We start from the raw sequence: 55,127 nt of genomic DNA, 5'->3' as shown, positions 1-55,127 counted from the left end.
TGTTCTGCAGGTTTGGATCGCTGGAGGACAAGCGACCGGTCGACGCTACAGCCTGATGATACGAGGTGTGAATACGCCCGGTGCGCGGGTTGATCTGCTCCGGCAGGCGATCGGTGTAGGTGCTTTTCAGCTTGCTCATCGAACGGTGCTCCATCAGCACCTTCGGCAAGCGGTGATCGTCTTCAGCAAGTTTCGCCAGCACTTCTTCAGCAGTGGACGGCTGACCTTTGGCGGTCTTCTTCAGCACTGGCAGGCCGAGTTTCTCGTAGAGAATCACGCCCAGTTGCTTCGGCGAGCCGAGATTGAATTCTTCCCCGGCGATCTCGAACGCTTCGCGCTCCAGCGCGACCATTTTGTTGCCCAACTCGATGCTCTGGATGCCGAGCAGCTCAGCGTCGACAAACGCGCCTTGGCGTTCGATACGCGCCAGCACCGGCACCAGCGGGATTTCGATGTCAGTCAGCACGCTGGCCAGGCTCGGAATGGCGCTGAGTTTTTCGAACAAGGTCTGGTGCAGACGCAGGGTGATGTCGGCGTCTTCGGCGGCGTACGGGCCGGCTTGTTCCAAAGCGATCTGGTCGAAGGTCAGCTGCTTGGCGCCTTTGCCGGCGATGTCCTGGAAGCTCACGGTGGTGTGATCCAGGTACTTCTGCGCGAGGCTGTCCATGTCGTGACGGGTGGCGGTGGAGTTGAGCACGTAGGACTCAAGCATCGTGTCGAAGGCGATGCCGCGCACGGTGATGCCGTTGTTCTGGTCGCCACCGATGGCGCAGTTGGCCAGAATATTCATGTCGAACTTGGCGTGCTGGCCGACCTTGAGTTTGCTCGGGTCTTCGAGAATCGGCTTGAGTGCGCGCAGCACGGTGTCGCGATCCAGCTGTTCCGGCACGCCGATGTAGGAGTGGGTCAGCGGGATGTACGCGGCTTCGTTGGCCTGCACGGCGAACGATAGACCGACCAGTTGCGCCTGCTGTGCGTCGATGCCGGTGGTTTCAGTATCGAAGGCGAACAGTTTGGCGTTCTTCAGTTTTTCCAGCCAGACGTCGAAACGCGCCTGATCGAGGATGGTTTCGTACGCGGCTTCAGCAGGCGCGGCGGGCGCTTCCTCTGCTGGCGCGCTGAACAGATCGCCAGCCGGCGCAGGCTCGCTGGCTGCGCTCAGTTCCAGACGTTTGGCGTCGCGATCCAGATCGTTGATCCAGCTTTTGAATTCCAGCAGCGAGTACAGCTCGTAGAGCTTGGCCGGGTCTTCCGCGCCCATTTGCAGGTCGTCGAGTTCGACGTCCAGCGGCACGTCGACTTTGATGGTCGCCAGTTGATAGGAGAGGAACGCCATCTCCTTGTGCTCTTCGAGCTTGGCCGGCAGGGTTTTCGCGCCGCGAATCGGCAGGGTCGGGACGATGTCGAGATTGGCGTACAGCTCGGTGAGGCCGCCATTGACCCCGACCAACAGGCCGGAGGCAGTTTTCGGGCCGATGCCCGGAACGCCCGGAATGTTGTCGGACGAATCGCCCATCAGCGCCAGATAATCGATGATCTGCTCCGGTGCGACGCCAAATTTCTCCTTAACGCCCTCCACGTCCATCGAGCTACCGGACATGGTGTTGACCAAGGTAATGTGGCCGTCGACCAGTTGCGCCATGTCCTTGTCGCCGGTGGAGATAACCACCGGGCGATCCGCCGCCGCGCTGCTGCGGGCGAGGGTGCCGATGACGTCGTCGGCCTCGACGCCTTCCACGCACAGCAGCGGGAAACCGAGGGCGATCACGCTCTGGTGCAGCGGCTCGATCTGCACGCGCATGTCGTCGGGCATGCTTGGGCGATTGGCTTTGTATTCGGCGTACATCTCATCGCGAAATGTCCCACCCTTGGCGTCGAACACCACGGCGAACGGGCTGTCCGGGTACTGCTTGCGCAGACTCTTGAGCATGTTCAGCACGCCTTTGACCGCACCGGTCGGCAGGCCTTTGGAAGTGGTCAGTGGTGGCAGCGCGTGAAACGCGCGGTACAGGTAAGACGAACCGTCCACCAGGACGAGGGGGGCTTGGCTCATGAGCAGGATCAACCTTTTCGGCGGGTCCGGCGCTAGAATAGCGGGACCGTTGACGACAAAGGGACAAGGTTATCATGCGTACGTTAAATCGCTTGCTGCTGGTCGGTCTGATTGCTGTCTCACCTATGGCCGCGATGGCGGCGGATGATGCGCCTGCCTCGGAGCCGGAAGTTACGATCAACACGCACACGGAAGGCGACAAGGTCATCCAGGAATACAGTCGCAGTGGCTTCGTCTATGCGATCAAGGTCACGCCAAAGGGTGGCAAACCGTATTTCCTGGTGCGCGCCGATGGCACGGACGCGAACTACATTCGCTCCGACCAGCCGGATATGCTGATTCCGTCGTGGGAAATCTTTACCTGGAAGTAAGTTTCCCGACTTTTAATCGGCGTCGCCTGACCGCGACGCCTGAACTGAGCAGTTTTTAACCATGTCTGTGTTCACTCCCCTGGCTCGGCCCGAGCTGGAAACCTTTCTCGCCCCTTACGGGCTTGGCCGTCTGCTTGATTTCCAGGGGATCGCCGCCGGCAGCGAAAACACCAATTTCTTTATAAGCCTGGAGCAGGGCGAATTCGTCCTGACCCTGGTCGAGCGCGGCCCGGTGCAGGAGATGCCGTTCTTCATCGACCTGCTCGACGTGTTGCATGAAGCCGACTTGCCGGTGCCTTACGCACTGCGCACCACCGACGGCGTGGCGTTGCGTGAGCTGAAAGGCAAGCCGGCACTGTTGCAACCGCGCCTGTCCGGCAAGCACATCAAGGTCGCCAATGCCCAGCATTGCGCGCAGGTCGGCGAGTTGCAGGCGCATCTGCACCTGGCGACCCAGGGCGAGCGCATGATCAAGCGCAAGACCGATCGTGGCCTCGACTGGATGCTGGAGGAGGGCACGGAGTTTCTTTCGCACCTGAGCGATGAACCGCGTGCCTTGCTGCAAAAGGCGCTGGATGAAATCACCGAGCGCAAAGACAAGATTCTTGCGCTGCCTCGGGCGAACATTCATGCGGATCTGTTTCGCGACAACGCGATGTTCGAAGGCACGCACCTGACCGGGCTGATCGACTTCTACAACGCCTGCTCAGGGCCGATGCTGTACGACGTGGCGATTGCCTTGAACGACTGGTGTTCGGACGAGGAAGGTTTGATCGATGGCCCACGTGCCCGCGCGTTTCTCGGCGCCTATGCGGCGTTGCGACCGTTTACGGCGGCGGAGGCTGAGTTGTGGCCGACCATGCTGCGCGTGGCGTGTGTGCGGTTCTGGCTGTCGCGGTTGATCGCGGCGGAGCAGTTCGCCGGGCAGGACGTGTTGATTCACGATCCGCAGGAGTTTGAGCAGCGCTTGGCGCAGCGGCAGCAGGTCAGTACACCGTTGCCTTTCGCCCTTTAAAAGCTTCGTCGGAACGCCGCCCGGAGCAGGCTCGCTCCCACATTGGTTCTGGGCCGGGCACAAATCTAATGTGGGAGCGAGCCTGCTCGCGAAGACGTCGGTACATTCAGTCTCTATATTGACTGACACACCGCTTTCGCGAGCAGGCCGCTCTCACATTTATTGAGTTGTTACAACGATTCCAGGCATCCCGCCAAATCGTTACCCAACTTCTCCAGCACCTGCTCATAGCCCTGAGCCGTCGCCGGGGTGTACCCGCCCAACGCATCCAGCTCAGCCAGTTTCACCGGCAAACCCGCCACCAGCGTCTCCGCCAGACGCGGCCGCAATGGCGGCTCACTGAACACACAAGTCTTGCCCACTTCCTGCAAGCGCTTGCGCATCGCCGCAACATGCTGCGCACCGGGCTGCACTTCGGCGGCCACGCTGAACACACCGGCATGCTTCAGGCCATAAGCTTCTTCAAAGTAATCAAACGCCTCGTGGAAGACGAAGTACGGCTTGCCTTCAACACTGGCCAGACGCTTCTTCAAACGCTGATCCAGCGCGTCCAGACGCTCGTCGAATGTTTTGGCATTGCTCTGATAACGCTCGGCGTTAGCCGGGTCGGCGGCGCTGAGGTCTGCGGCCATTTTGTCGGCAATCACCCGCGCGTTGACCGGCGATAGCCACAAATGTGCATCCAGTGTGCCCGGACGATGATCGTGATCATGCTCGTCGGCGTCTTCGGCGTGGGAGTGGCTGTCCTCAGCAAAACGCCGCAGCTTCATCCCCGGCAAATCCTGCACCGCGACGCTCGGCAGCGTACGACTGCTCAGTACGCGTGGCAGGAAACCTTCCATGTCCGGGCCGATCCAGTAGAGCAGATCCACCGATTGCACCTTCCGTACGTCGGATGGGCGCAGGGCGTAATTGTGTGGCGAAGCACCCGGCGGCAGCAGCACTTCGGGAATCGCCACGCCGTCCTGCACGGCCGCTGCAATCAGCTGCAACGGTTTGATGCTGGTGAGGACTTTGACCTCGGCCTGAGCCGAACCGATCAGCAGGAAACTGGCGACAAAAGCCACAAAAACAGAAAAAAGTCGGGACACGATGACCACTCAAGGAGGCGAGAACGGGTAACATAATAACGTCTCTATCAAAACTCGTCGCCGCCCATGCCTATTACACCGATTGCCAGCCGTCCCCACGACCACTCTCATTGCGTGCACAGCGCTTTGTCCGAGGCCGATACCTTGTGCGCCCAGAAAGGCTTGCGCCTGACCGCGTTGCGCCGCCGGGTGCTGGAATTGGTGTGGCAGAGCCACAAACCGCTGGGCGCCTACGACATTCTTGCCGTGTTGAGCGAGCAGGACGGCCGCCGCGCCGCGCCGCCGACCGTGTACCGTGCGCTGGATTTCCTTCTGGAAAACGGCCTGGTGCACCGCATCTCCTCGCTCAACGCCTTTGTCGGCTGCGTGCATCCGGAACACGCGCATCAGGGCCAATTCCTGATCTGCCGCGATTGCCACGCCGCCATCGAGCTTGAACAAAAAGTGATCAGCGACGCGATCATCAACAGCGCCAAAGACGTTGGTTTCATTGTCGAAGCGCAGACCGTCGAAGTCGTCGGCCTGTGCTCCGGTTGCCAGGGGGCTTGATGAGCAATGCGCTGATCCGTCTGGAGCAGGTCGCCGTCACATTTGCCGGGCAGACCGTGCTGGACAACATCGAGCTGAGTGTCGAGCCGGGGCAGATCGTCACCCTGATCGGTCCCAACGGCGCCGGCAAGACCACGCTGGTGCGCGCCGTGCTGGGCCTGTTGAAACCGGACAGCGGCAGCGTCTGGCGCAAGCCGAAACTGCGCGTTGGCTACATGCCGCAAAAACTCCACGTCGATCCGACCCTGCCGCTTTCGGTGCTGCGCTTTCTGCGGCTGGTGCCGGGCGTTGATCGTCCGCGTGCGCTGGGCGCATTGAAAGAAGTTGGCGCCGAACACGTTATCGACAGCCCGGTGCAAAGCGTTTCCGGCGGTGAAATGCAGCGTGTGCTGCTCGCTCGGGCGCTGCTGCGTGAACCGGAACTGCTGGTGCTCGATGAGCCGGTACAAGGCGTCGACGTTGCCGGCCAGGCCGAGCTGTACAGCCTGATCACTCGTCTGCGCGATCGCCATGGTTGCGGCGTGTTGATGGTGTCCCACGATTTGCATCTGGTGATGAGCACCACCGATCAGGTGGTCTGCCTCAACCGTCACGTCTGCTGCTCCGGGCATCCCGAGCAGGTCAGCGGCGATCCGGCGTTTGTCGAACTGTTCGGCAAGAACGCGCAGAGCCTAGCGGTCTATCACCACCATCACGACCACGCTCACGACCTGCACGGCTCCGTCGTCAAAGGGCCGGTAACGGGTCAACCCCACGTTCACGGAGACAACTGCAAGCATGGCTGATTTTCTGTTGTATGCCCTGCTTGCAGGTCTGGCGTTGGCGATCGTTGCAGGTCCGCTGGGTTCGTTCGTGGTCTGGCGGCGCATGGCCTATTTCGGCGATACCCTGTCCCACGCCGCGCTGCTCGGCGTGGCGCTGGGCTTTTTGCTGGATGTCAGCCCGACCGTCGCGGTCACCGTAGGCTGTCTGTTGCTGGCGGTGCTGCTGGTCACGCTGCAACAGCGCCAACCGCTGGCGTCCGACACGCTGTTGGGAATTCTCGCACCGAGCACGCTCTCTCTCGGCCTGGTGGTACTAAGCTTCATGCATGAAGTGCGGATCGACCTGATGGCCTATCTGTTCGGCGACCTGCTGGCGATCAGCCCGACCGATCTGGCGTGGATCCTCGGCGGCAGTGCGGCGGTGCTGGTGTTGCTGGTGACGCTGTGGCGGCCGTTGCTGGCGATTACCGTGCACGAAGAATTGGCCAAGGTCGAAGGCCTGCCGGTCGCGGGCCTGCGCATGGCGCTGATGCTGTTGATTGCGGTGGTGATCGCTGTGGCGATGAAAATCGTCGGTGTGTTGCTGATTACGTCGCTGTTGATCATTCCGGCGGCTGCGGCACAGCGTCACGCCCGCTCGCCGGAGCAGATGGCACTGGGCGCGAGCCTGCTGGGCATGCTCGCGGTGTGTGGCGGGCTGGCGTTGTCGTGGTTCAAGGACACCCCGGCGGGGCCGTCAATCGTTGTGACGGCGGCCGCACTGTTTCTGCTGAGTTTTGTTCTGCCCCGCCGCGGGGTGTAGACTTGGCCGCTTTTTGCGCAAATAGAGAGTCGCAGGAATGAAGCCGTTCGCCTCCCGTTATCTGCTCCTTGTCGCATTTTCAGTGCTGCTGGGCGCCTGCCAAAGTACGCCGCCGGTGGCTGAAGTCCCCGATGCGCGGGCTACGGCCATCGCACAGCTGGAGCAAAGCCTGGCCAGCAGCGAACTGGCCACTGCCGAAGACCAGTTGGCCGCTTTGCAGAAAGAAACCCCCAACGATCAATCCCTTGAGCAATACCAGCGGCAGCTTGCCGAAGCGTATCTGCGCCGCAGCCAGATCGTGCTGCAGAAAGGTGATGTTAATGCCGCCGCCACCGCGTTGAGCCGTGCCCGCGCATTGATGCCGAAAGCCCCGGCGCTGACCGGTGGTGTGAATGGCGCCATCACTGAAGCGCGCAAGGCTGAGCTGGAAAAGGCTGAAGCGGCGCTGTTGGCAGCCGAAGCGAAGCCGAAAGCCAAGGTGATCGATCCGACTGCCGAGAGCACCACAGTCGCGCTGAATATCACTGATAGCCGCAAACTTCGCCGACAACTGGATGCGATCGCCGCTGATGTGGTGAATTATGAGTGTGGGGTGACCATTCAGGCGCCACGCACGAATGACTATCCGTGGTTGGCGACGTTGCTGACCAAGCGGGTCAAGAAATTGAATCCGGATTTTGATCTGAAGATTGTGAAGCAGACCGTGCGCACCGTGCCTGCGCAGATGGTTCTGAGCCCGCGTAAACCTTAAAAAGCATCGCGAGCAGGCTCACTCCTACATTTGATCTCGGTGTGACACCCATTCTGTGTTCACCGAAGATCTCCTGTAGGAGTGAGCCTGCTCGCGATAGCGTCCTGCCAGTCAGCAAAATCCTTAAGCCGGAATGGCCTTCGCCTTAGGCTCCCGATCCCAAACCCGATGCTGCCCGATCGCCGCGAAGAATGGTTTGGTCAGCGCCGGTACATCCTTGCCTTGCAACAACCCGGCATCCGCTTCCAGTTTCAGCAGATCCTGCAATTGCTTGGCATCGCCGTGCAACGCAATCGCCTTCAAGTGCTTGTACGCCTCCAGCAGGTAATGCAACGCCACGCCGTCGCCGCTCAGCGCCTTCACCGACGCCGCGCCACCCGGCACAAACACCGCGTCAAAAATCACCGACGGCATGCCTTCCATCGAAGCATCCACTGGCAACATTTTGCCGTCTGCGGTCTTCACCGGCGCCGAAGTCGGGCCGAGCAATTTCGCATGCGCACCCTCAGCGGCCAATGCCTTCTTCATTGCATCAATCGCCGCACCATCGACGCCGTTGGCCGCAAGAATCGCTACTTTTCGAGTTTTTATGTTTTCTGGCAGCAAATTAGCCTGACTCAATGACGGCGAGTGATCGAAAGACACCTTGCGCGCATCCACCGTGCCTTTGGTAGGTGCAGGCAGACCTAGATTAGCCGCCACGCGCTTGGCCAGTTCCAGATCGATGTTGGCGAGAATCTCGTTCACCTCCCGCGCACGGATGAACTCGCGCTCAACCTTGCCCAGCTCGAAGCTGTAAGCGGCAATGATGTGCTCCTTCTCGTGATCGCTCATGCTGTTGAAAAACAACGTCGCCTGGGAGAAGTGATCGCTGAACGACTCGCTGCGCTGGCGGATCTTGTTCGCATCGATGCGCTCTGGATAACTTTCGAAACCACCGTCCTGCGCGGCTGGCGGCGTTTCTTTCGGCCAGCCGCCATCAATCGAGTTTGGCTCATAGGAGGCGCGGCCCTTGTCGATCACCGTGCGGTGCTGCGCATCGCGCTGACCGTTGTGGAACGGCGCCACCGGGCGGTTGATCGGCAACTCATGAAAGTTCGGCCCACCGAGTCGGCTGATCTGCGTGTCGGTGTAGGAAAACAACCGACCTTGCAGCAACGGATCGTTGGAGAAATCGATGCCCGGCACGATGTGGCCAGGGCAGAACGCGACCTGCTCGGTCTCGGCAAAGAAGTTGTCCGGGTTACGGTTCAGCGTCATCTTGCCGAGCGGTGTGATCGGCACGATTTCTTCGGGGATCAGCTTGGTCGGGTCGAGGATGTCGAAATCGAAGTCGTGCTCGTTTTCCTCCTCGATGATCTGCACGCCGAGTTCCCATTCCGGGTAGTCGCCCATTTCGATCGCTTCCCAGAGGTCGCGACGGTGGTAGTCGGTGTCTTTACCGGCGAGTTTTTGCGCCTCGTCCCACACCAGTGAGCAAGTGCCGGCAGTAGGGCGCCAATGGAATTTGACGAAGCGCGATTTACCCTCGGCGTTGATCAGGCGGAAGGTGTGGACGCCAAAGCCCTGCATACTGCGCAGGCTTTTCGGGATCGCCCGGTCGGACATCGCCCAGATGACCATGTGCGCCGACTCCGGCACCAAGGACACGAAGTCCCAGAACGTATCGTGCGCCGAGCCGCCAGTCGGGATTTCATTGTGCGGTTCGGGTTTCACCGCGTGAACGAAGTCGGGAAACTTGATCGCGTCCTGAATGAAAAACACCGGCATGTTGTTGCCGACCAGGTCGAAGTTGCCTTCATCAGTGAAGAACTTCACCGCGAAACCGCGCACGTCACGCACGGTGTCGCCGGAGCCACGCGGGCCCTGCACGGTGGAAAAGCGCACGAACACCGGCGTCTTTTTGCCCGGATCCTGTAGGAAACCCGCCTTGGTCAGCGTCGAATGGTTCTCGTAGGCCTGAAAGAAGCCATGCGCCCCGGTGCCGCGTGCGTGGACGATACGTTCCGGGATCCGCTCATGGTCAAAATGCGTGATCTTTTCGCGCATGATGAAGTCTTCCAGCAGCGACGGCCCACGCGGGCCGGCCTTGAGGGTGTTCTGGTTGTCGGCGATCTTCACGCCCTGGTTGGTGCGCAGCGCCTGGCCGGTGGCGTCGGAGCGAAACTTTTCCAGGCTGTCGAGTTTGGCGTTGGTGTTGGCGCGATCCGGGGTATCGGTACCGGCCATCTGGCTTTTATCGGTCGTAGGCTTCTTGCTCATCAGTCGTAAACTCCTCGGTTGACCCCGTGGTTTGCCGGGGACTCTTGAGTGGTTCCCGGGCACGGCACCCAGGGTTTTCAAGTCGCTTACTTAGTGACTGATGAGGCACTTGGGGCGTTCCTTTTTTATGACCTTTGATCTTGTTATTGCCAAATCGAAGGTTAATTGCGAAATAAATGCTAAGAACCTCTATACGGACAGGCTAAAATGCGCGCCCGGCTAACCGCTGATCCTTTTCTAACGCGCCCCACAAGGTTCGCTACGTGATCGAGTTTCAAAACGTCCACAAGACTTACCGCGTCGCCGGTAAGGACATTCCCGCGCTGCACCCGACCAGTCTCACTATCGAGAACGGGCAGGTGTTCGGCCTCATCGGCCATTCCGGCGCGGGCAAAAGTACCCTGCTGCGTCTGATCAATCGCCTGGAGAACTCCAGTGGCGGCAAGATCATCGTCGACGGCGAAGAAGTCACCGCGCTGGACGCCAACGGCCTGCGCCGTTTCCGCCAGCAAGTCGGGATGATCTTCCAGCACTTCAACCTGCTCGCCTCTAAGACTGTGGCCGACAACGTTGCGTTGCCGCTGACCCTGGCCGGCGAACTGTCGGGCAGCGAGATCGACAAGCGTGTGGCCGAGTTGCTGGCGCGGGTCGGTCTGTCCGACCACGCCAAGAAGTATCCGGCGCAATTGTCCGGCGGTCAGAAACAGCGCGTCGGCATCGCCCGCGCCCTGGCGACCAAGCCAAAAATTCTGCTGTGCGACGAGGCCACCAGTGCCCTCGACCCGCAGACCACCGCGTCGGTCCTGCAACTGCTGGCCGAGATCAACCGCGAACTGAAACTGACCATCGTCCTGATCACCCACGAGATGGATGTCATCCGTCGCGTCTGCGATCAGGTGGCGGTGATGGATGCCGGCGTGATCGTCGAGCAAGGTTCCGTGGCCGATGTGTTCCTGCATCCCAAGCACCCGACCACCAAGCGTTTCGTCCAGGAAAGCGAGCAGATCGACGAAAGCGAGCAGCGTGATGACTTCGCTCACGTGCCGGGCCGTATCGTGCGTCTGACCTTCCAGGGCGAAGCGACCTACGCGCCGCTGCTCGGTACCGTCGCCCGGGAAACCGGCGTCGACTACAGCATCCTCGCCGGTCGTATCGACCGCATCAAAGACATTCCGTACGGGCAATTGACCCTCGCCGTCACCGGTGGCGACATGGAAGCGGCCTTCGCCCGCTTCACCGCCGCTGACGTTCACATGGAGGTATTGCGCTAATGGAAGACCTGATCAGTTTCTTCACCAATATCGACTGGTACGAAATCTGGCTGGCCACCGGCGACACCATGCTGATGCTTGGCGGTTCGCTGCTGTTCACCGTGCTGCTCGGCCTGCCGCTGGGCGTGTTGTTGTTCCTCTGCAGCCCGCGTCAGTTGCTGGAAAACCGTGGCCTCTACGCATTCATGTCGCTGGCGGTGAACATCCTGCGTTCGCTGCCGTTCATTATTCTGTTGATCGTGATGATCCCGTTCACCGTGCTGATCACCGGCACGTCGCTGGGCGTGGCCGGTGCGATTCCGCCGTTGGTCGTTGGTGCCACACCGTTCTTCGCGCGTCTGGTGGAAACCGCGCTGCGTGAAGTCGATCGCGGCATCATCGAAGCGACCCAGTCGATGGGCGCGACCACGCGGCAGATCATCATGAACGCCTTGCTGCCGGAAGCCCGCCCGGGCATCTTCGCGGCGATTACGGTGACGGCGATTACACTGGTGTCCTACACGGCGATGGCCGGTGTAGTCGGTGCCGGTGGTCTGGGTGACCTGGCCATCCGTTTCGGTTACCAGCGTTTCCAGACTGACGTGATGATCGTCACCGTGGTGTTGCTGTTGATTCTGGTGCAAGTGCTGCAGATGGTCGGTGATCGACTGGTCGTGCATTTCTCGCGCAAATAAGCAGTTTTGTATTGAACAGATGAGCCGGCCATTCGCTGGCAGGCGCCAGACGGGCGCCTCATAAGGAGTTAGCTGAATGAAAAAACTGATCGCTGCTTTTGCTGCCGTTGCAGCATTCTCGGCCCACGCCGAAACCTTGACCGTTGCCGCCACTCCGGTGCCGCACGCAGAAATCCTCGAGTTCGTGAAGCCGGCGCTGGCCAAAGAAGGTGTGGATCTGAAGGTCAAGGTCTTCACCGACTACATTCAGCCGAACGTACAGGTCGCGGAAAAACGTCTGGACGCCAACTTCTTCCAGCATCAGCCTTACCTCAATGAGTTCAACAAGGCCAAGGGTACTAATCTGGTCGCCGTGACCGGCGTGCACCTGGAGCCACTGGGCGCCTACTCGAGCAAGCTCAAGGATCTGAAGGACCTGCCAAGCGGCGCCAACGTGGTCATCCCGAACGACGCCACCAACGGCGGCCGTGCGCTGTTGCTGCTGGCCAAGGCTGGCGTGATCACGCTGAAGGATCCGACCAACATCCTGTCGACCGTCAAAGACATCGCGACCAACCCGAAAGACCTGAAAATCCGTGAACTGGAAGCCGCGACCATCCCGCGCGTGCTGACCCAGGTCGATCTGGCGCTGATCAACACCAACTACGCGCTGGAAGCCAAGCTTGATCCGTCCAAGGATGCGCTGGTGATTGAAGGTAATGATTCGCCGTACGTGAACATCCTCGTGTCCCGCGCGGACAACAAGGACAGCGACGCGATGAAGAAACTCGCTGCTGCGCTGCACAGCCCGGAAGTGAAGCAATTCATTACCGAGAAGTACAAAGGCGCAGTATTGCCGGCGTTCTGATTTAGATTGCTGCAACGAAAAGGGGACGCCATGTGCGTCCCCTTTTTTGTGTCTGGTGTTTGGCTTTGGATCTGCTGTGAAGCTGCCCCTCACCCCAGCCCTCTCCCGAGGGAGAGGGGCCGACCGAGTTGTCTTGCGTCATGCATCGACCTGAAAGATCTTGGCGATTATGGATTCGGCACAGCACATCGACCTGTACGATCTTGACGATTATGGATTCAGCACAGCGCTTACAGGTCGGCGTATTTCTACAGCATTCCCCATTCAGTCCCCTCTCCCTCCGGGAGAGGGCTAGGGTGAGGGGCTTTTCGCTCTTCAGTTTTTATTTGCGGTTAAGCATCACCGGCAGCTGCGCCACCAGTTTGGCGTTGTTCAGCGGCGCTCGAATAAACCCACGCTGAGTGCCATCCGGCCCGATCACCGCTAGGTTTCCGCTGTGATCGACCGTGTAATTCGGCTTACTGGTATCCGCCGGAATAAACGGAATACTCACCGCGTTCGCGACCTTCTGCAGCTCTTCAATCGAGGTCGGCGTCAGGCCAACAAACTGCGGATCGAAGTAACCCAAGTACTGCTTCAACTGCTTGGGGTTATCGCGGTTCGGGTCAACGCTGACCAGCACGATCTGCAATTTATCCACAGCGTCCTTGGGCAATTCACTCTTGATCTGCCGTAGCTGCGCCAATGTGGTCGGGCAGATGTCCGGGCAGAAGGTGTAGCCGAAGAACAGCAGACTCCACTTACCTTTGAGCTCATTGATCGCCACCGGTTTGCCGTCCTGATCGGTCATCGTCACGTCCGGCAGATTACGGCTTTGCGGCAGCAGAATGATGCCAGCGTCGATCAGCGCAGTCGGGTCGCCCTGGCCCTTGCCGCTCAGCACTTTGTTGACGGTCAGGCCGAGGATCAGCGCGATCACGGCGACGAGGATGAAGACGGTTTTCTGGGTTCGAGTCATAGGTTCAACAGTAAGTAGTGGTCTACGAGCAGGGCGATGAACAGCAGAAACAAGTACCAAATAGAGTACTTGAAGGTGTTGATCGCCGCGTGCGGCCGAGTGCCACGGTACAGCACCACGGCCCATTGCAGAAACCTTGCACCGAGGGCGAGTGCGCAAATCAGGTAGAGCATGCCGCTCATGTGAATCACGTACGGCAGCAGACTCACCGCCAGCAGCGCAAACGTGTACAGCAGAATATGGACCTTGGTGTAGTGCTCGCCGTGGGTGACCGGCAGCATCGGGATGTCGGCCTTGGCGTATTCCTCCTTGCGATGAATCGCCAGCGCCCAGAAGTGCGGCGGCGTCCAGGCGAAGATGATCAGCACCAGCAACAACGGTTCGGCGCTGACGTGGCCGGTGGCGGCGGTCCAGCCCAACAGCGGCGGTGCGGCGCCGGCGAGGCCACCGATGACGATGTTCTGCGGCGTCGCGCGTTTGAGGAAACCGGTGTAGATCACCGCATAACCGAGCAGTGAGGCCAAGGTCAGCCAAGCGGTCAGCGGATTGGTGAAGGTCAGCAACAGGGCCTGGCCGAGCAGCGCCAGAACCAACGCAAAGGTCAGCGCCGCCGCCGGCGAAACCCGGCCCTCGGCCAGTGGCCGTTTATGCGTGCGCGCCATCACCGCATCAATGCGCCGATCCACCACATGATTGACCGCCGCCGCACCGCCGGCACACAACGCAATCCCCAGATTGCCGAACACCAGCACCGTCCACGGCACCCCGGCACGGGTCGCGAGGAACATGCCGACCAGCGAGGTGATCAGCATCAGCACCACGACTTTCGGTTTGGTCAGTTCCAGATAATCACGCCAGATCGCCTGATGCGGGCGCTCGCCAATCAGAATCGCCACGGCGTTTCTCCTTTGATAGTGATGGGCGCGGCGGAGTGTTTGCGCGGGCTCAGGCGCCAGCGCGCGAGCACCGGTTGTTTGACCCGAACCAGACTGGTGCGCGCGTGGTAATTGACCAGCACCATCGTCAGCAACAGCGCCGCACCGCCAGCGTTATGCGCGACCGCCACCGGCAGCGGCAGATGGAACAGCACGTTGCTGATGCCGAGGCTGATCTGCGCCGCGAGGGCAATCAGCACCAGACCGGCCAAGCGAGTCATGCCGACCACTTTCAATTGCCAGGCCAGACCGAGCAAAACCAATGTCACCAGCAGCGCACCAATGCGATGAGTCAGGTGAATCGCCGTGCGCGCATCACTGTCGAGTTGCCCGCCGAGATAGTTCGGGCCGATGTGTTGAGTCAGATGAAAGCCATTGGCGAAATCCGCCGGCGGCAGCCATTGCCCGTGGCAGGTCGGGAAGTCGATGCAGGCCACCGCCGCGTAGTTGGAACTGACCCAGCCACCCAGCGCGATCTGGCCAATCACCAGCAACAATCCCGCCGTCGCCCAATACTGCAGACGCTTGGGCACGGTCAGCGCCGGCAACACTCCGGACAATCGCAACGTCAGCAAAAACAGCAGACTCAGCGTCGCAAAGCCGCCGAGCAAATGCCCGGTGACCACCTGCGGCCAAAGCTTGAGCGTCACCGTCCACATGCCGAACGCCGCTTGCGCAAACACCACCGCCAGCAGAAACAGCGGTAGCTTCAACGGCTGTCCCGGATGACGACGGTTGACCCACGCGCGCCCGGCCAGAATCGAAATCAGCAGGCCGAGGGTGCCGGCGAAGTAGCGGTGGATCATCTCGTTCCAGCCCTTGTGCGCCTCCACCGGCGAGTCGGGGTAATGCAGTTCGGCATGGGCCAGTTGCGCTTCGCTTTTCGGCACGCTGATAAACCCGTAGCAGCCCGGCCAGTCCGGACAGCCGAGGCCGGCGTGGGTCAGGCGCGTATAGGCGCCGAGCAGCACCACAATCAGTGCCAGCAGGGTGGCAAACAACGCGAGGCGAAATCCAGGTTTGGCCATGACGATGCCCTTATCCGATGTTCGACAGTTTCAGCAGGTGACGCAGGTCGTTGAGCAGATCCTTGCCTTTCACATTCGGCTCGTAGCGCAGCACGAGGTTGCCGTGAGGGTCGATGATCCACAGTTGCGGCGTGGCCTTGTCGCCCGTGGTTTTGCTGAACGTCGTAGCGTCCAGCGGATAACGTTGCAGCTGTGGATATTCGCGGGTCAGCTTGGCCTCGTAATCGGCGCTCACCGGTTGCGCAGCAGCAAGGGCGTGGCTTGCGCGGCCGGCATCGCGGCCGAGGCCGATCTGGATCTGCCGCGCCAGGTAAACCAGTTGCTGGCAATCCACCGCGCAATCCTTCGGCGCGGTGACCAGGATCTGCCAGCGCTCCTCGTCGGCCTGCACGCCGAGGTCGGCGCGGGTCTGGCCGTTGCCGATCAGTTCGCCGTGATAGCTGCGACCCTCCGGTACCCAGAACTGCAATTTGTACATGCCGGTGGCGAGCACCATCGGGCCGATCACGCCGAGCACAATCAGCAGCAATTGAATGCGCCCGCGACGGCGGGTGGCGGCAGGTTTCGCCTCAGACATGCTGGGTGGATTCATGGCCGTTCCCATGGTGTTTCTCCTTTGCGTTGTGCAAGCCCAAATAGACGTAGAGGCCGAGCAGGGCGGTGGCCATGGCGAACCACTGCACGGCGTAACCGAGGTGTTTTTCCGGGCCCATGGCAACCACCGGCCAATCGGCCTCGTAGCTGGCCGGGCCGGGTTCGGCGCGTAATTCGTAGGCGAAACCGTCGCGGTCGAGGGTTTTCCACAGCTTGGCCGGCTCGACGGCGGTGATGGTTTGCGGCCAGGTGCTGCTGGCAGGGTCGGCGTGCAACTGGAAGGTCGCGCCGGGGGCGACGTAGACCCAGGCATCGACATTCAACGCCTCAGTGGGCGTAGTGAATTGTGGCGGCACGCGGCGATCCGGCCACGGCAACCAGCCGCGATTGACCAGCAGCCATTGGCCGGTGCGTTGATCCTGAAACGGTTGCAGCAGTTCGACGCCGACCTTGCCGTTACGCTGACGGTTATCCAGCAACAGACTGTGCGCCGCATCGAACTGGCCGTGCAGGTGCACGCGGCGATACGCCAGGTCGGCGCTGCTCAGCAACTCGCTGCTGGCCATTGGTTCGGCGGCGCGGCGTTCGGCGTAACTGGCGAGCAGGGCAGTTTTTTCGGCGCCCCGGCTCAGTTGCCAGAAGCCCAGCGACACCAGCAGCGGCAGCAACAACGCCACCACCACGGTCGGAATCACGCCCGGACGAAAGTGCTTCATGGCTGCGCCACAAAGTCAGTCGTCGCGATCGCTATACTCAACTGCATCGCCTGTCCCCCGGAGTTCTTCCCATGCTCAAAACAGCCATCGTCCTGATGCTGACTGCCACGGTGATCAGCCTGTTCAGCGGCCTGTTTTTCCTGGTCAAGGACGACAGCAGTTCCAATCGCCTGGTCATCGCCTTGAGTGTTCGGGTGGCATTGGCCGCTGCCACCGTCGGCTTGATCGCCTGGGGCTTTTACAGCGGCCAATTGGTGTCGCATGCGCCTTGGTAGCGTTGAAGCTCAGAGTACGTAAACGAAGATAAACAGGCCGATCCACACCACGTCGACGAAGTGCCAATACCAGCTCGCCGCTTCGAAACCGAACTGATGTTCGTTGTCGAAATGGCCCTTCATGATGCGCATCAGCATCACAAACAGAATGATCGTGCCGATGGTCACGTGGGCGCCGTGGAAACCGGTGAGCATGAAGAACGTCGCGCCATAAATACCGGAACCGAGGGTCAGGCCCAGTTCGTGGTAGGCGTGCATGTATTCCTCAGCCTGGAAACCGAGAAACGCGCAGCCCAGCAGCACGGTGATCGCCAGCCAGATTTTCAGCGCGCCGCGATGGCCCCTCTTCAAGGCATGGTGGGCGATGGTGATGGTCACGCTGGAGCTGACCAGCAGAATTGTGTTGATCAGCGGCAGGCCCCACGGGCTGATGACTTCTTTCGGCGGCGGGAACAGTTTCGGATCCGGCGTGTGCAGCAGCGGCCAGGTGAACTGGAAGTTCGGCCAGAGCATGTGCGCGATGCCTTTGGTGCCCTCACCGCCGAGCGCTGGTCCGGAGACGTGCCGCACGTAAAACAGCGCACCGAAGAAGGCGACGAAGAACATCACCTCGGAGAAGATGAACCAACTCATGCCCCAGCGAAACGAGCGATCCAGCTGTGCGCTGTAAAGGCCCGCGCGGCTTTCCTTGATCACCGTACCGAACCAGCCGAACAGCATGTACGCCAGCAACAGGCCACCGACGAAAAAGATGTACGGGCCGTGGGATTCCGGGCGCGCCGCCTTCAGATCGTTGAACCAGGTGGCGAGGCCGTACACGGTAATGGCCATGCCGAAGGTCGCGATGATCGGCCATTTGCTCTGGGCCGGAACGTAATAGTGCTCATGAGTTGCCATTTATTGTTCTCCTTATCGGGCACGCTCAACCGCCAGTGTTTACAGCCACCGGCGGATGTCGGGCGGTGATATCGAACAGCGTGTAGGACAGCGTCAGGTGCTTCACATCCTTGGGCATGTCGCGGTCAACAATGAAGCGCACCGGCATCTCGATCTGCTGACCGGGCTGCAGCACCTGCTGGGTAAAGCAAAAGCATTCGGTCTTGTGGAAATACGCCGCCGCATTGCTCGGCGCGATGCTCGGCACGGCTTGCGCACTCATCGGTTTGTCGGTGGGGTTGCGCGCGATGAAGATCATCTCGTTGACCGCGCCGGGGTTGGCGGTGAGTTCGTCATGCTTGGGGTAGAAATCCCACGGCATGTCGGCGGTGTTGGTCGACAGAAACTGCACACGGATCTGGCGAGAAGTGTCGACCACTTGCTCACCCTCGTACTGCCCGGCGGTCTTGCCATTGATGCCGAAGGCTTTGCACATCACGTCGTAGATCGGCACCAGGGCAAAACCGAAAACAAACATCGCCACCACCACGCCGAGCAGGCGGGTGACCAGTTTTTTCAGCGAGATCGAGTCAGCCATGGTTCATGCCTCCCCACCAAACCCTGTAGGAGTGAGCCTGCTCGCGATGGGTCCACCGCGGTGTGCCTGACACACCGCCATCGCGAGCAGGCTCACTCCTACAAAAGTCAGGCGTTTCATTTCACTTCCGGCGGCGTGGTGAAGGTGTGATACGGCGCCGGTGACGGCACGCTCCACTCCAGACCTTCCGCACCATCCCACGGTTTGGCCGGTGCTGGCGGGCCGCCGCGAATGGTCTTGATCACGATGAACAAGAAGAAAATCTGCGTCGCGCCAAACATGAACGCACCAATCGAGGAGACCATGTTGAAGTCGGCGAACTGCAGGTTGTAGTCCGGAATCCGTCGCGGCATCCCCGCCAGTCCCACAAAGTGCATCGGGAAAAAGGTCAGGTTCATGCCGACGAACGACAGCCAGAAATGCAGCTTGCCGAGGGTTTCGTCGTACATGTGCCCGGTCCATTTCGGCAGCCAGTAGTAGGTCGAGGCGAAGATCCCGAAGATCGCCCCCGGCACCAGCACGTAGTGGAAGTGCGCGACCACAAAGTAGGTGTCCTGGTACTGGAAGTCCGCCGGGGCGATGGCCAGCATCAGTCCGGAGAAACCACCGATGGAGAACAGGATCACGAACGCCACGGCAAACAGCATCGGCGTTTCGAAGGTCAGCGAGCCTTGCCACATGGTGCTGGCCCAGTTGAACACCTTCACCCCGGTCGGCACCGCGATCAGCAGCGTGGCGTACATGAAGAACAACTCGCCCACTAGCGGAATGCCGACCACGAACATGTGGTGCGCCCAGACGATGAACGACAGGAAGGCGATGCTCGCCGTCGCATAAACCATCGAGGTGTAGCCAAACAGCGGTTTGCGCGAAAAGGTCGGGATGATCGAGCTGACGGCGCCGAAGGCCGGCAGGATCATGATGTACACCTCGGGATGCCCGAAGAACCAGAACACATGCTGGAACAACACCGGGTCACCGCCACCGGCAGCACTGAAGAAACTGGTGCCGAAGTGGATGTCCATCAACATCATCGTCACGCACCCGGCCAGCACCGGCATCACCGCGATCAGCAGGAACGCGGTGATCAGCCAGGTCCAGACGAACAGCGGCATTTTCATCAGGGTCATGCCGGGAGCACGCAGGTTGAGAATGGTCGCGATCACGTTGATCGCACCCAAGATCGAACTGATGCCCATCAAGTGGATGGCGAAGATAAAGAAGGTCACGCTTTCCGGCGCATACGTCGTCGACAGCGGCGCATAGAACGTCCAGCCAAAGTTCGGCCCGCCACCGGGGGTGAACAGGGTCGACACGAGGATCAGGAACGCCGCCGGCAACAGCCAGAAACTGAAGTTGTTCATCCGGGGCAAGGCCATGTCCGGCGCGCCGATCATCAACGGGATCATCCAGTTGGCGAGGCCGACGAACGCTGGCATCACCGCACCGAAGACCATCACCAGACCGTGCATGGTGGTCATCTGGTTGAAGAACGCCGGCTCGACGATCTGCAATCCGGGCTGGAACAGTTCGGCGCGAATCACCATCGCGAACGTACCGCCGAGCAGGAACATGCAGAACGCAAACCACAGGTACAGGGTGCCGATGTCCTTGTGGTTGGTGGTCAGCACCCAGCGCATCAGGCCTTTGGCGGGGCCGTGGGCGTGGTCGGCATGACCATGGTCATCAATGACAGCGCTCATGGCCGGTCTCCTTTACGTGAGTGGGTGGGGCAGGCCGGGGCGCGCTGCCCCGGCCGGTTCACGAGGTACGCGATAGACCGGCTCATTTGCTTTCCGCCTGTTTCAGCTCCAGCACTTCTTTTGGCGTGACCATGTCGCCCTTGTTGTTGCCCCAGGCGTTACGTTCGTAGGTCACGACCGCTGCGATATCGACTTCCGACAGCTGTTTGCCGAACGCCGCCATGGCAGTGCCGGGCTTGCCGTGGAAGACAATGCTCAGGTGGCCTTCTTTCGGTCCAGTGGCGATTTTCGAACCCTTGAGCGCCGGGAACATCGGCGGCAGGCCCTGACCTTCGGCCTGGTGACAGGCAACGCAGGTGGTGTGATAGATCTTGTCGCCACGTTCCTTGAGTTCGTCGAGGGTCCATTCCTTGCTGGTCAGCTCTTTCAGTTGCGCGGCCTCGGCTTTACGCTCGGCGAGCCACTTGTCGTAGTCGGCCTTGTCCTTGACCTCGACCACGATCGGCATGAAGCCGTGATCCTTGCCGCACAGTTCGGCGCACTGGCCACGGTAGATTCCGGGCTTGTCGATGCGCGTCCAGGCTTCGTTGACGAACCCCGGAATCGCATCGCGTTTCACCGCGAAGGCCGGCACCCACCAGGAGTGGATAACGTCGGCCGAGGTCACGAGGAAGCGCACCTTGGCGCCGGTCGGCAGCACGAGCGGCTTATCGACCTCGAGCAAATAGTGCTCGCCCTTGGTTTCCTTGTTGTGGATCTGTTCGGCGGGGGTGGCCAGGTTGCTGAAGAACTCGACGTCCTGGCCCAGGTATTTGTAGTGCCACTTCCACTGATAACCGGTGATCTGGATATCGATATCCGGCTCACTGGTGTCGTACATCTTGATCAGGGTGGCGGTCGCCGGCACGGCCATCGCTACCAGAATCAGGAACGGTACGACGGTCCAGAGAATCTCGACGGTGGTGCTTTCGTGGAATTTTGCGGCGACCTGCCCGGTAGAACGGCGGTGCACCATCATCGACCAGAACATGGCGCCGAAGACGATGATCCCGATCACCACACAGATCCAGAAAATGGTCATGTGCAGGTCGAATACTGCGTGACTGATTTCAGTCGCTCCAGGCGCCATATTCACAGTCCAGGCGGCGTGCGCAGGACTGAAAATCGACCACAACAGGAGGCCCATCCAGACGTGTGGATGTCGCATCATTGCGGGTTCCCCTTATCGTTCTTGTTATCCCGCCGGCTTTCGCCTGCGGCAAGGGAGCGGCTGCATCAGACTACGAACTTGAATCGCCGGGCCTTGCTGCGGGTGCAGTCGGGCGTCATCAGCTAACTCCATTCACTGGCGAGTATAGACAGCGACGGGAAATTGCAATGTGCGCACGTAAATCAACTGAAACAGCTGGCACTTGCGTTCAAGGGCACGAATGGAGAAGGATGCAGACGAGTGGTGGCAAACCGATATAACGCAGGTGCATCAAGGATGAAATAATTATGACAAATGCGTCTTAGCATTTTTCGTAAGCCAGCTAAGTTATGTCTTCCCTATTTCATTGCCTTGTTTCCTGGAGTTTTCATGAACACCGCCGCATTGCGCGAGCAGATCCAAAAAGCCCAACAACACGAAAAAGAAACCGGCCTGCTGACCCGTCAGCTGGAAAGCAAGCTGCCTCATTTACACCCGGCGATCCAATTGCCGGAAGCCGACGCCAATGGTGTGCTGACGCGTTTTGTCGCCGCCTATATCGATGAAGTGCCAGACCTGCTGGATGCAGCCAATGAAGTTGCCAGGGAAGCGGGAATCGAATCGCAGATCAAACCGGTGCTGAAAATCGCCGAGCAGTATTTCCTCCAGCCGCCAGCCATCATGGCCGGGCACGTTGGCCTGGACAGCCTGCTCGACGAAGCCTATCTGGCGCACCGTTTTGTCGAAGAGGTCAACGACCTGTACATCAAGCATTTCGGCCAGCCACTGATCCCCTTGGACATGACGGTCGCCAACTTGATTGCTCACCAATTGATCGGTGAGGAATTTGCCAACCAACTGGACGAAGCGGTGCATCACGCCATTGACGAGATGCTCAACGACGAAAGTTTTGCCCTGGAATCGGTAGAGGTCTACCGCGAAAAACTCAGCAGCCCGGACACCGGCGCCGCGTGGAAACGCTGGCCGTGCATGGGCCGCCGACTGGGTGTGGGTCTGGAACTGGACCAGCCTGCTGCCTGAGTTCACACGATCCAATGTAGGAGTGAGCCTGCTCGCGATGGCGATAGATCATTCAACATCTCTGTTGACTGACCCACCGCCATCGCGAGCAGGCTCACTCCTACAGGGGTTGAGTTCAACCAGCAAATTTAGCCGGCCGCGCCGATCCCGGTAGTGGTTCGAATCCGTCCCTCAAGCCTGCGCTTCAACCCCCGCGACTCAATCAACAGCTTCGAGCCCTTCGCCGCATTCGCCCGGCCCCACTCCTCCAGCAACTCCAGACACGAATGGTCGATGTAACTCAGATTATTGAGCGGCACATGCACCGTGGTGCCCTGCGGAATACTGCCCAGCACTTGCGTCAGCGCCGGCACCTTGAGGAATGTCGCTGCGCCGACCAGACGCAACTCCATCTCACCGTCCTGCGGCAGATCGATCAGGCTGATCTTCAAACGCGACGCCTTGAACGCCAGCTTCAACATCGTCAGACCGAAACCGATCAACACGCCCGTCAGCAGGTCAGTGAAGATGATTGCCAGCGCTGTCGCCGCGTAGGTGAACATCGGCATGCGCCCATAACGACCCAGACCTCGAAACGCTTTGAGATCGACCAGTTTGAACCCGGTGTAAACCAGCACACCGGCCAGACTCGCCACCGGAATGCTTTGCAGCACACTCGACAGCAACAGCACGAATGCCAGCAGCCACAGGCCATGGAAGATCGTCGAGTAACGCGTGGTCGCACCGGCCTGGACGTTGGCCGAACTGCGCACGATCACCCCGGTCATCGGCAGCGCCCCGAGCAGACCGCAGAGCATGTTGCCGACCCCTTGCGCCGACAGTTCACGGTCGAAGTCCGAACGTACGCCGCTGTGCATGCGATCCACCGCTGCGGCGGACAGCAAGGTTTCCGCGCTGGCAATAAACGCTACCGCGAAGGCGGCGATCAACAGCGTCGGATCGGCCAGACTGAGCAGGTCCGCCGGTTTCAGCCAATCGATGGCTTCGGCCAGATTCGCCGGCACTTCAACACGTTTCACCTGCAACGCCAGCAGCAGACTCGCGCCTGTCGCCAGCCCGACACCGAGCAATGCCCCGGGCACGAAGCGCAGCGAATGCGGGCGAAACTTCTCCCACAACCACATCACTGCAATCGTCGACAGCCCGAGCAACCCGGCCTGCCAGCCGAACGACGGCAAGGCCTGCGCCACAGCAGCCGGGAACGCCGTGAGGTTATCCAGCCCTGAAGGCTTGGGTGACGCATCAAGCATCACATGCACCTGTGACAGCACGATCAACACGCCAATCCCCGCCAGCATCCCGTACACCACCGCTGGCGCCGTGACCCGAAACCAGCAACCCAGTTTCAAGCGGCCGGCGACCAGTTGCAGAAAACCGGCAAGCAACAGAATCGGCCCGAGCATTTCGATTCCGTGCTGGCGCACCAGTTCGAACACCAACACCGCCAGACCTGCCGCCGGCCCGCTGACCTGCAACGGCGAACCCGCCAGCCAACCGACCACCAGACCACCGATGATCCCGGTGATCAGCCCTTTGGCCGGTGGCAACCCTGAGGCGATCGCAATACCCATGCACAGCGGCAGGGCGACCAGAAACACAACCACTGAAGCGAGCAGCTCCCGTGGCAACACCGCTTTCAATTGAGCCGCACGCATGGCGATTCTCCCGAAGTTTTCTTCAGGCATGGCGAGGCCGGGTCGCTGAATCAGCGACCGGCGTCAAACCACACAGATGTTTAGGAGGATTTAGAAGCGCGCTTTGGGCGTCGCCACCGGAATTGGATGGCTGCCGTCGAGCGGCAGGAAACGGCCCTGATCCGCATCGTAAGCTTTGATTTCGCTGGTTTCGATGTCGTAAACCCAGCCATGGATGAACAAATGACCGTTCGCCATGCGCGAGGCTACCGAAGGATGGGTACGCAAGTGCTGCAATTGGGCGATGACGTTTTCCTCGGTGAGGATCGGCATGCTTTCTTTTTCGTCGGCGCAGTTACAGTTTTCATGCACCATGGTTTTCGCGACTTCAGCGTGGCGCAGCCAGGCTTTGACCGTGGGCATTTTTTCCAGGCTGTCCGGATTGAGCACCGCACGCATGGCGCCGCAATCGGAGTGGCCGCAGATGATGATGTGCTGCACGCCGAGCGCCAGTACCGCGTATTCGATTGCGGTGGAAACGCCGCCGTTCATCTGCCCGTAAGGCGGCACGACGTTGCCGACGTTACGGGTCACGAACAGATCGCCGGGCGAGCTGTGAGTAATCAGCTCGGGGACGATGCGCGAGTCGGCGCAGGTGATGAACATCGCCTTGGGCGCCTGGGCCGTGGCAAGTTTCTTGAAGAGCTCTTCCTGCTGTGGGAAGACCTCATGATGAAAATGCAAAAAGCCGTCTACGATCTGTCGCAGCGCTGCATCGGCGGATTCCGCTTCAGGGGTTTGCGCCGACGCAGCCAACGGCTGTTTATCCTTGTCACTCATGATTCATCCTCTTTGGCGGATTAGGGGAGTCATTCCCATGTATTCCGGTATGAAGCCAGTGGCTGTTTAAACATCCGGGTCATCCCGACCCGTCAGTCACTCGATGAACAAGGTAGCCGCCGAAACTTAACTCAAACTGAATCAAACGCTCTAGAACGTGTGTTCCAGGTCACAAAAAACGTGACTGAGTGAGTTCGGCGGAAGGATTCCAACCCCTCAACCATAGGCCAATTGTCGCTAAATCAAAGACATCTGGCGACCCGGCGGACAGAAGGCCGTGCAATCGAGGTTATAGCCCTCGCGATGATTCAAGCCAAGACGCTTGATCGCTTTGGCAAACCGCTGCGCGAGCAGATCGGCGAACACCCCTTCGCCGCGCATGCGTGCACCAAAACGGCTGTCGTAGAGTTCGCCGCCACGGCTCTGGCGGATCAGGCTCAGCACATGCGCAGCCCGCTGTGGATAGTGCGCGGCGAGCCACTCCTCGAACAGCGGCGCCACTTCCAGCGGCAGACGCAACATCATGTACGCAGCACTTTGCGCACCGGCGGCGTGGGCTTCGTTGAGCAGATTTTCGATTTCACTGTCATTGATCATTGGAATCATCGGTGAACACAGCACACCAACGGGAATGCCTGCTTCGCGCATCACCCGGATCGCGCGCAATCGTGCCTTGGGTGCAGCGGCGCGCGGTTCGAGGATGCGTTTGAGTTCGTCATCGAGCGTGGTCAGACTGATCATCACGGCTACTAACCGTTGCTGCGCCAGTTCGGTGAGCAGATCGAGGTCGCGCAGGATCAGCGAACCTTTGGTGACGATGGTCACCGGGTGCTTATAGCGCAGCAGCACTTCGAGGATCTGGCGGGTGATTTTGTGTTCACGCTCGATCGGCTGATACGGGTCGGTGTTGGAACCCAGGTTGATCGGCGCACATTGATAACCTTTTTTCCCGAGCTGTTCTTCCAGCACTTGGGCGGCGTTGGTCTTGGCGATCAGCCTGGTTTCGAAATCCAGCCCGGGCGACATGTCCCAATAGGCATGGCTGGGCCGCGCGTAACAATAGATGCAGCCATGTTCGCAGCCGCGATAAGGATTGATCGAGCGGTCGAAAGGCAGATCCGGTGAAGTGTTGCGAGTGATGATGGTTTTTGCGGTTTCGATCATCACCTCGGTGCCCTGAGTCTCAGGCACTTCCTGATACCAGCCGTCATCCTCGGCCACAGAACGGTTCGGCGCGAAGCGGTTGTGCGGGTTGGTCGCGGTGCCGCGACCGCGGGGCGGGAGAGGATTGATCATTGGGCGGGCTCCTGATCTGTATATGCATACAGTACCCGAGCGTGCCCGGTGTGATCCAGTACCGTTCAGCGATGGGATCTTTTTGAATTCAAAAGTTTATATAGAGGTGCGAAGGATAAATACAACCCGAGATACATATGTTCCATTGTCGCGACAAGTTATCGAATATAGTCTTGGCCACTTCCATCGGTACTTGTCCGATAACTAGATTAAAAGGATTTAATTCATGTCTTATCTCAATCAGCGTGGCGTCTTTATGCAACTGATGTTGCCCAATGCATCGGAGCCCAATACTGTTGTTTCGATGCAACTTGCGCGTAAGGAGCTGGGCTGGAACGCCGAGCAGGAGCTGCCCACCGAGACGCTGGTCGACTCGATCTACGTGGTGGCGGTGTCCAGCGACCGTGGCAAGACATTCACTGTTCGCACCAACAAGAACGATGTAGACGGTGATGGCGATATTGATAACGATGACAAGGCGAAGTTGATTGCCCTGGCCAAAGCCTATGTAAGTATCGTTAATCCGTAAGATTGAAGTTTGTTGCGATATCTGTAATTAAAAAACCCTGCATGAATGGTTCATGCAGGGTTTCAGTTTTTAATGATGATCTGTTATTTGGCCAAGATCATCAGTGGACGTTGTTTTCATATCGTCGCTGCGTAACTCCGCAACTTCTTTGGCACTGACCGGCGCACCTTTGTTGCCCCAACTGCCACGGATGAAACTCACCACATCCGCCACTTCCTGATCCGACAGGCGCCAGGCGAAACCGGGCATGGTGAAGGTCGACGGTGCCGTGTGTGTCGCCGGCAACGTGCCGCCCTTGAGCACGATGTGGATCAACGAAGTCGGGTCTTCCGATTGCAGCACCGGATTACCTGCCAGCGCGGGGAATACCCGGGTGTAACCGTGGCCATCGGTGCGGTGGCACGCTGCGCAGTTGTCGATGTACACCGCAGCGCCACGTTCACTGTCATCGCCGTTCCACAGCGCTTTGGCGGCTTTTTCATCGTACTGATGCGGTTGATCGTTCGGATCACTGGCCGGCAACGACTTGAGGTAGCGGGCAATCGCTGTCAGGTCGGCATCGGTCATGTATTGCATGCTGTGGGTGACCACATCGCTCATGCCGCCGAACACGGCGCTGCGATCGCTGCGACCGGTCTTGAGGAACTGCACCAGTTGCTCTTCGCTCCAGCTACCGAGGCCATCCTTGTGATCACCGCGCAGACTTTTGGCGATCCAGCCTTCCAGCGGCGCACTGCCGGCGAGGAAGTTTTTGCCATCGGCCGCGCTCAGGGATTTTTCCTGCATGGTCAAGGCGCGCGGCGTATGGCAGGCACCGCAATGGCCGAGGCCTTCGACCAGATACGCGCCACGGTTGATGACCGCGTCGTCACCGGTTGCTTTGTAGTCCTCGACCTTTGGCGCAAACATCCAGCGCCAGCCCATCAGCGGCCAGCGCATGCTGAGTGGCCACGGAATATCGCTGGCCTTGTTCTCTTGCGCCACCGGTTCGACGCCGTGCATGAAGTACGCGTACAGCGCTTGCATGTCGGTTTCGCTGACGCGGGCGTAGGACGGATACGGCATCGCCGGGTACAACGTACTACCGTTTTTGGCGACGCCATGGCGTACGGCCTGGTCGAAGTCCTCGAAGCTGTATTCACCGACGCCGGTTTTGTCCGGGGTGATGTTGGTCGAGTAGATCGTGCCGATCGGGGTTTCCATCGGCAGGCCACCGGCGAACGGTTTGCCGCCCTTGGCGGTGTGGCAGGCCACACAGTCACCGGCGCGTGCCAGATATTCGCCCTGTTTGATCAGACTTTGATCAACTTCAGCCGCATGAATTGAGGCACTGCCGAGCAGCGCCAGGGTCGCGATAACAAGATTTTTCATGGTCATCGCTCCTTAAGCCTGAACCAGCGGGCCGGGGTTTTTCAGGTACTGCTCGCGGATCGCCTTCGCCGACCAGTAGGTCAGTGCGGCAACCAGCCCGGTCGGGTTGTAACCGAGGCCTTGCGGGAATGCCGAGGCACCCGGAACGAAAACGTTGTGCACGTCCCAGCTCTGCAGGTAGCGGTTCAGCGCGCTCTTCTTTGGATCGGTGCCCATGATCGCGCCACCGTTAAGGTGAGTGGTCTGGTACGACGCCGTATTGAAGTGGTCGCCGACTTTCTTGCCGATTACCGCAATCGCTTTCGGCCCCATCGCTTCAGCGACCTTGCCCATTTTCTCGACCATGAAGCGGTTCATCTTGATGTCGTTTTCCTGCCAGTCGAAGGTCATCCGCAGCAGCGGCAAACCGTAGGCATCGCGGTACACCGGATCGAGATCGAGGTAGTTGCCACGGTAGGACTGATGCGCGCCGTGGGCGTCCATCGACACCTGGTGGGTGTAGTAATCGGCGGTCGCGCGCTTCCAGTCACTGCCCCAGGCCGGGGTGCCCGGCGGGTTCGAAGTGCCGGCAATCGGCCGGCTGCCAGCCTGGTTGACCCACATCGGCGAGCCGCCGACGAAGCCGTGCGGGCCGTGGTCGAAGTTGTCGGCGTTGAAATCGTCCAGCGCCACACCGTTACCGCCGGCGCCGATGAAGTTGTTGGTGTGGGTGTCCTTGTCGAAGAACGCCTTGATGGTCGCCATGTTCTGGTAGGCAAAGTTACGCCCGACCACGCCTTCGCCAGTGATCGGGTCGTACGGCTTGCCAATCCCCGAGAGCAGCATCAGACGCACGTTGTGCAACTGGAAGGCGCCGAGGATCACCAGATCCGCCGGCTGCTCGATCTCGCGACCCTGGCCGTCGATGTAGGTCACGCCGGTGGCTTTGCTTTTGGTGCTGTCGAGGTTGATGCGCAGCACGTGGGCGTTGGCGCGCAGTTCGAAATTCGGCAGCGGCTTCAGCGCCGGCAGAATGTTCACGTTCGGCGATGCCTTGGAGTACATGTAGCAGACATAACCGCTGCAGAAACCGCAGAAGTTGCACGGGCCCATCTGCGCGCCGTAGGGGTTGGTGTACGGCCCTGACGTATTCGCGGACGGCAGGTTGTAGGGTTTGTAGCCGACTTCTGTCGCCGCTTTGCCGAACAGCTGTGCGGAGACCGTATTCTTCTGCGCTTCCAGCGGGAACGGGTTGGAACGATCCGGCGCGTAGGGGTTGCCGCCCTTGCCCTGACCGACCAGTTGGCCTTTCACGGTCCAGGCCTGGCCGGAGGTGCCGAAGACTTTTTCGGCGAAATCGAAGAACGGCTCCAGCTCTTCATAGCTGACGCCGAAGTCCTGGATAGTCATGTCCTTGGGGATAAAGCTTTTGCCGTAGCGCTCTTCGTAGTGGCTGCGCATGCGCAACTCGATCGGGTCGACTCGGAAGTGCACGCCCGACCAATGCAGGCCGGCGCCGCCCACACCATTACCCGGCAGGAACGCGCCCAACTGGCGGTTTGGCAGAGCAATATCGTTGACGCTATGACGGATGGTGACGGTTTCTTTCGAGATGTCCTGAAAGAGTTTTTTGCGCACGCTGTAGGTGAGTTCGTCGATCACCTGTGGATAGTTGCCGTCGGGGTAAGTGTCCTGCATCGGCCCGCGCTCCAGCGCCAGCACGTTGAGGCCCGCTTCGGTCAGCTCCTTGGCCATGATCGCGCCAGTCCAGCCGAAACCGACGATCACTGCGTCAACCTTCTTCATTACCGTTGCCATGCTTACGCCCTCTCGCCGCGAATCGAAACTGCCGGGAAGGGGTATTGCTCGTTGCGTTCCACCCAATCCATGAAATCGGCGCGGGCGCCGGGGAAGCCGATCATGGTCCAGCCGACCATGCCTTTGTTGCCACCGTGGATCGGGTCGCAGAAGAACCCTTCCTTGGTGTTTTGCAGCAGCAGATTGAAGAAAATCTTCGCTGGAACGGCGTCAAACTGAGGTTTGCCGGCTTCGAGTTGCTTGAGCAAATCGTCTCGGGTAGCGCTGTCTTGCTCAGCAAATACTTTACCGTTGAGGGATTTTGCCCACTGATCCGCGGCAGCGATGCCGAGGCGATAGATCTCTTTGGGCACCAGTTTGCTCTGCCAGCCCATTTCCGGAGCGGCGTCGGCATTGAACGGGCCTTGCATGTACCACAGGGCACCGGCGGCATACGGCGTGTTCATCTGACGGTCGATGTATTCCGGCACGCCGGCTTCGAGCGCGCCCGGGCCTTGGGCATCGTTGGGGATCAACTGCGCGACGGCGGCATTGATAAACGCCCACTCTTCGGCGGTGAAATAACTCGGTTGGTAAACGCTGGCGTCAGCCCGAACCGGTTGTGGCGTGGGCGCAGCCGGTGCCGCTTCAGGCGCTGCTTGCAGGACGCTGCTACCCAGACCGGTGCCGGCCAGGGTGACCACTGGAATCAGGGTCAGGGATTTGCGCAAAAACTCACGCCGCGGGTTGTCTCGATCTTCATCAGACATGGGGGTGCACCTCATCAGGCATTAGGGGACAGCCGCTTCTGCGAACGGCTTGAGGATTTTTCGTCGCGACGACAGCGGTCTGACCCAGGAAAAGGGGACGCGCCTGCAACATCATGTGACAAATGGTAGCAGGCTAAGCTTCTCGATGAACCGATTCATCGGAAAAAAACAGCGGTTTTCTGCGTGACGGTGAATGAAACCATGCCGATTCACGATTCTTTGACAACCGCCTCACAGGGCTTTGACCGCGCAACGCCGAAGCTGCGGTTCCTATCACCGATGAACCCCGACACGGTTACCCCAGCATGTCCCGAGTGCATTTTTTCCCTGTTTTGTGTTTATCACTTGTAGCACTGCTGCACTGGCTGCCGGCCCAGGCTGCGGCAACCGCGACGGCCCGTCCCGCTGATTGGGCGCAACCGGTCGAAGTGCAATACAACCTGTTCCAGATGTCGCCGACGCTCTATCGAAGCGCGTTACCGGATGGCGGCGCCGTGCCGTTGCTGAAAAATCTCAAAGTCGCCACGGTGATCAACTTCCTGCCAGAAGCTGACAGCAACTGGTTGTCCGAGCCCGGCATTAACCAGGTGCAACTGCCATATCGCACCAACCACGTTGACGACGCCGATGTGCTCAAGACCTTGCGGGCTATTCAGTCTGCCGAAGCCAACGGTCCGGTATTGATGCACTGCAAGCACGGCTCCGACCGCACGGGTCTGATGGCGGCGATGTACCGCGTGGTGGTTCAGGGCTGGAGCAAAGAGGATGCCTTGAGCGAGATGACCCAGGGCGGATTCGGCGAGAGCGGGCACTTCCGCGACAGCGTGCGCTATGTGATGCAGGCCGATGTCGACAAGCTGCGCACGGCGCTGGCCAATGGCGATTGCAGCACCAGCGCGTTCGCCACTTGCTCGATGAAGAGCTGGTTTCAGTCCGTCAATCTGAAGTAATCCGCGACCTTCCACGACATTGCATCGTGGAAGGTTTTCAAGCCGCCGCTCAGTCTTCGGATTTCTTCTTCAGCTTCGGATTCGGAAAGAACTGCACCGCCTGCACGGTCTTGTCCGGCGCAGGCTTGTTCAGCGCGCTGGTGTTGACCCGCGTGCCCAGCTCTTTCGGTACCGACAGACCTTGCTCGTTGAGCGTGTCGGAGTAACCGCAAGCTACACATTCACGGTGCGGCACGCTGTCTTCGTTCCACATCATCAACTTGTCCGGCTCGCTGCACGCCGGGCAGACCGCCCCGGCGATAAAGCGTTTCTTGGTAATCACAGGCCCCTCACTCATGCTGCCGCGTCCTCACTCAGGCCGCTGTGGCGCAACAGTGCGTCAATCGACGGCTCACGGCCACGGAAGTCGACGAACAGCACCATCGGTGCCTGCGAACCGCCGCGCGCCAGAATCGCTTCGCGGAAGGCACGGCCGGTTTCTGCGTTGAGCACGCCGTCTTCTTCAAACTTCGAGAAGGCATCCGCCGACAGCACTTCCGCCCACTTGTAGCTGTAGTAACCCGCGGCGTAACCGCCGGCAAAGATGTGCGCGAAGCTGTTCGGGAAGCGGTTATAGGCCGGTGGACGCATGACAGAAACTTCGTCACGCACGCCTTCCAGCACCTGCGCAACGCTGCGGCCGTCACCGTGGGTGGCGTGCAGTTCGAAGTCGAACAGCGAGAACTCCAGCTGACGGACCATCATCAGGCCGGACTGGAAGTTTTTCGCCGCGAGCATTTTTTCCAGCAGATCCTGCGGCAGCGGCTCGCCGCTTTCGTAATGACCGGAAATCAGCGCGAGACCTTCCGGCTCCCAGCACCAGTTTTCCATGAATTGGCTCGGCAGCTCGACCGCGTCCCACGCCACGCCGTTGATCCCGGAAACACCGGCGTGATCAACGCGGGTCAGCAGGTGATGCAGGCCATGGCCGAATTCGTGGAACAGCGTGGTCACTTCATCGTGGGTCAACAGCGCAGGTTTGCCGCTGTCGGCCGGGGTGAAGTTGCACACCAGATTGGCCACCGGGCTTTGCAGCACGCCGTCGACGGTGCGACGACGGTCGCGGGCGCCGTCCATCCACGCACCGCCACGCTTGTTGGCGCGAGCATAGAGGTCGAAGAAGAAGCGGCCGACGTGCTGACCGTTTTCCTTGATTTCGAACAGGCGAACGTCCGGGTGCCAGGTGTCGAAGCCTTTCTGTTCGGCGATTTCGATGCCGTACAGACGCTGGACGATGGCAAACAGACCGCCCAGTACTTTGTCGATCGGGAAGTAGGCGCGCAGGGTTTCCTGGGCGACGCTGTAGCGTTGTTCACGCAGCTTTTCGCCGTGGAAACCGCTGTCCCAGCTCTGCAGATCGGCGCAGCCCTGTTCGGCGGCATAGGCGCGCAGCTGTTGCAGATCCTGTGCGGCAAACGGCTTGCTGCGCTTGGCCAGATCGCGCAGGAAGCTCAGCACCTGATCGCTGGATTCAGCCATTTTGGTGGCCAGGCTTAGCTCGGAGAAGCTGGCGAAACCCAAGAGTTTGGCCAGTTCCTGACGCAGGTCGAGGATCTCTTCCATCACCGGGCCATTGTCATTCTGGCCAGCATTCGGGCCTTGATCCGAGGCGCGGGTGCAGTAGGCGGCGTAGACTTCTTCACGCAGCGCACGGTCTTGCGCGTAGGTCATTACTGCGTAGTAGCTCGGGAATTCCAAAGTGATCAGCCAGCCGTCGAGGCCTTTGGCTTGTGCCGCAGCAGCCATTTGCGCCTTGGCCGAATCGGTCAGGCCGGCAAGCGCGGCTTCGTCGCTGACATGTTTGGTCCACGCCTGAGTGGCGTCGAGCAGTTGGTTGGAGAAGCGGCTGCCCAGCTCGGACAGTTTGCTTTGCACTTCGGCGTAGCGTTTCTGTTCGGCTTCCGGCAGGTCGATACCCGACAGACGGAAGTCACGCAGGGCGTGTTCCAGAATAGTCTTTTGCGCCACGTCGAAACCGGCGGCTTCAGGGCTGTTGGCCAGTGCTTCATAAGCCTGGAACAGTTCGCGGTTCTGGCCCATCTCGGTGGAGTAGGCGCTCAGGGCTGGCAGGCACGACTCGTAGGCTTCGCGCAGTTCGGCGCTGTTGCACACGGCGTTGAGGTGGCTGACCGGGCTCCAGGCAGCGCCGAGGCGGTCATTGAGTTCGTCCATCGCCAATACCAGGCCGGCCCAGGTCGGGTTCTGGCCTTGGCTCTTGAGGATTTCGGCAATGGCGGCGCGGTTGTCCGCCAGGATCGTTTCGATGGCGGGCAGGACGTGTTCGGCACGGATCGTGGAGAACGGTGGCAGGTCATAGGACTGCAGCAGAGGGTTGTTCACGCTCACGGTTGGCACCTTGGCTGGGGAAACATTGCCCCATCTTAATTACAATCGGCATCATCCGCAGCTATCGGCGACAGAGAGAGAAATTATCGTGTCCGTTCGCAAGTACCAGAATCACACCCCAAGCCTTTGCAAAGGCGCGTTTGTCGACAGCTCGGCGGTGGTGATCGGCGACGTCGAAATCGGTGAAGACAGCTCGGTCTGGCCGCTGACCGTGATCCGTGGCGACATGCACCGCATCCGCATCGGTGCGCGCACGAGCGTGCAGGACGGCTGCGTGCTGCACATCACCCACGCCGGCCCGTTCAATCCGGACGGCTTCCCGCTGCTGATCGGCGATGATGTGACCATCGCCCATAAAGTCATGCTGCATGGCTGCACTGTCGGCAGCCGCGTGCTGATCGGCATGGGCAGCATCGTCATGGACGGCGCGGTGGTCGAGGACGACGTGATCATTGGCGCCGGCAGCCTGGTGCCGCCGGGCAAGCGTCTGCAAAGTGGCTTCCTTTATGTGGGTAGCCCGGTGAAACAGGTGCGAGAACTCACCGACAAGGAAAAAGCCTTCTTCACCTACAGCGCCGCCAACTACGTGAAGCTCAAGGATCTGCATCTGGCCGAAGGCTACGACACACTCTGAATCGAAATCGCGACCGCTCAGGAATTCCCATGCATTACCAAACCGTACTGTTCGACCTCGATGGCACCCTGACCGACCCGCGTGAGGGCATCACCCGTTCCATCCAGTTCGCCCTCGCCAAGCTCGGTATCGACGAGCCGGACCTGACCAAGCTGGAACACTTCATCGGCCCGCCGTTGTTGCAGGCGTTTATGCAGTTCTACGATTTTGATGAAGCCAAGGCGTGGCAGGCGGTGAATTTCTATCGTGAGCGCTTCAAGGTAACGGGCCTGTATGAGAACCGTGTGTTTGAAGGTGTCACGCCGTTATTGGAAACCCTGATCGGGCAGGGGCGGCAGCTGTATATCGCCACCTCGAAGCCATGGGAGTTCGCCCGCGAGATTGCCCGGCATTTTGATTTCGCCCGGCACTTCAAGGTGATCTACGGCAGCGAACTGGATGGCACGCGGACCAACAAGGTTGAGCTGATTGCGCATCTGTTGGCTGAAGAAGGGCTGGACCCGGCGAATACGCTGATGATTGGCGATCGCAAGCATGACCTGATCGGTGCCCGGAGCAATGGGCTGGATGCGGCGGCAGTGGGTTATGGGTTTGGCAGTTTTGAAGAGTTGAATGCTGAGGCGCCGGCTTATCACTTCGAGACACTGGATCAGTTGCATCAGGCCTTTTTGCAGCGCTGATTAGATTGCAATCGCGAGCAGGCTCACTCCTACATTTGGAACGCATTCCCTTGTAGGAGTGAGCCTGCTCGCGATGACTTACTCCCAAACAACTCAACTGTTTGGATCTGCCAAAATTTTCAAAGCCGCCTTACGCTCAGCCACCGGCAACCCACCCAACCGCTCAACCTGCGCATAAAACCTCAGCCAATCCCCTCCAACCTGCTTGAACAACGCCGCAAACGCCGGTACCCATTGGTCATACAGCCCAAACGGCAACAACCGCGCATTGTTCAACGGCGTATTCACCCAAGCGTCATAACGCTTGTCCCCGGCCCACTGGCTGTCCCTCATCATTCGGTATTCGCGGCGAAACTGTTCGAACTCGGCTGCTTTGTGTTCGCGCATTTGCTCAACCGGTATTGACTGCGCGTAGAGCTTTTCCAGCCGTGAGCGGGTATCGAGGACCAATTGAATAAACTGATCGCGCTGCTTCAGCCGTGAATCGGTGTCCGCCGGCAACCCACGAAACGCCCGCCACTGCCGCGTGCCTTCCTGCTCGACAAACGTGGCAAAGGATTCGTTGAATTCGGTGTCGTCCTTCACATAGAAACGCTGGTGCGCCAGCTCGTGAAAGATCAGCGTGGCCAGACGCTCATCGCCCCAACCCATCATCGAATTGAGGATCGGGTCGTTGAACCAGCCGAGCGTCGAGTAAGCCTCAACACCGCCAATCGACACGTCCATGCCCTGCAGGCGCTGGATCGCCGCTTCGCCTCGCGCGGCACTCTGACTGTAATAACCGCGATAGGCCACGCAGCCGGCAATCGGGAAGCAATGATTCTGTGGCGTCAGGGAGAACTCCTGAGTGGCGAACACATTCCACACCACGTACGGGCGATGGATATCGGCGTAAAGGCGATAGCTCTGGTTATCGGGCAGGTGCAGATGTTCGCTGGCAAAGGCGCGGGCTTTTTGTGACTGGGCCAGATGCGCTCGCAAAGTGGCATCGCGGGTCGGATCGGCAATCACCTTTTCCACAGGCTCTCGGGCCCGCAGCAATTGCAACTGGCCGCTGGCCAACTGAGCGTAATAGCTGACGCTGGCGCAACCGTTGAGCAACAAAAACAACACACCCGGAAACAAAACCCGAAAAACGCGATCAAGTAACCCAAGGCTTGGAAACGGCCTGATCAAAATAAGAAATCCCCCGGAGAGTCTGCCCGCAAGACTATCCCGCCTTAAGGAGCACCGCTATGCGCATGTTGATGCTGTCAGGAGGCCTGCTGACGCTGGCCGGTTGTGCCGGATTCGGAATGCCCGATCCTGATCCCTCGCAAGCCTGGGTCGATCTCGATGCCCGGCAGCAGGACACGACGTTGCAAGCGTTGAAGGTCGATAGCAGCGTGACCGACGACAAACGCTATTTTGAAGTGCAGCCAGGCAGCCATGAATTGAAGGTGCGTTATCAGTTTCCGGTGGCGGCGACCAATATCGGTCCCGACGCTGAGCCGCTGTGGCGCGATTGCCAATTGAATGTGAAATTCAAGGACTTCAATGCCGGCCAGCGTTATCAGTTACAGGCTGGCAGCATTGGTTTTCGGCCATGGGCGAAGCTCTATGACGAGCAGCGCAAAGTGGTAGGCCAGGGCACGCCGGCAGGCTGTCAGAGCAGCTGATCGGCGCTATGCTGAGTATTCAGATCCTTGGATATTCATCATGCGCCAGTTGCTGTTGTTGCTCGTTGCCAGTTTTGTGGCGGGTTGTCAGACACCGCTGCCCCCGGCCGATCCGCAGATGGCCTGGGTCGATTTTTCGACGCCGACACCCGGCGGTAAAGTGCTGATGGCCGAGCGTCTCGACAAACAGCGACTGAATGACGGGCGCTACTTTCAGGTCACCCCCGGCAGCCACGAATTACGCGTGCGGTTCGATTTCGAAGTGTTTGGTGGTGGCGGCAGTTTGATGAACGGCCCGGTTGAGCGGCTGTGCTATCTGTACATCCGCTATGACCATTTCGAGGCCGGCCAGCGTTATGTGCTGGAGGGGCGTTCGCTGGGATTCACCCCGAGTGCCCGGCTGTACAACGCCAAGCGCGAGATTGTCGCCGAGGACTACGACTACAACTGCATTATCTGAGGCGACTCAGCTGTCGTTCTTCTGATAGATGATTTTCTTGCGGCCATAATCGCAAGTGCCGACAACCATGGCGATATCGTGTTTTGCAGCCTCTTTCTTGCTGACGATTTCCAGCGTGTAGGAGGGCACGGCTTTGGCCTGAATCTTGATTTCGATCTCTTTCTTGAGTTCTTCGCAGTCTTTGGGCGCCGCAATGACAGAAGTGGCCAGTGCACTGCAGAGGATCGCCAAGCCAATACGTTTCATGAGTGAAGCTCCCTGAGGCAGCGCGCACGGGGGTGCGCTGAAGCTGCTGTCACTTATTCGACCATATTTTTACAGCGAGGGTTCTGACTTCGCTCACAAGTTGTGCTGAAGGTTTCAAACCTTGTGTTGATTTTGAAATCGCCTTCACGAGCAGGCTCGCTCCCACATTTGCAACTGTGTGCCACACGAATCCCTGTGGGAGCGAGCCTGCTCGCGAAGGCGTCAGACCGGCCAGCGCCGAATCAACTGACCAGCGAAGCCTCAAGGGTAATCTTCGCATTCAGCACTTTCGACACCGGGCACCCTTCCTTGGCCTTGTTGCTCAGCTCTTCAAACTGCTCCTGCGTCGCCCCAGGGATTTTCGCCTTGAGGATCAGCTTCACCGCGGTAATCGCGAACCCGCCATCGACCTGATCCAGAGTCACCTCCGCCTGAGTATCAATGCTGTCGGCCTTCAGGCCCGCATCGCCCAGAATCATCGAAAACGCCATGGAAAAACAACCGGCATGCGCGGCGCCGATCAGTTCCTCCGGGTTGGTACCTTTGCCGCCCTCGAAGCGGGCCTTGAAGCCGTAGGGCGCTTCTCTGAGGACCCCGGTTTCTGTGGAGATCGAGCCGATGCCGGTTTTCAGATCGCCTGCCCAATGTGCGGATGCTTTCTTCACGATAGCCATGTCTGCCTCCTCAAGATCTGGCGCGGAAACGCCGCGCCGTCGTGGTTTTACTTGCAAGGCTTCTGAGGATAGACGCCGCAGCAAAGTTCAGCCCGGCTGAATCGTTGACTTTTTTAGTAGGAAATTTCATCGCTGCTATTGAAACTCGGGTATATGCCCTCATTGCACAAAACACGCTTATGGATTTGGCAGGTTTTCGTTCGCAAGAAAAGCCTGCCTCCTCACTCGGAGACGCAGGTTTATGAAGCAACTGTCCGACGTAAAATTTTCCACCCTCGATCTGGTACCGGTGCGCGAGAACGGCAGCCCGGCGCAGTCGCTGCGCAACTCGCTGGACCTGGCGCAGCATGTCGAGAAATTCGGCTACACGCGGTTCTGGGTGGCCGAACACCACAACATGGACGGCATCGCCAGTTCTGCGACGTCTGTTCTGCTCGGCTATTTGGCCGGCGGGACCTCGACCATCCGTGTCGGCTCCGGCGGCGTGATGCTACCCAACCATGCGCCGCTGGTGATTGCCGAGCAGTTCGGCACACTGGAAAGTCTGTACCCGGGCCGGATCGACCTCGGCTTGGGCCGTGCTCCCGGTTCCGATCAAATGACCGCCCGCGCCTTGCGCCGTGAGCGCTCCGGTAGCGCTGATGATTTCCCCGAGGACGTCGCCGAACTGGTGCGCTACCTCGGTCCGCGCACGCCGGAACAGCGGGTGATCGCGATGCCGGGCACCGGCACCAATGTGCCGATCTGGCTGCTGGGTTCCAGCCTGTTCAGCGCGCAATTGGCTGGTGAGCGCGGCTTGCCTTACGCCTTCGCCTCGCATTTCGCTCCGCGCTTCATGCATGAGGCGATCCGCGTTTATCGCAATCACTTCAAGCCTTCGGCGGTGCTCGACAAACCGTACGTGATGCTCGGCGTGCCGCTGGTGGCGGCCGATACCGATGAACAAGCCGATTACCTGGCGACTTCGGTGTACCAGCGCATTCTCGCGTTGATGCGCGGGCAGAGCCTGGTGCAGCGTCCGCCGGTGAAAACCATGGACGGGCTGTGGCTACCGCATGAGCGTGAGGCGGTGGGGGATTTCCTGGGGCTGGCGATGGTGGGGAGCCCGCAGAAGATCCGCGCCAAGCTGGAAGTGCTGGTTGAGCAGACCCAGGCCGACGAGCTGATTTTCACCAGTGATCTCTACGAACACGCTGATCGAGTGCATTCGTACGAGTTGTTGGCGCAGGTGATGAAGGGCTGAAAAGCCCCTCACCCTAACCCTCTCCCGGAGGGAGAGGGGACTGACCGGATTGACTGTTCGAGATACGCCGACCTGAAAAATCCAGTCGTAATCAGGCTCTGAACAACCCCCGATCTGCTCCCTTTCCCCCTCGCCCCCCTGGGGGGAGAGGGCTGGGGTGAGGGGGTTCGATTTCAAATCCACCAAAAATCTCAAATCCCGGACACAAAAAAGCCGACGCCTTCACGTCGGCTTTTGCATTTCAGTCACGATCAACCGCGCTTGTAGACGATTTCCTTGGCGCCGCCCTCGCAGGAGCCAACGACTTTGCCGTCAGACGCTGCGCCCTTATCAACAATCTCCAGGGAATACCCGGAAACGCCCTTGGCATCCAGCTTCGCCGCAATCTCGCTTTTCAGCTCTTCACATGGCTTACCGGCAGCAAACGTACCACCCGCAAGGCTCAACAAACCTACTGCCAACATGAACTTCTTCATCGGTCGCACTCCCTGGTCGGATTGAAAGAGGCGGGCATCAGGTCATCCACCCGATGAACTCACCCTGTAGCGCTTTGCCATTCCTATGGCACTCGGCCAGCGCGCAAGTTCAGAAGACTAGACCAAACTCAGCTGCTGGCAATCTTGAAGCCGACTTTCAATGTCACCTGAAAGTGCGCGGCCTTGCCGTCCTTGATGTGACCACGGGTTTCGGTCACTTCAAACCATTCCAGGTTGCGAATGGTCTTGTTTGCTTCAGCAATCGCGTTGTTGATGGCGTCTTCAATGCTGCTGGTCGACGAACCGACCAGCTCGACTTTCTTGTACGTGTGATGGTCACTCATAACGATCTCCTTGGCGTGTGGAATTGAGACTAGCAGTGAATCTGCACTGTTGATTTCGGCGGCTTTGCGCAGGCGAAGTTCAGATTTTCTGCACTTTCTCAAACCGCTGAAGTCCCAACCAACACACGCCACTCATCACCAATGCAGGAGAGCCACCATGGCCAACACCTCTTTACGTAAAGCCTCGTTGCAAAGCATGGAAGCCGAGATCGAGAGTCTGCTCAAATCGTTGGAAAGCTTGAAGGACGACGCTTCGGACGAGTCGCGCAAGACCCTCAAGGCGCTGAAAAGCAATGCCGAAAGTGCGCTGAAACATTCGCGTCACCTGCTCAGCGATGCCTATGAAGAAGTCAAGGTTAAAACCCGTGAAACCGGGATCGCCACCCGTGATTACGCGCAGGAACATCCGTGGACGACCGCCGGTGTTGCAGTCGGTGCGATCGGTCTGCTGGCCGCTTACTTGCTATTCAAGCGCGGCGAGTGATCGCTCTGGCGCAGCTCGTTCTTGAGCCATTGCGCCAGTTGCCGGGCGCGCCCGTCTGCGGCGCGCTTGGGTAGCCACAACGCCAGTTGCGCCGGGGTTTCACAGAAGCCCCATGGCGCAACCAGGCGACCGGCCTTCAAATCTTCTGTTACCAGCGGCTCCGGCGCGATGGCCACGCCGAGACCGGCGACTGCTGCTTCCAGCAAATAATACAAATGCTCGAAACCTTGCCCCAGCTTCAACGTTCTCGCGTCGAGTGCGCTCTGCTGCGCCCAACTCGGCCAGGCTTGCGGACGCGAAGTGGTGTGCAGCAATGGTTCACTGAGCAGCGCTGAAGCTGGCGCTGTTTGCAGGCGTTGATAGCCACTGAACAACGGACTCATGACCGGACCGATGCGTTCTGCGGCCAGTTCATAGACCTGCATGTCCGCAGGCCATGGTGGCTCGGCGAACAGCAGCAAAGCATCCAGTCCCGGACGTCGTGGATCGAGATCGCCTTCACCCGCCGACAGATGCAGACGCAGATCCGGCAGATCGGCATTCAACCGCCCCAAGCGCGGGATAAACCAGCGCGCCAGCAGACTTCCCGAGCAACCCAGTACGAAAGGCGCATCCGCCGTGCTTTGCGTCAATTCCGCGCAAACACTGCGCAACCGGTCAAACGCCTCGCCACTGGCATCGCGCAAACGCATGCCGGCATCTGTGAGTTTCAAGCCGCGCCCATCCTTGACGAACAGACTGACGCCCAAGTGCTCTTCCAGCACTTTGAGCTGACGACTGACCGCGCCATGCGTGACGTGCAACTGCTCGGCAGCCTGGCTGACGCTGTTCAATCGGGCGGTCGCTTCGAACGCACGCAATGCGTTCAGCGGAGGAAGGTCGTGGCTCATGGTATCTGTGAGTTTTCCTGACAGGTTGTGGCGATCTTATCGGTTTTCAGCCTGGAACGTCAGGGGTAGAGTGGTCGTCATTGTCTTTTGACCCGAATTCACCTGGAGCGACTCATGACCCAGACTTCGAACACCTCTGATCTGCGTAACGGCCCGGACGATAACGGCCTGTTCGGCTCGTTCGGTGGCCGCTACGTGGCGGAAACCCTGATGCCGTTGATCCTCGATCTGGCCCGCGAATACGAAGCGGCCAAGGAAGATCCGGCATTCAAAGAAGAATTGGCCTACTTCCAGCGTGATTACGTCGGCCGTCCGAGTCCGCTGTATTTCGCTGAACGTCTGACCGAGTTCTGCGGCGGCGCCAAGATCTACCTCAAGCGCGAAGAGCTGAACCACACCGGCGCGCACAAGATTAACAACTGCATCGGCCAGATCCTGCTGGCGCGGCGGATGGGCAAGAAACGCATCATCGCCGAGACCGGCGCTGGCATGCACGGCGTGGCCACCGCCACCGTCGCTGCGCGTTTCGGTCTGGATTGCGTGATCTACATGGGCACCACTGACATCGAACGTCAGCAGGCCAACGTCTTTCGCATGAAGCTGCTGGGCGCTGAAGTGATTCCAGTGGTCGCCGGCACCGGCACCCTGAAAGACGCGATGAACGAAGCCCTGCGTGACTGGGTAACCAACGTCGACAACACCTTCTACCTGATCGGCACCGTGGCCGGCCCGCATCCTTACCCGGCGATGGTTCGCGACTTCCAGGCCGTGATCGGCAAGGAAACCCGTGATCAGTTGCAGGCTCAGGAAGGCCGTCTGCCGGACAGTCTGGTGGCGTGCATCGGTGGCGGTTCCAACGCGATGGGCCTGTTTCACCCGTTCCTCGATGACAAGAGCGTTGAGATCATCGGCGTTGAAGCCGCCGGTTACGGCATCGAAACCGGCAAGCACGCGGCGAGCCTGAATGGTGGCGTTCCGGGTGTGTTGCACGGTAACCGCACCTTCCTGCTGCAGGACGACGATGGCCAGATCATCGACGCTCACTCAATCTCCGCTGGCCTCGATTACCCCGGCATTGGTCCTGAGCACGCGTGGTTGCATGACATCGGCCGCGTTCAGTACACCTCGGTAACCGACGACGAAGCCCTCGACGCGTTCCACAAATGCTGCCGCCTCGAAGGGATCATTCCTGCCCTGGAAAGCGCCCACGCCTTGGCTGAAGTGTTCAAACGCGCACCGAAGCTGCCGAAGGATCACCTGATGGTGGTCAACCTGTCGGGCCGTGGCGACAAAGACATGCAGACCGTCATGCACCATATGGAAAACTCTCAACAAGAGCCATCCAAGCAGGAGAAACACTGATGAGCCGCCTGCAAAGCCGTTTTGCCGACCTCAAAGAACAGAACCGCGCCGCGCTGGTGACCTTCGTCACTGCCGGTGATCCGGACTACGACACTTCGCTGGCGATCCTCAAAGGCTTGCCGGGTGCTGGCGCCGATGTGATCGAGCTGGGCATGCCGTTTACCGACCCGATGGCCGACGGCCCGGCGATTCAACTGGCGAACATCCGTGCCTTGGGCGCCAAGCAGAACCTGGTGAAAACCCTGCAAATGGTTCGCGAGTTCCGCGAAGGCAACAGCGATACGCCGCTGGTACTGATGGGCTACTTCAATCCGATCCACATGTATGGCGTTGAACGCTTCATCGCTGACGCGAAAGAGGCCGGCGTCGATGGCCTGATCGTGGTCGACATGCCGCCTGAGCACAACGCCGAGCTGTGCGACCCGGCGCAGGCTGCCGGTCTGGACTTTATCCGCCTGACCACGCCGACCACCGACGATGCGCGTTTGCCGAAAGTACTCAATGGCAGTTCCGGTTTCGTTTACTACGTGTCGGTCGCCGGTGTGACCGGTGCTGGCGCCGCAACGCTGGAGCATGTCGAAGAGGCGGTGACTCGTCTGCGCCGTCATACCGATCTGCCAATCAGCATCGGTTTCGGCATCCGTACGCCGGAGCAAGCAGCGTCCATCGCGCGTCTGGCTGATGGTGTAGTGGTGGGCTCGGCGTTGATCGATCATATCGCCAATGCGACCACGCCTGCTCAAGCCGTCGACGGCGTATTGGGCTTGTGCTCGGTACTGTCGGAAGGCGTGCGTAAGGCCCGCGTCAGCTGAAGGTAAAGTTCCTGATACAGAGGAATTAGCGCCTCGCGGCACAGACTAAATGAGCAAGACCGAGGGCTTCAGAACATCGTTCTGAAGCCCTTTTTGTTGTTTGTGCCGTGAGGAAATACCCGATGAAAATGCCGAAACGTCTGATGGCCGGACTGGGCGTGCTGTTGATCAGTGCGACTCCGCTGCTGGCCAGCGCTGATCCGCGCGACGATCACGACCACGGCGGCCCACAGCAGGGCCAGCACGATAACCGCGGCGACAATCACGGTGACGACCACCGTGGCCCACAGAATGATCACCGTGGTGGTCCGCCACCGCGCGACTTTGGTCCGGTGCGTCAGACCATTCGTGACAATCATGGCTACTTTGTACGCGGTGCGCCGCCGCCTCCGGGGATTCATCTGGAGCGTGGCCGGCCGTTGCCGCATGGGTATTACGGTGAACGTCTGGACGGTCGCGCGTTGGGTCGTTTGCCGGTGTATCCGGGTTATGAATGGCGTCGGGCGGGGGGCGACATTGTGCTGATCGCGGTGGGCACCGGGATCGTCTACGAAATTCTCGATGGCGTTTTGTATTGATCCGCAGGCAATAAAAAAGACCACAGCCAATGGCTGCGGTCTTTTTTTCAGGGCAGCTCCAGTCCGCCGGAGGCCTTGTGCAGTTTGCGCAGATGCGCGCCAATCTGCTTCACGTTCTCTTCGCTGGCCGCAATTTCGGCGGCCCGCTTCGGCTCCAGCAACTTGCGTACTTCGGCGTCGAGATCACCCGACAGTGCCAGCAGCTTCTTCTGCCGCTGACTGCTCTCCGCTTCCAGTCGAGTGAACTCGGTCGGCTGTGGCAATCCGTAACCCTTGGCGTCGAGCAATTCCGCCGGACGGCTGAGGAACCCGCTATTGGCGAGGATTTCCTGCAAGGTCGCGTTGGCCTTGTCCATGCCGCCGTTTTCCAGCTCTCGCGCGCCGAGGTAACGCTGCTTGACCTCGTCTTGTGCCAGCAGCAATTGGCGGCGATAACTCGCCTGCTCCAGCAACAACAACGCGGCGCTGGTGCGCAAGTCGGCGCGCTCAAACCACTCACGGCGTTCTTCGGCTGTCAGTGAAAGCCATTCTTCGACGGTGTTCTGCTTGATCGGCAATTGCTTCTTCAGCACATCGAACATCGCCTGATAGCGATCGCGGAACGAGTCGAAGCGATAGCCCAGACGCAAGGCTTCTTTCGGATCATCCAGCACACTGGTGTCCGCCAGACCACGGCCCTTCATCACTTCCAGCAAACCGTTGGGCATGATGCTGTCCAGACCCACGAACTGGTTGTTGTTACTGCCGCTGCGCAACAGTTTCAAACCTTCCACTGCACAGTTGTTGGAGAGGAAGAAGTAGTTGCCGTCATAGCTCCAGTGCATCTCGGCCGCATGCTCGACCACGCCTTCGATCTCGTCCCGTGACAGGTTCAACGGCACGGAAGCGAGGCTGCGCAGTTCGGTCTTGGTGTATTCGTCGATGACCTGCGCGAGCGGCAACACGAACAGCCGCGACGGGTATTTGCCGACCAGTCCGTCCCAGCTCGACAGCTGCACATCGCCGACGAAGGCGCGGTAGGACAACACCAGATGCTGGTCCAGATCGAGTCGGCAATCCGGCCCGCGCGGACGGCCCGGTGCGCAGATCACCAGACGCAACATGCTGTGGCCCCAACGGCTGACCCAGTTCTGATTGGCCTCGGCCAGCAGATAGTCGACGGCATACACCCGCTCGGGATCGACCTGCCCCAAGGGTTGCTTGGCGAAGTCGTTGCCGGCATTGAGGAACGAGAAAGTTTTGCTGCAGGCGTCTTTGGCCGGCGGCGCCCAGCCGAAGTGCTCCTGGTAATAGCGATACAGCGCCGGGCGACGGCAGGCATAGCTCGGATCGAGGAGGAAGTACTCCATGTTGACCGCGACGAACTCCTTCGGGCTGGAGATTTCGTACAGGTCCGGGCTGCGCGCGATCTGCCGGTTGTGTTGTTCGCGTTCACCACGACGACCGACGTATTGCTGCCAACCGGCGAGGTCGAGCAGGCGCGGATCATCGCTGAGGGTGAAGCGACGGCCGTTCTGGCCACGGCATTCATCGGGGATGCCGATCAGCCCGGCGCTGTTGAACCGTCGAGTGCAACGCTGGATCAGCGTGCGCTCGGCACTCGGCCACAGGCGCGCGCGATCATAAATGTGGGTGATTTCATGCAGCACCGTGGCGAGCAGTTCCTGACGCACAGTGCCGTGGGGGCGATTGGTTTTTTCTTTGGCTGCGCTGCCGTCAGTCAGGCTGGCCAGCAGTTTGCGATTCAGATCGAGTTCGGCCACCAGCGTGGCCTGGCCATAGGCGTTGCTCGGCATGTCGTCGGTCCAGCCGACATCTATGCGCCGATCCAGCCGCTCGATAAAGCTCGGCGGCAACTTTTGCATTGCCTCATCGATCAGCGCCTGGCTGGCCTGTTGTTGGGCGGGGCTCAGACCGTCGGTCTTGAGCCGCAGTTGCAGGCCGGCGTGGGCGTTGTTGCCAAGCAGCAACAACGCCCCGGCCAGCAGCCAGGTGCCGAGTGACTTCACAGTGCGAGGATGGCTTCGGCGAGAACCTGATCACTGGCGTCGCGCGCTTCCGGCACACGGGTGCGCAGGGTATTGAGCGCGGCTTCCAGATGCGCGCCACGGATATCACCGTTAGTGGCAACGAAACTGGCAGCGTCGTCGTGGGCTTCGCGGATGATTTTCGAATCGCGAATCGACGTGGTGGTGTCGGAGGTGAAATCGATGGTGCGCTGGGAGGCACGAACGATGATGTTACTGGTGGCTACCAGGGTGTGCGCCTGGGCCACGTCGGCCAACAAAAACAGGCCAAGGGCGGCAGCAATCAGCGGGCTACGCATGGAACGACTCCGGAAGGGCAAGGATAACTGGGGTACAGGATAACTATTGGACGAGAATTGCTTCTGCCAGTTCAAGGTCGCTGACATGAAGTTTCGGCCGGGTTTTGCGCAGGTAATGCAGCGCGGATTCCAGACGAGCACCTCGCCATTCACCGTCACTGGCAACGAACGCGGCCGCGTCATCGTGAGCGGCGAGAAGCAGTTTACGGTCGAACGGTGCGGAAGACACCATGCTGGTGGCGTAACCACTGACGACGGTGCCTTGGGTCGACGCGTTGAAAGCATCAAAGGCATTAACCGGCGCCGTCCAGCAGGCGGTGAACAATACGGAGGGAATCAGTAGATTTGGAAGAAAGCGCATCGGACTCGGTAATTTTTGGTGAGCCCAAAGGCTAGCGCAATGCCCGGGCCAGAGCCAGCGCCGAAACATCGGGACACGACCGACGTGTCCCGATGGGTACCTGGCGCTTAGATCGTCAGGATGGCCTGCGCCAGTTGTGCGTCAGTGGCTTGCAACTGTGGCGCCTGGTGACGGATGTGATCCAGTGCGCTTTCCAGTTTCACCCCACGGATTTCACCTTCGCTGGCCACGAAGCTGGCAGCGTCGTCACGGGCGGCGAGGACGATTTTGTCGTCACGGAACGACGAAGTGACGTCGGAGGTGGCGTCGGAAGAGGATTTCAGAGCGCCGACAACGGCGTCGGTGGTCACGATGAAGCTGGTGGCGCTGGCGTTGGCAGCCACGGCCAGCAGGGCGGCGGCACTGAGCAGGCGAAGACGGGACATGGTGTAACTCCTTTGGATAAACCGTAGAGAGAGGTGGCTCGGTATCTGAGGAGTCAGACGCCAGTGACACAGCATTCGCCACGTTCTGCGTGGATATTAGGCGCAGAACCCGATACCTAACCAGCATCCAGACGAAAAACTGTAGGAGCTGCCGAAGGCTGCGATCTTTTGCTTTGGATTTTCAAGATCAAAAGATCGCAGCCTTCGGCAGCTCCTACAATTGTAATGTTCTTATTTATAATTATGTGAACTGTACTGGTATGGCTTTTTTAGAGCCAAAAACGATAAAACCCGTCGCGGTTTCCCACGACGGGTTTTGTTTGTTCAATTCGGGTTGCTGGCGGTGGGTCTAACGACCAGAGCCAGCGACGCTACTTAGCGCCAGAACGGCTTGCTCAGCTCTTCGTAGCGTTGTGCTTCGCTGATACCGGCGTCAGCCAGCAGACGCGAATCCAGACGAGCCAGTTGGTGGCGGCTGGAGATGCGGCGCTGCCACAACATCAGGTTGGCGATAACGCGCAGAGGCAGGGAAGCCTGGGTGTTTACAGCTTTGTCTTCGAAAAACAGTTCGGAACTGAGTGTACGTTCCATGGTTGACATCCTTCCGCTTGTGGCGGGATCAGGTAGTGGTTTGACTGGTGCCCATGATCCTCTCGTTTGCCTAGTCTCTCTAGATACAGTTCAACTGTATTGTGAGTGACCAGTTAACTGTTTATAGGGGGTGTACGGGTCAAAATTGAGCAAACTGTACTTGTCCGCACTCAAGTGGTGCATTTTTGCTCGATTCACTCGGAAAAGTAGGCAAAGGCTGTAGGAAACGACCGGTACAGCAGTACAGTTTTTGTCAGGTGGGGAGGCTTGAGAAAGTTCGCCGACGCTAACTGTATTGCGTCGGCGGTTTATCTGTGTGAATCAGACAGCGAGCATGCGCCCGGTTTCTTCCAGATTCATGTGCCAGCTCAGGGCTTCACGCAGGATGTGCGGGGTGTGGCCACCAATTGCACAGGCCTTCGTGAAGTAATCATTCAGTGCCTGACGGAAGTCCGGGTGAACACAGTTATCGATGATCACCCGCGCACGCTCCCGGGGCGCCAGGCCGCGAAGGTCCGCCAAGCCCACCTCGGTCACCAGAATGTCGACATCATGCTCGGTATGATCAACGTGGCTGACCATCGGCACCACGCTGGAAATCGCGCCGCCCTTGGCAATCGACTTGGTCACGAACACCGCCAGATGCGCATTACGCGCGAAGTCGCCGGAGCCGCCGATGCCATTCATCATCCGCGTGCCACAGACGTGCGTGGAGTTGACGTTGCCGTAGATGTCGAACTCCAGCGCCGTGTTGATGCCGATGATGCCCAGGCGCCGCACCACCTCCGGGTGGTTGGAGATCTCCTGCGGACGCAGTACCAGTTTGTCCTTGTACTTCTCCAGATTGCCGAATACGTCGCTGTTGCGGCGCTCCGACAAAGTAATCGAGCTGCCCGACGCAAAGCTCAGCTTGCCGGCGTCGATCAGGTCGAAGGTCGAATCCTGCAGCACTTCGGAGTACATGGTCAGGTCTTCAAACGGCGAATCGATCAGGCCACACATCACCGCGTTGGCAATGTTGCCGATCCCCGCCTGCAACGGGCCGAGCTTGTTGGTCATGCGCCCGGCGTCGACTTCCTGCTTGAAGAAGGTAATCAGGTGATCGGCGATGGCGTTGGTGTCGACGTCTGGCGACGACACGGTGGACGGCGAATCGGCCTGTTGGGTGATGACGATGGCGACGATCTTCTCCGGCGGAATCGGAATCGCCGTGCTACCGATGCGGTCGTCGACTTTCACCAGCGGGATCGGCGTGCGCGTCGGGCGGTAGGTCGGGATATAGATGTCGTGCAGACCTTCGAGGTTGGCGTTGTGCGCCAGGTTGATCTCGACGATCACCTGTTTGGCGAAAATCGCAAAGCTCGCCGAGTTGCCCACCGAAGTGGTCGGCACGATGTGGCCTTGCTCGGTAATGGCCACGGCTTCGATGACCGCGATGTCTGGCAGCTTCAGCTGCTGGTTGCGCAGTTGCTCGACGGTTTCCGACAGATGCTGGTCGATGAACATGACTTGGCCGGCGTTGATGGCTTTGCGCAAGGTGCTGTCGACCTGGAATGGCATGCGTCGCGACAGCACGCCGGCTTCGGTCAGTTGCTTGTCGAGGTCGTTGCCCAGGCTGGCGCCGGTCATCAGGCTGATCTTCAGCGGCGTGACCTTGGCGCGCTCGGCCAGTGCGTGAGGAACAGCCTTGGCTTCGCCGGCGCGAGTGAAGCCGCTCATGCCGACGGTCATGCCGTCCTCAATCAGAGCAGCAGCGTCGGCGGCGCTCATCACTTTATCCAACAACGAAGGCAGGCGAATACGGTCACGGTACATGGATTATTATCTCGGGCAACGAGTAGCAGGATGCGCAGTCTAGTGAATTTGACGGGCGCCTGTCCCGCTACCAAGGTCGCAAACGAGGCGTCTATTTAGCGGTTTTCAAGTAAAACACCGTTACTGGATCTGCAACAACGTGGCAAATTGTCCGACGTTTTGCGCAAACAAAAACGCCCCGACGAGTCGGGGCGTTCGCTATTGCAGCGGGGGTATTACTCGACCGCTTTGACCATGTCTTCGATGACTTTCTTCGCGTCGCCGAAGACCATCATGGTCTTGTCCAGGTAGAACAGCTCGTTGTCCAGACCGGCATAGCCGCTGGCCATCGAGCGTTTGTTAACGATGATGGTTTTGGCCTTGAACGCTTCGAGAATCGGCATGCCGGCAATCGGCGATTTCGGATCGTTCTTCGCGGCCGGGTTGACCACGTCGTTCGCGCCGAGCACCAACACCACGTCGGCCTGGCCGAACTCGGAGTTGATGTCTTCCATCTCGAACACCTGATCGTAAGGCACTTCGGCCTCGGCGAGCAGAACGTTCATGTGCCCCGGCATACGGCCGGCAACCGGGTGGATCGCATACTTCACGGTCACGCCACGGTGGGTCAGCTTCTCGGTCAATTCCTTCAGCGCGTGCTGTGCACGTGCAACCGCCAAGCCGTAGCCCGGGACGATGATCACGGTGTCGGCGTTGGTCAGCAGGAAGGTTGCGTCGTCAGCCGAACCGGATTTCACCGGACGTGCTTCTTTCGCACCGGCAGGACCTGCATCGGCCGTATTGCCGAAACCACCGAGCAGTACATTAAAGAAGGAACGGTTCATCGCCTTGCACATGATGTACGAGAGGATCGCGCCGCTCGAGCCCACCAAGGAACCGGCAATGATCAGCATCGAATTGTTCAGCGAGAATCCGATACCTGCCGCCGCCCAGCCCGAATAGCTGTTGAGCATCGACACCACCACCGGCATGTCGGCACCGCCAATCGGGATGATGATCAGCACGCCCATCACGAACGCCAGCGCCAGCATCAGCGCGAACGCCGTGAGGTTGCCGGTGAACATGAAGGTCAGACCGAGCGCCAGCGTTGCCAGGCCCAGCACCGCGTTGAGCTTGTGCTGACCGGTGAACTGTACCGGTGCGCCCTGGAACAGGCGGAACTTGTACTTGCCCGAGAGCTTGCCGAACGCAATCACCGAACCGGAGAAGGTGATCGCACCGATGGCAGCGCCGAGGAACAGCTCCAGACGGTTGCCCGCCGGAATCGAGTCGCCCAGCTGTTTAACAATGCCCAGCGACTGCGGCTCAACAACTGCGGCGATCGCGATGAACACCGCTGCCAGGCCGATCATGCTGTGCATGAAGGCGACCAGTTCCGGCATCTTGGTCATTTCAACGCGCTTGGCCATGATCGAACCGGCAGTGCCGCCGACCAGCAGGCCAACGATCACATAACCGATACCGGCAGTTGCCAGCTCAGCGCCCAACTTATAGATGAGGCCGACGGTAGTCAGGATGGCCAAGGCCATGCCGAGCATGCCGAACAGGTTGCCGCGCCGCGATGTCGTGGGGTGCGACAGGCCTTTGAGGGCCTGGATAAAACAGATCGACGCGATCAGGTAGAGCGTCGTGACGAGATTCATGCTCATTACTTCGGCGCCTCTTCTTTTACTTTCGGGGCTTTCTTCTTGAACATCTCAAGCATGCGGCGGGTGACCAGGAAGCCACCAAACACGTTGACCGCCGCCAGTGCCACGGCGAGGGTGCCCATGGTTTTGCCCAGCGGCGTAACGGTCAGCGCGGCCGCGAGCATAGCGCCGACGATCACGATCGCCGAGATGGCGTTGGTCACCGCCATCAACGGCGTGTGCAGCGCAGGTGTAACGTTCCAGACCACGTGGTAACCGACATAAATCGCCAGCACGAAGATGATCAGGTTGTAGATACCGGGGGAGATAAGGTCTTCCATCGTCTGAATCCCTGCTTAGGCGTTTTTGCGGATGACTTGGCCGTCGCGGCACATCAGGCACGCGGCGACGATGTCGTCTTCGAGGTTGACGTCGAACTGGCCTTCTTTAGTGAAGACCAGCTTGAGGAAGTCCAGCAGGTTGCGTGCGTACAGCGCCGAAGCGTCTGCAGCGACTTCACCAGCCAGATTGGTCGGGCCACAAATGGTCACGCCATTCTCGACGACGACTTGATCAGCCACGGTCAGCGGGCAGTTGCCACCCTGCGCGGCGGCGAGGTCGATGACCACCGAGCCCGGTTTCATCTGCGCTACAGTCTCCGCGCTCAACAGCGTCGGCGCCTTGCGGCCCGGAATCAGCGCGGTGGTGATGACGATATCAGCCTGCTTGGCGCGCTCGTGCACAGCCTGCGCCTGACGCTGCATCCAGCTCGCCGGCATTGGCCGCGCGTAACCGCCGACACCGACGGCGCATTCGCGCTCTTCATCGGTTTCGTAAGGCACGTCGACGAACTTCGCACCGAGGGATTCGATCTGCTCTTTTACCGCCGGACGCACGTCGGACGCTTCGATCACCGCACCCAGACGTTTCGCCGTGGCGATCGCCTGCAACCCGGCCACACCAGCGCCGAGAATCAGCACACGCGCCGCTTTCACGGTACCCGCAGCGGTCATCAGCATCGGCATGAAGCGTGGGTAGTGGTGAGCAGCCAGCAACACAGCCTTATAGCCGGCGATGTTCGCCTGCGACGACAACACATCGAGACTCTGCGCGCGCGAGGTGCGCGGCGCCGCTTCGAGGGCGAACGCGGTAATCCCGCACTCGGCCATCTTCGCGATGGTTTCGTTGTTGAACGGGTTGAGCATGCCCACCAGCACCGTGCCGCGCTTGATCAGCGTCAGTTCGGCATCGCTGGGGGCGACCACTTTGAGAATCAGCTCGGCGCCAAACGCGTCATTGGCACTGCCAATGGTTGCGCCTGCCGCTTCATAGGCACTGTCGACCACACTGGCTTTTACGCCGGCGCCGGTTTGCACAGTGACCTTATGACCTTGGCTGATCAGCTTTTTAATGGTTTCCGGGGTTGCAGCAACCCGTGTTTCACCGGTCTGGGTTTCGAGAGGAACACCAATGTGCACGTCAAATCTCCTGCGTGATCTTATTGAGTAAACCCATGCACTACGGATGGTGCGACTGGGGCGGCCGATCAGCACGATCCCGCCAAATCAGGGCGGGGCGCGGCATTTTGCAGGCGAACTTTATGCCCTTCAAGGGATTATGACGGGTGACGGAAAATTAACTACAAGTCATGCCGTGACCGAATGTCGCAGATGGCCAGATGAATCCCTTGCAGGCCGTGCCTTGCAAGGATTCTGGCCGATTATGGAAAAATTTCTCATCGGTGACGTGAATAGGTACTAATGCGTCGCTGATGAAGGCTCAAAGCCACGTCGTCAGGCGCTTGTGGGACGTCTGTACGACTTTCGGATACAGTCTGTGCAATTGCGACAAATACTTATATCTGTAGGGCTTTTGATTTCCTGACTACGGGGTTAGTTATCGCTGTGAGCCTTTACCCTTCAAGGCTGTAGCTCTGTGCCTGGGTTACCAGCCAGTCACGAAATGCCTTCAATGACGCTGATTCGACCTTTCGTTCGGGAATCATCAGGTAATAGGCCTTGATGCTCGAGAGTGCCTGGGAGTTGGCAATCACCAAGCGCTTCTCGGCCAGTTCACGCTGGATCAGGAACGGTGGAATCAGCGCAATGCCCATGTCGTGCATGGCGGCCTGGGCGAGCATGGAGAATAGCTCGTAGCGTGGACCTGTCATGTCGCGGGGGATATTCAGGTGTTGTGAGTTGAACCATTGGCGCCAGGCATAAGGGCGGGTGGTCTGCTGCAACAAAGGTAGCTCGGCGATTGCCTCGGCTGTCAGATGTGTCTTGTCACCGAGTAGGGCCGGGCTGCACACCGGCATCGGATTCTCACCCATCAGTCTGTGGGATTCGGTGCCCGACCAGTCGGCATCGCCGAAGTAGATCGCTGCATCGAACTCGGTATCGGCAAACAGGAAGGGGCGAGTGCGGTTGGTCAGGTTGACGGTGACTTCCGGGTGTTTGAGCTGGAAATCCTTGAGTCGCGGTAGCAGCCATTGCGTGCCAAAGGTCGGCACCACCGCCAGTTCGATCACGTTGGTGCCTTGCTGGCCCATTACTGAGAGGGTGTCGCGCTCGACCGCATCAAGTTGCGTGGCGACGCGGCGGCTGTAGGAAAGTCCTGCTTCGGTCAGTTTCACTCCGCGTCGCGAGCGTCGGAACAGTTCCACGCTGAGGAACTCCTCTAGGCTGGCGATCTGTCGGCAAATGGCGCCTTGGGTGAGGGAAAGTTCTTCAGCGGCGCGGGTAAAGCTCTCGTGACGCGCGGCGGCCTCGAAACTGATCAGTGCTGTGGTGCTGGGGATCTTCCTGCGCATGTACATCAACCTCACTAATGCGCCGCAGAAAAGGCATTTCGCGACGTTTCGGAGTGAGAAATTAGCACAACAGAATGCGAAATCCTCGTTTGCCGCGACGGCGAACCGCGCCTAGGATCAATGCCACGTTAATTCACCCGATTTGCGAGGACACATCATGGGCGGTAAAGCTAGCTTCAACTGGATCGATCCCCTGCTGCTGGATCAACAGCTCTCCGAAGAAGAGCGCATGATCCGCGACACCGCCGAGCAGTTCGCTCAACAGAGCCTCGCACCGCGTGTTCTCGAAGCTTTCCGTCATGAGAAGACTGACCCGGCGATCTTCCGCGAGATGGGCGAAGTCGGCCTGTTGGGCGCGACCATCCCTGAGCAGTACGGCGGCAGCGGTCTGAACTATGTCAGCTACGGTCTGATTGCCCGTGAAGTCGAGCGTGTCGACTCCGGCTACCGCTCGATGATGAGCGTGCAGTCTTCCTTGGTCATGGTGCCGATCAACGAATTCGGCACTGAAGCACAGAAGCAGAAATACCTGCCGAAGCTGGCTTCCGGCGAGTGGATCGGCTGCTTCGGCCTGACCGAGCCAAACCACGGTTCCGATCCGGGCGCGATGATTACCCGTGCACGTAAAGTCGACGGTGGCTACAGCCTGACCGGCGCGAAGATGTGGATCACCAACAGCCCGATCGCCGATGTGTTCGTGGTCTGGGCCAAAGA

The 55,127-nt window shown here is 59.5% G+C and carries 59 protein-coding genes (2 of these 59 only partly in view); 23 read left to right on the top strand and 36 right to left on the bottom strand.

The features are described from left to right. Positions 1-2,053 carry the 5' portion of a DNA polymerase I gene (gene polA, locus KBP52_RS18155; RefSeq protein WP_212620687.1) on the bottom strand. The gene continues 752 nt to the left of window position 1, outside the view, so the window shows 2,053 of its 2,805 coding nt (coding positions 1-2,053); it begins with the start codon at positions 2,051-2,053; its stop codon lies off the left edge, out of view. 74 nt (positions 2,054-2,127) lie between these two features. Here polA and KBP52_RS18150 point away from each other — a divergent pair, with 74 nt between their 5' ends. After that, the gene (locus KBP52_RS18150) at positions 2,128-2,424 is read left to right on the top strand and encodes a DUF2782 domain-containing protein (protein WP_077575200.1); all 297 of its coding nucleotides are present in this window, start codon (positions 2,128-2,130) and stop codon (positions 2,422-2,424) included. 61 nt (positions 2,425-2,485) lie between these two features. After that, a complete protein-coding gene (locus KBP52_RS18145) occupies positions 2,486-3,439 on the top strand; it encodes a homoserine kinase (protein ID WP_212620686.1) in 954 nt (317 codons plus the stop codon). A 170-nt stretch (positions 3,440-3,609) separates the two neighbouring features. Here KBP52_RS18145 and KBP52_RS18140 read toward each other — a convergent pair whose 3' ends face one another. Next, positions 3,610-4,530 carry a zinc ABC transporter substrate-binding protein ZnuA gene (locus tag KBP52_RS18140; RefSeq protein ID WP_116028678.1) on the bottom strand — a complete coding sequence of 307 codons (921 nt, stop codon included), beginning with the start codon at positions 4,528-4,530 and terminating at the stop codon, positions 3,610-3,612. Between the two features lie 66 nt (positions 4,531-4,596). Here KBP52_RS18140 and KBP52_RS18135 point away from each other — a divergent pair, with 66 nt between their 5' ends. Genes KBP52_RS18135 through KBP52_RS18120 form a run of 4 tightly spaced genes read left to right on the top strand, consistent with a single transcriptional unit; the run spans position 4,597 to position 7,396 of the window. Beyond that, positions 4,597-5,079 (top strand): Fur family transcriptional regulator, encoded by a 483-nt coding sequence (locus KBP52_RS18135; protein WP_007911760.1) that lies wholly within the window; start codon positions 4,597-4,599, stop codon positions 5,077-5,079. After that, entirely contained in the window at positions 5,079-5,864 is a 786-nt protein-coding gene (gene znuC / locus KBP52_RS18130) for a zinc ABC transporter ATP-binding protein ZnuC (RefSeq protein WP_077575203.1), read from the top strand. The genes KBP52_RS18135 and znuC overlap by 1 nt, the downstream gene beginning before the upstream one ends. Continuing rightward, on the top strand, positions 5,857-6,645 hold the full coding sequence (gene znuB, locus KBP52_RS18125) for a zinc ABC transporter permease subunit ZnuB (protein ID WP_007911758.1): 789 nt from the start codon (positions 5,857-5,859) through the stop codon (positions 6,643-6,645). The genes znuC and znuB overlap by 8 nt, the downstream gene beginning before the upstream one ends. 37 nt (positions 6,646-6,682) lie before the next feature. Continuing rightward, positions 6,683-7,396, top strand: a complete 714-nt coding sequence (locus KBP52_RS18120; protein WP_008081221.1) for a PA5502 family lipoprotein — start codon at positions 6,683-6,685, stop codon at positions 7,394-7,396. Between the two features lie 123 nt (positions 7,397-7,519). Here the strand turns inward: KBP52_RS18120 and katE are convergent, their stop codons facing one another. Continuing rightward, entirely contained in the window at positions 7,520-9,661 is a 2,142-nt protein-coding gene (gene katE, locus KBP52_RS18115; RefSeq protein WP_212623142.1) for a catalase HPII, read from the bottom strand. Positions 9,662-9,921: 260 nt separating this feature from the next. Between katE and KBP52_RS18110 the strand changes: the two genes are divergently transcribed. The 3 genes from KBP52_RS18110 to KBP52_RS18100 all read left to right on the top strand — a co-directional run bounded on the left by KBP52_RS18110 (position 9,922) and on the right by KBP52_RS18100 (position 12,450). Further along, positions 9,922-10,929 carry a methionine ABC transporter ATP-binding protein gene (locus tag KBP52_RS18110; RefSeq protein WP_212620685.1) on the top strand — a complete coding sequence of 336 codons (1,008 nt, stop codon included), beginning with the start codon at positions 9,922-9,924 and terminating at the stop codon, positions 10,927-10,929. After that, positions 10,929-11,603 carry a methionine ABC transporter permease gene (locus KBP52_RS18105; RefSeq protein WP_016986455.1) on the top strand — a complete coding sequence of 225 codons (675 nt, stop codon included), beginning with the start codon at positions 10,929-10,931 and terminating at the stop codon, positions 11,601-11,603. The genes KBP52_RS18110 and KBP52_RS18105 overlap by 1 nt, the downstream gene beginning before the upstream one ends. A gap of 76 nt (positions 11,604-11,679) precedes the next feature. Continuing rightward, the gene (locus tag KBP52_RS18100) at positions 11,680-12,450 is read left to right on the top strand and encodes a MetQ/NlpA family ABC transporter substrate-binding protein (protein ID WP_077575205.1); all 771 of its coding nucleotides are present in this window, start codon (positions 11,680-11,682) and stop codon (positions 12,448-12,450) included. 322 nt (positions 12,451-12,772) lie between these two features. Here KBP52_RS18100 and KBP52_RS18095 read toward each other — a convergent pair whose 3' ends face one another. From KBP52_RS18095 to KBP52_RS18075, 5 genes are read right to left on the bottom strand one after another with little or no spacing between them, the layout of a single operon-like run. Continuing rightward, the gene (locus KBP52_RS18095) at positions 12,773-13,408 is read right to left on the bottom strand and encodes an SCO family protein (protein WP_007911741.1); all 636 of its coding nucleotides are present in this window, start codon (positions 13,406-13,408) and stop codon (positions 12,773-12,775) included. Next, complete coding sequence (gene cyoE / locus KBP52_RS18090; RefSeq protein WP_077575206.1) at positions 13,405-14,304, bottom strand: heme o synthase; 900 nt, start codon at positions 14,302-14,304, stop codon at positions 13,405-13,407. The genes KBP52_RS18095 and cyoE overlap by 4 nt, the downstream gene beginning before the upstream one ends. After that, positions 14,292-15,371 carry a COX15/CtaA family protein gene (locus KBP52_RS18085; protein WP_116028648.1) on the bottom strand — a complete coding sequence of 360 codons (1,080 nt, stop codon included), beginning with the start codon at positions 15,369-15,371 and terminating at the stop codon, positions 14,292-14,294. Before KBP52_RS18085 ends, cyoE begins: the two co-directional genes overlap by 13 nt. Positions 15,372-15,381: 10 nt before the next feature. Beyond that, positions 15,382-15,975: a hypothetical protein gene (locus KBP52_RS18080; RefSeq protein WP_137219424.1), complete on the bottom strand. Its 594-nt coding sequence runs from the start codon at positions 15,973-15,975 to the stop codon at positions 15,382-15,384. Further along, positions 15,941-16,681 (bottom strand): SURF1 family protein, encoded by a 741-nt coding sequence (locus KBP52_RS18075; protein ID WP_212620684.1) that lies wholly within the window; start codon positions 16,679-16,681, stop codon positions 15,941-15,943. The genes KBP52_RS18080 and KBP52_RS18075 overlap by 35 nt, the downstream gene beginning before the upstream one ends. A gap of 71 nt (positions 16,682-16,752) precedes the next feature. On the opposite strand from KBP52_RS18075, the gene KBP52_RS18070 reads away from it, so the two are divergent. Next, complete coding sequence (locus KBP52_RS18070) at positions 16,753-16,956, top strand: twin transmembrane helix small protein (protein WP_212620683.1); 204 nt, start codon at positions 16,753-16,755, stop codon at positions 16,954-16,956. A 9-nt stretch (positions 16,957-16,965) separates the two neighbouring features. Here the strand turns inward: KBP52_RS18070 and KBP52_RS18065 are convergent, their stop codons facing one another. From KBP52_RS18065 to coxB, 4 genes are all read right to left on the bottom strand, one after another. Beyond that, the gene (locus KBP52_RS18065) at positions 16,966-17,853 is read right to left on the bottom strand and encodes a cytochrome c oxidase subunit 3 (protein ID WP_212620682.1); all 888 of its coding nucleotides are present in this window, start codon (positions 17,851-17,853) and stop codon (positions 16,966-16,968) included. Between the two features lie 25 nt (positions 17,854-17,878). Then, positions 17,879-18,430 carry a cytochrome c oxidase assembly protein gene (locus KBP52_RS18060; protein ID WP_123593409.1) on the bottom strand — a complete coding sequence of 184 codons (552 nt, stop codon included), beginning with the start codon at positions 18,428-18,430 and terminating at the stop codon, positions 17,879-17,881. A 116-nt stretch (positions 18,431-18,546) separates the two neighbouring features. After that, positions 18,547-20,133 (bottom strand): cytochrome c oxidase subunit I, encoded by a 1,587-nt coding sequence (gene ctaD / locus KBP52_RS18055; protein WP_212620681.1) that lies wholly within the window; start codon positions 20,131-20,133, stop codon positions 18,547-18,549. A gap of 82 nt (positions 20,134-20,215) precedes the next feature. Continuing rightward, the gene (gene coxB, locus KBP52_RS18050; protein WP_077575211.1) at positions 20,216-21,343 is read right to left on the bottom strand and encodes a cytochrome c oxidase subunit II; all 1,128 of its coding nucleotides are present in this window, start codon (positions 21,341-21,343) and stop codon (positions 20,216-20,218) included. A gap of 369 nt (positions 21,344-21,712) precedes the next feature. Here coxB and KBP52_RS18045 point away from each other — a divergent pair, with 369 nt between their 5' ends. After that, entirely contained in the window at positions 21,713-22,363 is a 651-nt protein-coding gene (locus KBP52_RS18045) for a hypothetical protein (protein WP_095119633.1), read from the top strand. 128 nt (positions 22,364-22,491) lie between these two features. On the opposite strand, the gene KBP52_RS18040 is transcribed toward KBP52_RS18045, so the two are convergent. The 3 genes from KBP52_RS18040 to KBP52_RS18030 all read right to left on the bottom strand — a co-directional run bounded on the left by KBP52_RS18040 (position 22,492) and on the right by KBP52_RS18030 (position 26,133). Continuing rightward, a complete protein-coding gene (locus KBP52_RS18040; RefSeq protein ID WP_016983437.1) occupies positions 22,492-24,018 on the bottom strand; it encodes a SulP family inorganic anion transporter in 1,527 nt (508 codons plus the stop codon). Positions 24,019-24,108: 90 nt separating this feature from the next. After that, positions 24,109-24,837 carry a carbonic anhydrase gene (locus tag KBP52_RS18035; RefSeq protein ID WP_007911720.1) on the bottom strand — a complete coding sequence of 243 codons (729 nt, stop codon included), beginning with the start codon at positions 24,835-24,837 and terminating at the stop codon, positions 24,109-24,111. 237 nt (positions 24,838-25,074) lie between these two features. Next, a complete protein-coding gene (locus KBP52_RS18030; RefSeq protein WP_212620680.1) occupies positions 25,075-26,133 on the bottom strand; it encodes a PA0069 family radical SAM protein in 1,059 nt (352 codons plus the stop codon). Between the two features lie 226 nt (positions 26,134-26,359). On the opposite strand from KBP52_RS18030, the gene KBP52_RS18025 reads away from it, so the two are divergent. Next, entirely contained in the window at positions 26,360-26,662 is a 303-nt protein-coding gene (locus KBP52_RS18025) for a hypothetical protein (protein ID WP_123593406.1), read from the top strand. 69 nt (positions 26,663-26,731) lie between these two features. On the opposite strand, the gene KBP52_RS18020 is transcribed toward KBP52_RS18025, so the two are convergent. The 3 genes from KBP52_RS18020 to KBP52_RS18010 are packed head-to-tail and all read right to left on the bottom strand — an operon-like array spanning position 26,732 to position 30,579. After that, a complete protein-coding gene (locus KBP52_RS18020) occupies positions 26,732-28,033 on the bottom strand; it encodes a cytochrome c (RefSeq protein WP_212620679.1) in 1,302 nt (433 codons plus the stop codon). A gap of 12 nt (positions 28,034-28,045) precedes the next feature. Further along, a complete protein-coding gene (locus tag KBP52_RS18015; RefSeq protein WP_064116621.1) occupies positions 28,046-29,830 on the bottom strand; it encodes a GMC family oxidoreductase in 1,785 nt (594 codons plus the stop codon). Positions 29,831-29,832: 2 nt separating this feature from the next. Further along, complete coding sequence (locus KBP52_RS18010) at positions 29,833-30,579, bottom strand: gluconate 2-dehydrogenase subunit 3 family protein (RefSeq protein WP_212620678.1); 747 nt, start codon at positions 30,577-30,579, stop codon at positions 29,833-29,835. Between the two features lie 305 nt (positions 30,580-30,884). Here KBP52_RS18010 and KBP52_RS18005 point away from each other — a divergent pair, with 305 nt between their 5' ends. Further along, positions 30,885-31,529 (top strand): dual specificity protein phosphatase family protein, encoded by a 645-nt coding sequence (locus KBP52_RS18005; RefSeq protein WP_212620677.1) that lies wholly within the window; start codon positions 30,885-30,887, stop codon positions 31,527-31,529. Positions 31,530-31,578: 49 nt separating this feature from the next. On the opposite strand, the gene KBP52_RS18000 is transcribed toward KBP52_RS18005, so the two are convergent. Further along, positions 31,579-31,866 (bottom strand): YheV family putative zinc ribbon protein, encoded by a 288-nt coding sequence (locus KBP52_RS18000; protein ID WP_077575217.1) that lies wholly within the window; start codon positions 31,864-31,866, stop codon positions 31,579-31,581. Continuing rightward, positions 31,863-33,914 carry an oligopeptidase A gene (gene prlC, locus KBP52_RS17995; protein WP_212620676.1) on the bottom strand — a complete coding sequence of 684 codons (2,052 nt, stop codon included), beginning with the start codon at positions 33,912-33,914 and terminating at the stop codon, positions 31,863-31,865. The genes KBP52_RS18000 and prlC overlap by 4 nt, the downstream gene beginning before the upstream one ends. Before the next feature lie 88 nt (positions 33,915-34,002). Between prlC and KBP52_RS17990 the strand changes: the two genes are divergently transcribed. Continuing rightward, a complete protein-coding gene (locus KBP52_RS17990; RefSeq protein ID WP_116028656.1) occupies positions 34,003-34,548 on the top strand; it encodes a gamma carbonic anhydrase family protein in 546 nt (181 codons plus the stop codon). A gap of 29 nt (positions 34,549-34,577) precedes the next feature. Beyond that, a complete protein-coding gene (locus KBP52_RS17985) occupies positions 34,578-35,228 on the top strand; it encodes an HAD family hydrolase (RefSeq protein ID WP_212620675.1) in 651 nt (216 codons plus the stop codon). Between the two features lie 93 nt (positions 35,229-35,321). Here KBP52_RS17985 and KBP52_RS17980 read toward each other — a convergent pair whose 3' ends face one another. Next, complete coding sequence (locus KBP52_RS17980; protein ID WP_212620674.1) at positions 35,322-36,404, bottom strand: aminopeptidase; 1,083 nt, start codon at positions 36,402-36,404, stop codon at positions 35,322-35,324. 59 nt (positions 36,405-36,463) lie between these two features. Here KBP52_RS17980 and KBP52_RS17975 point away from each other — a divergent pair, with 59 nt between their 5' ends. After that, positions 36,464-36,886 (top strand): hypothetical protein, encoded by a 423-nt coding sequence (locus KBP52_RS17975; protein ID WP_077575222.1) that lies wholly within the window; start codon positions 36,464-36,466, stop codon positions 36,884-36,886. Between the two features lie 40 nt (positions 36,887-36,926). Beyond that, the gene (locus tag KBP52_RS17970; RefSeq protein WP_212620673.1) at positions 36,927-37,346 is read left to right on the top strand and encodes a hypothetical protein; all 420 of its coding nucleotides are present in this window, start codon (positions 36,927-36,929) and stop codon (positions 37,344-37,346) included. A 6-nt stretch (positions 37,347-37,352) separates the two neighbouring features. Here KBP52_RS17970 and KBP52_RS17965 read toward each other — a convergent pair whose 3' ends face one another. Together KBP52_RS17965 and KBP52_RS17960 are read right to left on the bottom strand one after the other, a co-directional pair. Beyond that, positions 37,353-37,592: a DUF1161 domain-containing protein gene (locus KBP52_RS17965; RefSeq protein ID WP_122596915.1), complete on the bottom strand. Its 240-nt coding sequence runs from the start codon at positions 37,590-37,592 to the stop codon at positions 37,353-37,355. 242 nt (positions 37,593-37,834) lie between these two features. Beyond that, positions 37,835-38,266 carry an OsmC family protein gene (locus tag KBP52_RS17960; RefSeq protein ID WP_007911695.1) on the bottom strand — a complete coding sequence of 144 codons (432 nt, stop codon included), beginning with the start codon at positions 38,264-38,266 and terminating at the stop codon, positions 37,835-37,837. Between the two features lie 241 nt (positions 38,267-38,507). Between KBP52_RS17960 and KBP52_RS17955 the strand changes: the two genes are divergently transcribed. Then, entirely contained in the window at positions 38,508-39,509 is a 1,002-nt protein-coding gene (locus tag KBP52_RS17955) for an LLM class flavin-dependent oxidoreductase (protein ID WP_212620672.1), read from the top strand. 251 nt (positions 39,510-39,760) lie between these two features. On the opposite strand, the gene KBP52_RS17950 is transcribed toward KBP52_RS17955, so the two are convergent. Then, a complete protein-coding gene (locus KBP52_RS17950) occupies positions 39,761-39,985 on the bottom strand; it encodes a DUF1161 domain-containing protein (protein ID WP_212620671.1) in 225 nt (74 codons plus the stop codon). Between the two features lie 128 nt (positions 39,986-40,113). Continuing rightward, the gene (locus KBP52_RS17945) at positions 40,114-40,329 is read right to left on the bottom strand and encodes a dodecin (protein WP_016985551.1); all 216 of its coding nucleotides are present in this window, start codon (positions 40,327-40,329) and stop codon (positions 40,114-40,116) included. A gap of 157 nt (positions 40,330-40,486) precedes the next feature. Between KBP52_RS17945 and KBP52_RS17940 the strand changes: the two genes are divergently transcribed. Beyond that, positions 40,487-40,813: a DUF883 family protein gene (locus KBP52_RS17940; protein ID WP_007911686.1), complete on the top strand. Its 327-nt coding sequence runs from the start codon at positions 40,487-40,489 to the stop codon at positions 40,811-40,813. On the opposite strand, the gene KBP52_RS17935 is transcribed toward KBP52_RS17940, so the two are convergent. Then, on the bottom strand, positions 40,786-41,703 hold the full coding sequence (locus KBP52_RS17935) for a LysR family transcriptional regulator (protein WP_077575226.1): 918 nt from the start codon (positions 41,701-41,703) through the stop codon (positions 40,786-40,788). The two genes, KBP52_RS17940 and KBP52_RS17935, sit on opposite strands and share 28 nt — an antisense overlap. A gap of 114 nt (positions 41,704-41,817) precedes the next feature. On the opposite strand from KBP52_RS17935, the gene trpB reads away from it, so the two are divergent. The 3 genes from trpB (at position 41,818) to KBP52_RS17920 (ending at position 44,455) form a co-directional block, all read left to right on the top strand. Beyond that, positions 41,818-43,065, top strand: coding sequence for a tryptophan synthase subunit beta (gene trpB / locus KBP52_RS17930; RefSeq protein WP_077575227.1), 1,248 nt, complete (start codon positions 41,818-41,820; stop codon positions 43,063-43,065). Continuing rightward, complete coding sequence (trpA, locus tag KBP52_RS17925; protein WP_212620670.1) at positions 43,065-43,877, top strand: tryptophan synthase subunit alpha; 813 nt, start codon at positions 43,065-43,067, stop codon at positions 43,875-43,877. Before trpB ends, trpA begins: the two co-directional genes overlap by 1 nt. A 122-nt stretch (positions 43,878-43,999) precedes the next feature. Then, entirely contained in the window at positions 44,000-44,455 is a 456-nt protein-coding gene (locus tag KBP52_RS17920; RefSeq protein ID WP_212620669.1) for an anti-virulence regulator CigR family protein, read from the top strand. Between the two features lie 47 nt (positions 44,456-44,502). Here KBP52_RS17920 and KBP52_RS17915 read toward each other — a convergent pair whose 3' ends face one another. The 10 genes from KBP52_RS17915 to KBP52_RS17870 form a co-directional block, all read right to left on the bottom strand. After that, positions 44,503-46,464, bottom strand: a complete 1,962-nt coding sequence (locus tag KBP52_RS17915; RefSeq protein ID WP_212620668.1) for a DUF4105 domain-containing protein — start codon at positions 46,462-46,464, stop codon at positions 44,503-44,505. Continuing rightward, a complete protein-coding gene (locus KBP52_RS17910; RefSeq protein ID WP_007911662.1) occupies positions 46,461-46,781 on the bottom strand; it encodes a DUF2388 domain-containing protein in 321 nt (106 codons plus the stop codon). The genes KBP52_RS17915 and KBP52_RS17910 overlap by 4 nt, the downstream gene beginning before the upstream one ends. Before the next feature lie 43 nt (positions 46,782-46,824). Then, positions 46,825-47,142: a DUF2388 domain-containing protein gene (locus tag KBP52_RS17905; protein WP_077575231.1), complete on the bottom strand. Its 318-nt coding sequence runs from the start codon at positions 47,140-47,142 to the stop codon at positions 46,825-46,827. Positions 47,143-47,249: 107 nt separating this feature from the next. Next, positions 47,250-47,567: a DUF2388 domain-containing protein gene (locus KBP52_RS17900; RefSeq protein WP_007911658.1), complete on the bottom strand. Its 318-nt coding sequence runs from the start codon at positions 47,565-47,567 to the stop codon at positions 47,250-47,252. A 375-nt stretch (positions 47,568-47,942) separates the two neighbouring features. Continuing rightward, positions 47,943-48,158, bottom strand: coding sequence for a DUF1127 domain-containing protein (locus KBP52_RS17895; protein WP_007911656.1), 216 nt, complete (start codon positions 48,156-48,158; stop codon positions 47,943-47,945). Between the two features lie 321 nt (positions 48,159-48,479). Then, complete coding sequence (locus KBP52_RS17890) at positions 48,480-49,973, bottom strand: acetyl-CoA hydrolase/transferase family protein (protein ID WP_123593397.1); 1,494 nt, start codon at positions 49,971-49,973, stop codon at positions 48,480-48,482. Positions 49,974-50,188: 215 nt separating this feature from the next. After that, on the bottom strand, positions 50,189-51,622 hold the full coding sequence (locus KBP52_RS17885; RefSeq protein ID WP_008081130.1) for an NAD(P)(+) transhydrogenase (Re/Si-specific) subunit beta: 1,434 nt from the start codon (positions 51,620-51,622) through the stop codon (positions 50,189-50,191). Then, complete coding sequence (locus KBP52_RS17880) at positions 51,622-51,942, bottom strand: NAD(P) transhydrogenase subunit alpha (RefSeq protein WP_212620667.1); 321 nt, start codon at positions 51,940-51,942, stop codon at positions 51,622-51,624. Before KBP52_RS17880 ends, KBP52_RS17885 begins: the two co-directional genes overlap by 1 nt. A 15-nt stretch (positions 51,943-51,957) precedes the next feature. Further along, the gene (locus KBP52_RS17875; protein WP_007911649.1) at positions 51,958-53,079 is read right to left on the bottom strand and encodes a Re/Si-specific NAD(P)(+) transhydrogenase subunit alpha; all 1,122 of its coding nucleotides are present in this window, start codon (positions 53,077-53,079) and stop codon (positions 51,958-51,960) included. A gap of 434 nt (positions 53,080-53,513) precedes the next feature. Continuing rightward, positions 53,514-54,413: a LysR family transcriptional regulator gene (locus tag KBP52_RS17870; protein ID WP_137219445.1), complete on the bottom strand. Its 900-nt coding sequence runs from the start codon at positions 54,411-54,413 to the stop codon at positions 53,514-53,516. A gap of 157 nt (positions 54,414-54,570) precedes the next feature. Between KBP52_RS17870 and KBP52_RS17865 the strand changes: the two genes are divergently transcribed. After that, on the top strand, positions 54,571-55,127 hold the start of the coding sequence (locus KBP52_RS17865; protein WP_212620666.1) for an acyl-CoA dehydrogenase. The gene runs 625 nt beyond the window's last position; only the first 557 of its 1,182 coding nucleotides appear in the window; the start codon lies at positions 54,571-54,573; its stop codon lies off the right edge, out of view.

Origin of the sequence: Pseudomonas sp. SCA2728.1_7 (assembly GCF_018138145.1) — a bacterium.
GTDB lineage: Bacteria > Pseudomonadota > Gammaproteobacteria > Pseudomonadales > Pseudomonadaceae > Aquipseudomonas > Aquipseudomonas koreensis_A.
Note: the sequence above shows the minus strand (reverse complement) of the source record. Positions and strands in the feature narration are given on the sequence as shown.

Bases quoted from the DNA above. Each gene is read 5' to 3' on its own strand.
- KBP52_RS17910 (WP_007911662.1), bottom strand. From the start codon at position 46,781: ATGCGTAGCCCGCTGATTGCTGCCGCCCTTGGCCTGTTTTTGTTGGCC.
- KBP52_RS18085 (WP_116028648.1), bottom strand. From the start codon at position 15,371: ATGGCCAAACCTGGATTTCGCCTCGCGTTGTTTGCCACCCTGCTGGCA.
- KBP52_RS18020 (WP_212620679.1), bottom strand. From the start codon at position 28,033: ATGAAAAATCTTGTTATCGCGACCCTGGCGCTGCTCGGCAGTGCCTCA.
- KBP52_RS17920 (WP_212620669.1), top strand. From the start codon at position 44,000: ATGAAAATGCCGAAACGTCTGATGGCCGGACTGGGCGTGCTGTTGATC.
- KBP52_RS17955 (WP_212620672.1), top strand. From the start codon at position 38,508: ATGAAGCAACTGTCCGACGTAAAATTTTCCACCCTCGATCTGGTACCG.
- KBP52_RS18150 (WP_077575200.1), top strand. From the start codon at position 2,128: ATGCGTACGTTAAATCGCTTGCTGCTGGTCGGTCTGATTGCTGTCTCA.
- KBP52_RS17880 (WP_212620667.1), bottom strand. From the start codon at position 51,942: ATGGAAGACCTTATCTCCCCCGGTATCTACAACCTGATCATCTTCGTG.
- KBP52_RS18135 (WP_007911760.1), top strand. From the start codon at position 4,597: ATGCCTATTACACCGATTGCCAGCCGTCCCCACGACCACTCTCATTGC.
- ctaD (WP_212620681.1), bottom strand. From the start codon at position 20,133: ATGAGCGCTGTCATTGATGACCATGGTCATGCCGACCACGCCCACGGC.
- KBP52_RS17965 (WP_122596915.1), bottom strand. From the start codon at position 37,592: ATGAAACGTATTGGCTTGGCGATCCTCTGCAGTGCACTGGCCACTTCT.
- KBP52_RS18005 (WP_212620677.1), top strand. From the start codon at position 30,885: ATGTCCCGAGTGCATTTTTTCCCTGTTTTGTGTTTATCACTTGTAGCA.
- coxB (WP_077575211.1), bottom strand. From the start codon at position 21,343: ATGATGCGACATCCACACGTCTGGATGGGCCTCCTGTTGTGGTCGATT.
- KBP52_RS17960 (WP_007911695.1), bottom strand. From the start codon at position 38,266: ATGGCTATCGTGAAGAAAGCATCCGCACATTGGGCAGGCGATCTGAAA.
- znuB (WP_007911758.1), top strand. From the start codon at position 5,857: ATGGCTGATTTTCTGTTGTATGCCCTGCTTGCAGGTCTGGCGTTGGCG.
- KBP52_RS17950 (WP_212620671.1), bottom strand. From the start codon at position 39,985: ATGAAGAAGTTCATGTTGGCAGTAGGTTTGTTGAGCCTTGCGGGTGGT.
- trpB (WP_077575227.1), top strand. From the start codon at position 41,818: ATGACCCAGACTTCGAACACCTCTGATCTGCGTAACGGCCCGGACGAT.
- KBP52_RS18000 (WP_077575217.1), bottom strand. From the start codon at position 31,866: ATGAGTGAGGGGCCTGTGATTACCAAGAAACGCTTTATCGCCGGGGCG.
- znuC (WP_077575203.1), top strand. From the start codon at position 5,079: ATGAGCAATGCGCTGATCCGTCTGGAGCAGGTCGCCGTCACATTTGCC.
- KBP52_RS18080 (WP_137219424.1), bottom strand. From the start codon at position 15,975: ATGGGAACGGCCATGAATCCACCCAGCATGTCTGAGGCGAAACCTGCC.
- KBP52_RS18015 (WP_064116621.1), bottom strand. From the start codon at position 29,830: ATGGCAACGGTAATGAAGAAGGTTGACGCAGTGATCGTCGGTTTCGGC.
- KBP52_RS17895 (WP_007911656.1), bottom strand. From the start codon at position 48,158: ATGGAACGTACACTCAGTTCCGAACTGTTTTTCGAAGACAAAGCTGTA.
- KBP52_RS18040 (WP_016983437.1), bottom strand. From the start codon at position 24,018: ATGCGTGCGGCTCAATTGAAAGCGGTGTTGCCACGGGAGCTGCTCGCT.
- KBP52_RS17890 (WP_123593397.1), bottom strand. From the start codon at position 49,973: ATGTACCGTGACCGTATTCGCCTGCCTTCGTTGTTGGATAAAGTGATG.
- KBP52_RS17885 (WP_008081130.1), bottom strand. From the start codon at position 51,622: ATGAGCATGAATCTCGTCACGACGCTCTACCTGATCGCGTCGATCTGT.
- trpA (WP_212620670.1), top strand. From the start codon at position 43,065: ATGAGCCGCCTGCAAAGCCGTTTTGCCGACCTCAAAGAACAGAACCGC.
- KBP52_RS17975 (WP_077575222.1), top strand. From the start codon at position 36,464: ATGCGCATGTTGATGCTGTCAGGAGGCCTGCTGACGCTGGCCGGTTGT.
- KBP52_RS18030 (WP_212620680.1), bottom strand. From the start codon at position 26,133: ATGATCAATCCTCTCCCGCCCCGCGGTCGCGGCACCGCGACCAACCCG.
- KBP52_RS18035 (WP_007911720.1), bottom strand. From the start codon at position 24,837: ATGAGTGACAAGGATAAACAGCCGTTGGCTGCGTCGGCGCAAACCCCT.
- KBP52_RS17985 (WP_212620675.1), top strand. From the start codon at position 34,578: ATGCATTACCAAACCGTACTGTTCGACCTCGATGGCACCCTGACCGAC.
- KBP52_RS17970 (WP_212620673.1), top strand. From the start codon at position 36,927: ATGCGCCAGTTGCTGTTGTTGCTCGTTGCCAGTTTTGTGGCGGGTTGT.
- KBP52_RS18100 (WP_077575205.1), top strand. From the start codon at position 11,680: ATGAAAAAACTGATCGCTGCTTTTGCTGCCGTTGCAGCATTCTCGGCC.
- KBP52_RS18145 (WP_212620686.1), top strand. From the start codon at position 2,486: ATGTCTGTGTTCACTCCCCTGGCTCGGCCCGAGCTGGAAACCTTTCTC.
- KBP52_RS17870 (WP_137219445.1), bottom strand. From the start codon at position 54,413: ATGCGCAGGAAGATCCCCAGCACCACAGCACTGATCAGTTTCGAGGCC.
- KBP52_RS18025 (WP_123593406.1), top strand. From the start codon at position 26,360: ATGTCTTATCTCAATCAGCGTGGCGTCTTTATGCAACTGATGTTGCCC.
- KBP52_RS17905 (WP_077575231.1), bottom strand. From the start codon at position 47,142: ATGCGCTTTCTTCCAAATCTACTGATTCCCTCCGTATTGTTCACCGCC.
- KBP52_RS18060 (WP_123593409.1), bottom strand. From the start codon at position 18,430: ATGGCTGACTCGATCTCGCTGAAAAAACTGGTCACCCGCCTGCTCGGC.
- KBP52_RS18070 (WP_212620683.1), top strand. From the start codon at position 16,753: ATGCTCAAAACAGCCATCGTCCTGATGCTGACTGCCACGGTGATCAGC.
- KBP52_RS17940 (WP_007911686.1), top strand. From the start codon at position 40,487: ATGGCCAACACCTCTTTACGTAAAGCCTCGTTGCAAAGCATGGAAGCC.
- KBP52_RS18075 (WP_212620684.1), bottom strand. From the start codon at position 16,681: ATGAAGCACTTTCGTCCGGGCGTGATTCCGACCGTGGTGGTGGCGTTG.
- KBP52_RS18105 (WP_016986455.1), top strand. From the start codon at position 10,929: ATGGAAGACCTGATCAGTTTCTTCACCAATATCGACTGGTACGAAATC.
- KBP52_RS17945 (WP_016985551.1), bottom strand. From the start codon at position 40,329: ATGAGTGACCATCACACGTACAAGAAAGTCGAGCTGGTCGGTTCGTCG.
- KBP52_RS18120 (WP_008081221.1), top strand. From the start codon at position 6,683: ATGAAGCCGTTCGCCTCCCGTTATCTGCTCCTTGTCGCATTTTCAGTG.
- KBP52_RS18045 (WP_095119633.1), top strand. From the start codon at position 21,713: ATGAACACCGCCGCATTGCGCGAGCAGATCCAAAAAGCCCAACAACAC.
- KBP52_RS18095 (WP_007911741.1), bottom strand. From the start codon at position 13,408: ATGACTCGAACCCAGAAAACCGTCTTCATCCTCGTCGCCGTGATCGCG.
- KBP52_RS17900 (WP_007911658.1), bottom strand. From the start codon at position 47,567: ATGTCCCGTCTTCGCCTGCTCAGTGCCGCCGCCCTGCTGGCCGTGGCT.
- KBP52_RS17935 (WP_077575226.1), bottom strand. From the start codon at position 41,703: ATGAGCCACGACCTTCCTCCGCTGAACGCATTGCGTGCGTTCGAAGCG.
- KBP52_RS18065 (WP_212620682.1), bottom strand. From the start codon at position 17,853: ATGGCAACTCATGAGCACTATTACGTTCCGGCCCAGAGCAAATGGCCG.
- KBP52_RS18010 (WP_212620678.1), bottom strand. From the start codon at position 30,579: ATGTCTGATGAAGATCGAGACAACCCGCGGCGTGAGTTTTTGCGCAAA.